Origin of the sequence: Agromyces cerinus, assembly GCF_016907835.1 — a bacterium.
Taxonomy (GTDB): Bacteria; Actinomycetota; Actinomycetes; order Actinomycetales; family Microbacteriaceae; genus Agromyces; species Agromyces nitratus.
This window is the reverse complement of the sequence record NZ_JAFBCT010000001.1, coordinates 3238302-3295972: the sequence shown is the minus strand read 5'-3', so window position 1 is coordinate 3295972 and position 57671 is coordinate 3238302. Positions and strand designations below refer to the sequence as shown.

The 57671-nt window shown below is 70.8% G+C and carries 47 protein-coding genes (2 of these 47 cut by a window edge); 26 read left to right on the top strand and 21 right to left on the bottom strand.

The genetic code is table 11. From position 1 onward, the window contains the following. Together JOE59_RS15340 and JOE59_RS15335 are read right to left on the bottom strand one after the other, a co-directional pair. Window positions 1-248 carry the beginning of a leucyl aminopeptidase gene (locus JOE59_RS15340; protein ID WP_204461928.1) on the bottom strand. It extends 1276 nt beyond the left edge of the window, so 248 of the gene's 1524 nt are visible here — the first part of the coding sequence; its start codon is at window positions 246-248; its stop codon lies beyond the left edge, outside the window. Further along, the gene (locus JOE59_RS15335; protein WP_204461926.1) at window positions 245-1978 is read right to left on the bottom strand and encodes an MFS transporter; all 1734 of its coding nucleotides are present in this window, start codon (window positions 1976-1978) and stop codon (window positions 245-247) included. The genes JOE59_RS15340 and JOE59_RS15335 overlap by 4 nt, the downstream gene beginning before the upstream one ends. Before the next feature lie 111 nt (window positions 1979-2089). On the opposite strand from JOE59_RS15335, the gene JOE59_RS15330 reads away from it, so the two are divergent. Genes JOE59_RS15330 through JOE59_RS18855 form a run of 3 tightly spaced genes read left to right on the top strand, consistent with a single transcriptional unit; the run spans window position 2090 to window position 5978 of the window. Further along, on the top strand, window positions 2090-3829 hold the full coding sequence (locus JOE59_RS15330; protein ID WP_204461924.1) for a threonine/serine exporter family protein: 1740 nt from the start codon (window positions 2090-2092) through the stop codon (window positions 3827-3829). A gap of 27 nt (window positions 3830-3856) precedes the next feature. Then, window positions 3857-5416: an SLC13 family permease gene (locus tag JOE59_RS15325; protein WP_204461922.1), complete on the top strand. Its 1560-nt coding sequence runs from the start codon at window positions 3857-3859 to the stop codon at window positions 5414-5416. 16 nt (window positions 5417-5432) lie between these two features. Further along, on the top strand, window positions 5433-5978 hold the full coding sequence (locus JOE59_RS18855; protein WP_239560305.1) for a GNAT family N-acetyltransferase: 546 nt from the start codon (window positions 5433-5435) through the stop codon (window positions 5976-5978). Window positions 5979-5994: 16 nt separating this feature from the next. Here the strand turns inward: JOE59_RS18855 and JOE59_RS15315 are convergent, their stop codons facing one another. Together JOE59_RS15315 and JOE59_RS15310 are read right to left on the bottom strand one after the other, a co-directional pair. Next, window positions 5995-6966, bottom strand: coding sequence for a carbohydrate kinase family protein (locus JOE59_RS15315; protein WP_204461920.1), 972 nt, complete (start codon window positions 6964-6966; stop codon window positions 5995-5997). Between the two features lie 4 nt (window positions 6967-6970). Further along, window positions 6971-7975, bottom strand: a complete 1005-nt coding sequence (locus JOE59_RS15310) for a LacI family DNA-binding transcriptional regulator (RefSeq protein WP_204461918.1) — start codon at window positions 7973-7975, stop codon at window positions 6971-6973. A gap of 175 nt (window positions 7976-8150) precedes the next feature. Here JOE59_RS15310 and JOE59_RS15305 point away from each other — a divergent pair, with 175 nt between their 5' ends. The 6 genes from JOE59_RS15305 (at window position 8151) to JOE59_RS15280 (ending at window position 13334) form a co-directional block, all read left to right on the top strand. After that, window positions 8151-9245: a substrate-binding domain-containing protein gene (locus JOE59_RS15305; RefSeq protein WP_204461916.1), complete on the top strand. Its 1095-nt coding sequence runs from the start codon at window positions 8151-8153 to the stop codon at window positions 9243-9245. Window positions 9246-9381: 136 nt separating this feature from the next. After that, complete coding sequence (locus JOE59_RS15300; RefSeq protein WP_204461913.1) at window positions 9382-10422, top strand: ABC transporter permease; 1041 nt, start codon at window positions 9382-9384, stop codon at window positions 10420-10422. Then, the gene (locus JOE59_RS15295) at window positions 10419-11231 is read left to right on the top strand and encodes an ATP-binding cassette domain-containing protein (protein WP_204461911.1); all 813 of its coding nucleotides are present in this window, start codon (window positions 10419-10421) and stop codon (window positions 11229-11231) included. Before JOE59_RS15300 ends, JOE59_RS15295 begins: the two co-directional genes overlap by 4 nt. Continuing rightward, window positions 11228-11581, top strand: a complete 354-nt coding sequence (locus tag JOE59_RS15290) for a putative quinol monooxygenase (RefSeq protein WP_204461909.1) — start codon at window positions 11228-11230, stop codon at window positions 11579-11581. The genes JOE59_RS15295 and JOE59_RS15290 overlap by 4 nt, the downstream gene beginning before the upstream one ends. 100 nt (window positions 11582-11681) lie before the next feature. After that, entirely contained in the window at window positions 11682-12326 is a 645-nt protein-coding gene (locus JOE59_RS15285) for a TetR/AcrR family transcriptional regulator (RefSeq protein ID WP_204461907.1), read from the top strand. 48 nt (window positions 12327-12374) lie between these two features. Then, the gene (locus JOE59_RS15280; RefSeq protein WP_204461905.1) at window positions 12375-13334 is read left to right on the top strand and encodes a DUF389 domain-containing protein; all 960 of its coding nucleotides are present in this window, start codon (window positions 12375-12377) and stop codon (window positions 13332-13334) included. A 57-nt stretch (window positions 13335-13391) separates the two neighbouring features. Here the strand turns inward: JOE59_RS15280 and JOE59_RS15275 are convergent, their stop codons facing one another. Then, on the bottom strand, window positions 13392-14432 hold the full coding sequence (locus tag JOE59_RS15275) for a DUF2804 domain-containing protein (RefSeq protein ID WP_204461903.1): 1041 nt from the start codon (window positions 14430-14432) through the stop codon (window positions 13392-13394). Between the two features lie 133 nt (window positions 14433-14565). Beyond that, window positions 14566-17274, bottom strand: a complete 2709-nt coding sequence (locus JOE59_RS15270) for an immune inhibitor A domain-containing protein (protein ID WP_307837090.1) — start codon at window positions 17272-17274, stop codon at window positions 14566-14568. A gap of 536 nt (window positions 17275-17810) precedes the next feature. Between JOE59_RS15270 and JOE59_RS15265 the strand changes: the two genes are divergently transcribed. Next, window positions 17811-20060, top strand: coding sequence for a hypothetical protein (locus JOE59_RS15265; RefSeq protein ID WP_204461892.1), 2250 nt, complete (start codon window positions 17811-17813; stop codon window positions 20058-20060). A 133-nt stretch (window positions 20061-20193) separates the two neighbouring features. Continuing rightward, window positions 20194-20583 carry a hypothetical protein gene (locus tag JOE59_RS15260; protein WP_204461890.1) on the top strand — a complete coding sequence of 130 codons (390 nt, stop codon included), beginning with the start codon at window positions 20194-20196 and terminating at the stop codon, window positions 20581-20583. Window positions 20584-20610: 27 nt separating this feature from the next. Here the strand turns inward: JOE59_RS15260 and JOE59_RS15255 are convergent, their stop codons facing one another. The 4 genes from JOE59_RS15255 to JOE59_RS15240 all read right to left on the bottom strand — a co-directional run bounded on the left by JOE59_RS15255 (window position 20611) and on the right by JOE59_RS15240 (window position 26247). Further along, complete coding sequence (locus JOE59_RS15255) at window positions 20611-21303, bottom strand: HAD hydrolase-like protein (RefSeq protein WP_307837089.1); 693 nt, start codon at window positions 21301-21303, stop codon at window positions 20611-20613. A 91-nt stretch (window positions 21304-21394) separates the two neighbouring features. Continuing rightward, window positions 21395-22090 (bottom strand): endonuclease NucS, encoded by a 696-nt coding sequence (gene nucS, locus JOE59_RS15250; protein WP_204461888.1) that lies wholly within the window; start codon window positions 22088-22090, stop codon window positions 21395-21397. A gap of 48 nt (window positions 22091-22138) precedes the next feature. Continuing rightward, window positions 22139-23440 carry an MFS transporter gene (locus tag JOE59_RS15245; RefSeq protein ID WP_204461886.1) on the bottom strand — a complete coding sequence of 434 codons (1302 nt, stop codon included), beginning with the start codon at window positions 23438-23440 and terminating at the stop codon, window positions 22139-22141. 218 nt (window positions 23441-23658) lie between these two features. After that, window positions 23659-26247 (bottom strand): collagenase, encoded by a 2589-nt coding sequence (locus tag JOE59_RS15240; RefSeq protein WP_204461884.1) that lies wholly within the window; start codon window positions 26245-26247, stop codon window positions 23659-23661. Window positions 26248-26582: 335 nt separating this feature from the next. Here JOE59_RS15240 and tdh point away from each other — a divergent pair, with 335 nt between their 5' ends. The 3 genes from tdh to JOE59_RS15225 all read left to right on the top strand — a co-directional run bounded on the left by tdh (window position 26583) and on the right by JOE59_RS15225 (window position 30626). Further along, the gene (gene tdh / locus JOE59_RS15235) at window positions 26583-27626 is read left to right on the top strand and encodes an L-threonine 3-dehydrogenase (protein ID WP_204463430.1); all 1044 of its coding nucleotides are present in this window, start codon (window positions 26583-26585) and stop codon (window positions 27624-27626) included. Window positions 27627-27628: 2 nt separating this feature from the next. Continuing rightward, window positions 27629-28816 (top strand): glycine C-acetyltransferase, encoded by a 1188-nt coding sequence (locus tag JOE59_RS15230; RefSeq protein WP_204461874.1) that lies wholly within the window; start codon window positions 27629-27631, stop codon window positions 28814-28816. 238 nt (window positions 28817-29054) lie between these two features. After that, a complete protein-coding gene (locus JOE59_RS15225) occupies window positions 29055-30626 on the top strand; it encodes a fibronectin type III domain-containing protein (protein WP_204461872.1) in 1572 nt (523 codons plus the stop codon). Between the two features lie 114 nt (window positions 30627-30740). Here the strand turns inward: JOE59_RS15225 and JOE59_RS15220 are convergent, their stop codons facing one another. Beyond that, window positions 30741-31505, bottom strand: coding sequence for an SDR family NAD(P)-dependent oxidoreductase (locus tag JOE59_RS15220; protein ID WP_204461870.1), 765 nt, complete (start codon window positions 31503-31505; stop codon window positions 30741-30743). Window positions 31506-31591: 86 nt separating this feature from the next. Between JOE59_RS15220 and JOE59_RS15215 the strand changes: the two genes are divergently transcribed. From JOE59_RS15215 to JOE59_RS15200, 4 genes are all read left to right on the top strand, one after another. Beyond that, on the top strand, window positions 31592-32659 hold the full coding sequence (locus tag JOE59_RS15215; protein ID WP_204461862.1) for a LacI family DNA-binding transcriptional regulator: 1068 nt from the start codon (window positions 31592-31594) through the stop codon (window positions 32657-32659). Between the two features lie 77 nt (window positions 32660-32736). Beyond that, window positions 32737-33678: an ABC transporter ATP-binding protein gene (locus JOE59_RS15210; RefSeq protein WP_204461860.1), complete on the top strand. Its 942-nt coding sequence runs from the start codon at window positions 32737-32739 to the stop codon at window positions 33676-33678. Then, complete coding sequence (locus JOE59_RS15205; RefSeq protein ID WP_204461858.1) at window positions 33675-35321, top strand: ABC transporter permease; 1647 nt, start codon at window positions 33675-33677, stop codon at window positions 35319-35321. The genes JOE59_RS15210 and JOE59_RS15205 overlap by 4 nt, the downstream gene beginning before the upstream one ends. Window positions 35322-35376: 55 nt before the next feature. Next, complete coding sequence (locus tag JOE59_RS15200; protein ID WP_179551730.1) at window positions 35377-35844, top strand: GbsR/MarR family transcriptional regulator; 468 nt, start codon at window positions 35377-35379, stop codon at window positions 35842-35844. A 24-nt stretch (window positions 35845-35868) separates the two neighbouring features. Here JOE59_RS15200 and JOE59_RS15195 read toward each other — a convergent pair whose 3' ends face one another. Beyond that, on the bottom strand, window positions 35869-37236 hold the full coding sequence (locus JOE59_RS15195) for an MATE family efflux transporter (RefSeq protein ID WP_204461856.1): 1368 nt from the start codon (window positions 37234-37236) through the stop codon (window positions 35869-35871). A gap of 96 nt (window positions 37237-37332) precedes the next feature. Here JOE59_RS15195 and JOE59_RS15190 point away from each other — a divergent pair, with 96 nt between their 5' ends. Further along, complete coding sequence (locus JOE59_RS15190) at window positions 37333-38673, top strand: TrkH family potassium uptake protein (RefSeq protein WP_204463429.1); 1341 nt, start codon at window positions 37333-37335, stop codon at window positions 38671-38673. Further along, window positions 38666-39364 carry a potassium channel family protein gene (locus tag JOE59_RS15185; protein WP_204461854.1) on the top strand — a complete coding sequence of 233 codons (699 nt, stop codon included), beginning with the start codon at window positions 38666-38668 and terminating at the stop codon, window positions 39362-39364. The genes JOE59_RS15190 and JOE59_RS15185 overlap by 8 nt, the downstream gene beginning before the upstream one ends. 35 nt (window positions 39365-39399) lie before the next feature. Here the strand turns inward: JOE59_RS15185 and JOE59_RS15180 are convergent, their stop codons facing one another. The 3 genes from JOE59_RS15180 to JOE59_RS19150 form a co-directional block, all read right to left on the bottom strand. Continuing rightward, window positions 39400-40320: an alpha/beta hydrolase gene (locus JOE59_RS15180; protein WP_204461852.1), complete on the bottom strand. Its 921-nt coding sequence runs from the start codon at window positions 40318-40320 to the stop codon at window positions 39400-39402. 98 nt (window positions 40321-40418) lie between these two features. Next, window positions 40419-41075, bottom strand: a complete 657-nt coding sequence (locus tag JOE59_RS15175; protein ID WP_204461850.1) for a response regulator transcription factor — start codon at window positions 41073-41075, stop codon at window positions 40419-40421. Next, window positions 41063-42799 carry an ATP-binding protein gene (locus JOE59_RS19150; protein ID WP_204461848.1) on the bottom strand — a complete coding sequence of 579 codons (1737 nt, stop codon included), beginning with the start codon at window positions 42797-42799 and terminating at the stop codon, window positions 41063-41065. The genes JOE59_RS15175 and JOE59_RS19150 overlap by 13 nt, the downstream gene beginning before the upstream one ends. A 235-nt stretch (window positions 42800-43034) precedes the next feature. On the opposite strand from JOE59_RS19150, the gene JOE59_RS15165 reads away from it, so the two are divergent. The 4 genes from JOE59_RS15165 (at window position 43035) to JOE59_RS15150 (ending at window position 47896) form a co-directional block, all read left to right on the top strand. Further along, the gene (locus JOE59_RS15165) at window positions 43035-44219 is read left to right on the top strand and encodes a D-alanyl-D-alanine carboxypeptidase/D-alanyl-D-alanine-endopeptidase (protein ID WP_204461846.1); all 1185 of its coding nucleotides are present in this window, start codon (window positions 43035-43037) and stop codon (window positions 44217-44219) included. A gap of 100 nt (window positions 44220-44319) precedes the next feature. Then, window positions 44320-46386 carry a M13 family metallopeptidase gene (locus tag JOE59_RS15160; RefSeq protein WP_204461844.1) on the top strand — a complete coding sequence of 689 codons (2067 nt, stop codon included), beginning with the start codon at window positions 44320-44322 and terminating at the stop codon, window positions 46384-46386. An 80-nt stretch (window positions 46387-46466) separates the two neighbouring features. After that, a complete protein-coding gene (locus tag JOE59_RS15155; protein WP_179551735.1) occupies window positions 46467-47375 on the top strand; it encodes a serine hydrolase in 909 nt (302 codons plus the stop codon). After that, the gene (locus tag JOE59_RS15150) at window positions 47375-47896 is read left to right on the top strand and encodes a GNAT family N-acetyltransferase (protein WP_204461842.1); all 522 of its coding nucleotides are present in this window, start codon (window positions 47375-47377) and stop codon (window positions 47894-47896) included. Before JOE59_RS15155 ends, JOE59_RS15150 begins: the two co-directional genes overlap by 1 nt. Here the strand turns inward: JOE59_RS15150 and JOE59_RS15145 are convergent. Together JOE59_RS15145 and JOE59_RS15140 are read right to left on the bottom strand one after the other, a co-directional pair. Next, on the bottom strand, window positions 47869-48696 hold the full coding sequence (locus tag JOE59_RS15145) for an esterase/lipase family protein (protein ID WP_204461840.1): 828 nt from the start codon (window positions 48694-48696) through the stop codon (window positions 47869-47871). The two genes, JOE59_RS15150 and JOE59_RS15145, sit on opposite strands and share 28 nt — an antisense overlap. Window positions 48697-48735: 39 nt before the next feature. Then, window positions 48736-49143, bottom strand: coding sequence for an NUDIX domain-containing protein (locus tag JOE59_RS15140; RefSeq protein WP_204461838.1), 408 nt, complete (start codon window positions 49141-49143; stop codon window positions 48736-48738). An 88-nt stretch (window positions 49144-49231) separates the two neighbouring features. On the opposite strand from JOE59_RS15140, the gene JOE59_RS15135 reads away from it, so the two are divergent. Then, window positions 49232-50551 (top strand): alpha-hydroxy-acid oxidizing protein, encoded by a 1320-nt coding sequence (locus tag JOE59_RS15135; protein ID WP_204461836.1) that lies wholly within the window; start codon window positions 49232-49234, stop codon window positions 50549-50551. A gap of 60 nt (window positions 50552-50611) precedes the next feature. On the opposite strand, the gene JOE59_RS15130 is transcribed toward JOE59_RS15135, so the two are convergent. Next, entirely contained in the window at window positions 50612-53188 is a 2577-nt protein-coding gene (locus JOE59_RS15130) for a phosphatidylglycerol lysyltransferase domain-containing protein (RefSeq protein WP_204461834.1), read from the bottom strand. Further along, a complete protein-coding gene (locus tag JOE59_RS19145) occupies window positions 53185-54519 on the bottom strand; it encodes an alpha/beta hydrolase (protein WP_204461827.1) in 1335 nt (444 codons plus the stop codon). The genes JOE59_RS15130 and JOE59_RS19145 overlap by 4 nt, the downstream gene beginning before the upstream one ends. A gap of 124 nt (window positions 54520-54643) precedes the next feature. Between JOE59_RS19145 and JOE59_RS15120 the strand changes: the two genes are divergently transcribed. Continuing rightward, entirely contained in the window at window positions 54644-56029 is a 1386-nt protein-coding gene (locus JOE59_RS15120) for a glycine--tRNA ligase (protein ID WP_204461825.1), read from the top strand. Between the two features lie 54 nt (window positions 56030-56083). On the opposite strand, the gene JOE59_RS15115 is transcribed toward JOE59_RS15120, so the two are convergent. Both JOE59_RS15115 and JOE59_RS15110 read right to left on the bottom strand, forming a co-directional pair. Continuing rightward, entirely contained in the window at window positions 56084-57586 is a 1503-nt protein-coding gene (locus JOE59_RS15115; protein WP_204461823.1) for an HNH endonuclease signature motif containing protein, read from the bottom strand. Window positions 57587-57657: 71 nt separating this feature from the next. After that, window positions 57658-57671: the 3' end of a GNAT family N-acetyltransferase gene (locus JOE59_RS15110; RefSeq protein WP_239560300.1), read on the bottom strand. 718 nt of this gene lie beyond the right edge of the window; only the last 14 of its 732 coding nucleotides appear in the window; its start codon lies off the right edge, out of view — the gene reads right to left on this strand; its stop codon occupies window positions 57658-57660.

Below are 57671 nucleotides of genomic sequence, written 5' to 3'. Positions count from 1 at the left end.
ACGAGCACCGCCGGTTCAGTGCCGGGCACGTACAGCGTCTGCCCGGGCTTCGCCTCGAAGCCGGCGAGCTCCCAGGCGGCCCGGTCGAGTCCGGCGATCGACTCGGCGTCGGCCACCGGGGTGGTGACGAGCACGCCCGTCACCTCGACGTCGGTCAGTGCCTCGTCGAGCACGACGGAGGGGGAGTGGGCGAGCGACGACACCGCGTCGAAGTCGTCGGGGATGAGCTTGTTCGCGCTGCGGGTCATGCCAGCGCCTCCTTTCGGTCGAGGCCGTCGCGGTCGTCGCGTTCGTCCACGTCGTCGATGTGGTCCAGGTCGTCGGGCTCGACGGGGTCGATCGAGTCGTCGTCGTCGGGCTCGAGCTTCTCGGGCAGTTCGTCGCGGCGGCGTCCGGGCATGCGGGTCGCCGGCACGATCGCGAGGAGCGAGAGCGCCGCGAGGCCGAGCAGCGACACCTTCAGCGCCTGCAGGCGCGCCTCCGCGTTGATCGCGATGGCGGCGTCGAGCTGCGGACCGGTCGCCCGGGACTCGAGCACCGCAGCGAGCTGCTCGTTCGTGAGGAAGTCGGCCTCGTTGATGTTCACCTGAGCGATGAGTTCGTCGGAGATCTCGGGGTGCTCCTGCGCGCCGCTCAGGAGCAGCGTCGAGAGCATGCCGACGGCGAAGGCGGTGGCGACGGCGATGCCGACGCTGCCCGAGAGATTGTGCACGAGCCCGCGCCAGGCGCCCACGTCGCCGGCGAGCTGCTTCGGCGCGGAGGAGAGCAGGGTGTTGAAGACGAGGGCGACGATCGCGCCCTGGCCGAGTCCGAGCAGGATGAGCCCGGCGACGACGAAGCCCTGGCTCCATTCGCCGCGCACCGTGAAGGCGAGGAGCGTGAGGGCCGACGCGACGACGACGAAGCCGGCGCTCGCGATCGCCTTCGGCGTGAACCGGCCGTAGAGCGAGGCGACGAATGTCGAGGCGAGGAAGATCGAGAGCGTGTAGGGGATGATCGAGAACGAGGTCTCGATGCTCGACCGGCCCTGCACGACCTGGATGTACAGCGGGATCAGGAAGTTCGCGGCGGTGCCGACGAACAGCATGATCGCCATGCATGCGGTGATCGCCCGCTCCGAGCCGGTCGCGAGCACGCGCAGGTCGAAGATGCGGGGCTTGCCCTCACGCCCGCGGCGACGCAGCCACGAGAAGAACACCTGGCCGACGATGAGGCCGGCGATCACGAGCAGCGGTGCGGGCGAGATGCCGAGGACGTCGAACGGCGCCTGGCTCGTCGCGAGCCACACGCCCCACGTCGAGAGCCCCGAGAAGCCGAAGCTCAGGAGGATGACGGCGACGGCCGCGAGGATCGCGCCCGTCCAGTCGATCGAGAGGCCCGGCTGGGCCGGCACGCGCTTGAGCTTGAAGCTCAACAGCAGGTTGACGACGGCGAGGCCGACCATGAGCGCGAACGACCAGCGCCAGCCGATCGTGTTCGCGAACCAGCCGGCGAGGAGGAGCGCCAGCACGCCTGCCGCGGGGATCGCCGCCGCGAGGAGGCCGATCGCCTTGCCCTGCTGCGACCCGTGATAGTTGGTGGCGATGAAGACGGTGAGCGCGGGCGCGATGAGCGCGATGACCGCACCCGACGAGGCCTGCGCGATGAAGAGCATTGCGGGCGAGACGCTGAGGGCGACGCCGAGCATGGCCACGCCGTGGATCGCGACCGCGATCTGGAACACGCCGCGCGAGCCGAATCGCGAGCCGACCTTCGCCCCGAGCAGGATGAACGCGGCCATCGCGAAGGTGCCGGCGGTGATCGCCGTGCCGACCGAACTCGCCGGGGTGTCGAGGTCGGTCGTGATGCCCGCCATCGAGACGGTGAGCGCATTCACCGCGAACGAGGCCTGGATCTGCGTCATGACCACGACGATGAGCGCGAGCCACGAGGTCTTCGCGATCGGAGCGGCAACGGATGCTTCGGCCTGCATGCTCATGAACGTCCCCCCGGGTTCCAGCTACTGCTGCTCACCGTAGCCGCTCATGCGTCGTCGGCGATACGGCACGGGCGTTGAGCCTCGCGGGCGGGCGCGACTACAGTGAGCGACATGTCAGCCGGGGGGCGGGTGCGGGTCGTCGTCACGATCGGCGCGGTCGCCGTCGCCGGCTGGTTCGGGGTCGGATGTCTCGGGGTCCCGCCCGCCGCGGCCTGGGCGACCGCGCCGGTCGTCGAGCCGCTGCCGACGGATCAGCCCCTCGAGTCGACGCCCCCGGCCACCGAGCCCGAGCCCGATCCGGAGCCCACCCCGACGCCGGAGCCCGAGCCGACCGAGGAGCCGGTCCCGACGCCGGAGCCGGAGCCGACCGAGGCGCCCGCGACCGAGACGCCGCCGACGCCGACCGAGACGCCGTCGCAGGCGCCGGTGCTCGAACCCGTGCCGCCTGCGGTGCTCGCCGACGACGACGTGTCGCCGTGGTCGTGGATCATCGCGGCGCTCGTGCTGCTCGCGAGCGCCGCCGTGCTCTTCGCGATCCGCAGGCCGGGGGCTGCAGAGCTGGAGTCGGAGACCGGCCCGCTCACCACGGGGGTGCTCACGCCGGGCGGGCCGGCGCCGGGCACCACCCCGCCGCCGGCGGTCACGCTCGCCGCGATGGAATCGGTGGGCGAGGCGATGATCGACGCCGGGTACTCGGTGACGACCGTGCACACCGCACTCCTCGACATCGCCACGGTCAATGCCGCCCCGGCGACGGAGATCATCGTCTTCCCGACCGCCCTGATCGTGTCGGCCCGCGGCGTCGGCGAGCTCAGCACCGGTGCCGTCGCGAGCGGCAACAGCAAGCTCACGCTCGCGCAGCTCGACGAGCTGAACCGCACGGTCGAGGCCGCCCGCACCGGTGCCATCGACCCGGCGACGACGCGGCGCCGCATCCGGAGACTCCGCGCGCAGCCGCTGCCGTATTCGGCGGTGCAGCGGGTGGTGGCGTACGCGTTGCTCTCGGCAGGGCTCTCGGTGCTGCTCGGGGCCTCGTGGGCGGGGGCGGGCGTCGCCGCCGTGCTCGGCGTGTTCGCGGGCGCCGCCCAGCTCCTCTCCGCCCGCGCTTCGCGCGACTACCAGGCGCTCGTGACCGTGGCGATCGCGTTCGGCGTCTCGATCGCGGTGTTCCTGCTCATCAGGGCGGGGCTCGACCCGGGCGTGCTGCCTGCCCTCATCGCACCGCTCGTGACGCTGCTGCCCGGCTCGCTGCTCACGACCGGCGTCATCGAGCTCGCGACCGGCCAGATGATGTCGGGCGGCGGCCGGCTCGCGGCAGGCACCATGCAGCTCGTGCTGCTCGCCGTCGGCATCGTCGGGGCGGCCGCGCTCGTGGGGGTGCCGCGCATCGACTTCACGACGGCGTCCCAGCCGATCGGTCCGATCGCGCCCTGGATCGCAGTCGCCGTATTCGGCGTCGGCATCGTCGTCTACAACTGCGGTCGCCGCGACTCGATCATCTGGATCCTGCTCGTGCTCTATTCGGCCTACGGCGCGCAGGTCATCGGCGACGTCTTCCTCGGCGGCGTGCTCTCGGCCTTCGTCGGGGCGCTCGTGATGACGCCGGTCGCCGTGCTCGTGGCGCGGCAGCGCACGGGCCCGCCGGCCGTCGTCAGCTTCCTGCCGGCGTTCTGGCTGCTCGTGCCCGGAGCGATCGGTCTCGTCGGGGTCGCGACCATCCTCGGCGGCGACCAGGCCGGGGCTGACACCCTCGTGACGACGGCGTCGACGATGGTCGCGATCGCCCTCGGCATCCTCGCCGGGTCGGCGATCACGGGTCGGCTGCGGTCGTCGCGCGGTCCCCTCCTGTAGCGGATGCCTCGCGGCTAGTCTGTGCCCATGGACCCCGTCGCGACCACGCTCGTCATCCTGGCGCTCGCGATCATCGCGTTCATGTCGAACCGCGTGCCGCTCGGCATCGTCGCGATCGGCGTCTCCGTGGCCCTCTGGCTCACGGGCATCCTCGATCTCGGCCAGGCGCTCGCCGGTTTCGGCGACCCCACGGTGATCTTCATCGCCGCCCTCTTCGTCGTGAGCGAGTCGCTCGATTCGACGGGTGTCACGGCGTGGGCGGGCCAGCAGGTCATCGGCCGGGCCGGCACGAAGCGGGGGCCGCTGCTCCTCGTCGTCTGCCTCCTCGTCGCGGGCGTCACCGCCCTCATCAGCGTGAACGGGGCGGTGGCGGCGCTCATCCCAGTCGTCGTCGTCGTCGCGACCCGCGCCGGCATCGCACCCTCGCAGATGCTCATGCCGCTCGCGTTCTCGGCGCATGCGGGGTCGCTGCTCGCCCTCACGGGCACGCCGGTGAACATCATCGTCGGCGAGGCGGCGGCCGATGCCGGCGCGCGCCCGTTCGGCTTCTTCGAGTTCGGCCTCGTCGGGGTGCCGCTCGTGGTCGGCACGCTGCTCATCATCTCGCTCCTCGGTCGGCGCCTGCTCCCCGAGCGGGCCGCGACGAGCCTGCCGCAGGACGTCAGCGCGCACGCCCGCACGCTGCGCGAGCAGTACCACCTGCCCGAGGGCACCGAGCTCATCGGTGTGCGCGAGGGGGTCACCGAAGTCGTCGTGGCACCGCGCTCGTCGCTCATCGGGCTGCATCTCTTCCCGGGCATGTGCACGCCGAGCGGCGATCTCGTCGTACTCGCCGTGCAGCGGGGAGGTGAAGACCTGATCGGCACCGACGCGCTCCTGCAGGCCGGGGACACGCTGCTCGTCACCGGCCCGTGGGGCGAGCTCGAGCGCAACACCGCCGGCCCCGACGTGCTCGTCGTCGACGACCCGGCGACGATGCGCCGCGCGGTGCCGCTCGGCTCCGGCGCGAAGCGCGCGATCGTGATCCTCGCGGCCATGGTGGTGCTGCTCGCCACGGGGCTCGTGCCGCCGGCGATCGCGGGGCTCGCCGCGGCATCCGCTCTCGTGCTGACCAGGGTCGTCAGCCCGACGCGGGCCTACCGCAGCATCTCGTGGACGACCGTCGTGCTCGTGGCCGGCATGATCCCGCTGTCGACGGCGTTCATCTCGACCGGCACGGCCGACCTCATCGCCGGGGGCCTCCTCGGGCTCGTCGGCGACGCCTCGCCGTACTTCGCGCTGTTCGCGATCTGCGCACTGACGATGGTGCTCGGCCAGCTCATCTCGAACACGGCGACGGTGCTCATCGTGGCGCCCGTCGCGGTCGTCGTCGCCGCCGACCTCGGGGTCTCGGTGCTGCCGTTCATGATGGCGCTCACGGTCGCGGGGGCGGCGTCGTTCCTCACGCCCGTCGCGACGCCGGCGAACACCATGGTGCTCGAGCCCGGCGGTTATCGCTTCGGCGACTACTGGCGGCTCGGGTTGCCGCTGCTCCTGCTGTTCCTCGTCGTCGCGGTGTTCTTCGTGCCGTTCGTCTGGCCGTTCTGAGTGCAGGATGGAGTCCATGCCCGATCCGTTCGTCATCCGTCCCGCCGCCATCGCCGACGCCCCCGGCATCACCCGAGTGCACTGGCGCAGCCACCAGACGACGTACGTCGAGCCCGGCCGCGTGGCGCGCGACAAGGTCGAGGGATGGACGTACGCCGACCGCATCAGGGCCTGGACGACGAACCTCGCGATCGCGAACGACGTGTACCCGCCGCCCGAGGGGTTCCATCGCATGGGCATCTGGGTCGCCGAGGTCGGGGGCGAGGTCGGGGGCGAGCACGGCGGCGAGGTCGTCGGCTGGGCGAACACCAGCACCGGTCGCGACTCCGACGGGCCGCGCGCGCTCGAGCTCGAGGGCCTCTACGTGCTCGACGAGTTCCATGGCGAAGGTGTCGGGCAGGCGCTGCTCGACACGGCCGTCGGCGATCAGCCGGCCTATCTGTGGGCGCTCGCCGACAACCCGAGGGCGCACGCGTTCTACCGACGCAACGGGTTCGAGCTCGACGGCACCTCGAAGGTCGACGACTTCTGGCAGGTGCTCGAGGTGCGGTTCGTGCGCTGAGCGCCCGGCCGGGTCGTCAGCTCCCGCCCTCCGACGGGTGCGCGGGAACCCGCAGCAGCGCGCCCTCGTGGCGCACGGTGGCTGCGGCGATCGCCATCGCCGACTCGAGCGCGGCGGCCCAGCCGCTCGCGTCGCTCGGCACGCCGTGCACTGCGAGGTGGTGCACGACCGCGGAGAGCGTGGCGTCCCCGGCCCCCATGGTGTCGACGACCGTGCCCGGCAGGTCGACGATGCCGGCATGCACCGCTGCATCGCCGGCATGCAGGTCGGCGCCCTCGCGGCCCGCGGTCGCGAGCACTGCCGGGGTGCGCGCCGGCGCGGCATCCGATGCGGCCCCGCTCTCGGCTTCGCGAGTCGACGGCGCCCGGAGCCGCTCGACGAACTCCGCCAGGGGAGCGCCGAGCAGCAGCTCGGCATCCTCGTCGCCGACCTTCACGAGCATCGCGTCACGGGCCGCGGCGGTGAAGTTCGCGAGGAACGCCTCGCGGTCGTGCAGCATGCCCGCACGGGGGTTGCCGTCGATCGCGAGCCGTTCGCCCGGGCGCGCGATCGCGGCGCGCAGCTCGGCCGCCTGCTCGGCGTCGTCGAACGGGAAGCAGCTGACGACCACGAGGTCGGCCTCGTCGATCGCGGCGCGGGTCGCGTCGTCGAAGCGGATGCTGCGCCGCTGCGCGGCCTCGTTGAATTCGTACCGCGGCTCGCCGTCGGTGCGATCGGAGACGGCCCGCGAGGTGCCGTGCTCGGAGGGGCTCTCGACGAGGCGCACGCCGTAGTCGCGCAGGAATGAGCGGATGCGCGTGGCCGGCTCGTCGTCGCCGAGCATCGCGACGAGCGTCACGTCCTCGCCGAGGAGGGCCAGCCCGACCGCGACGTTGAGGGCGGCGCCGCCGACGAACTCCCGGGCCCCGCGAGGGTCGCGCAGCTCGTCGATGAGCGCGTCGCCGATGACGGTGATGCGCGCGCTGGGATCCACGTCGTGCCGTGACATCCGCTCAGCCCTCCGTTCGCGGCGTGATCTCGCCCGATCCGCGCACGATGAGCCGTGTCGGTACGATCGAGCGCGCCGCGGGGGCGGTGTCCCCGTCGAGGCGGGCGAAGATCCGTTCGGCGGCCGTGCGGCCGATCTGCTGGGGGTTCTGCGCCACGACCGTGACGCCGGGGTCGAGCAGGTCGCCGAGCGGCACATCGTCGAAGCCGACGAGGGCCGTGTCGTGCTGCCGGCCGAGTTCGCGCAGTGCACGGATGACGCCGATGGTCACGAGGTTCTGGCTGGAGAAGATCGCGGTCGGCGGGCTCGGGGCGTCGAAGAGTGCGAGGGTCGCGGCCTGCGACGTCGCTTCGTCGTGGAGACCCTCGACGACATGCTGGTCACGAGTGGAGACGCCCGCCCTGCCGAGTTCGTCGAGGTAGCCGCGATGCCGCTCGCGAGCGGTCTGGATGCCGGGGCGGTCGCCGAGGTAGGCGATGCGGCGATGCCCGCGCTCGAGCAGGTGACGGGTTGCGAGGGCGGCCCCGTCGGCGTTGTCGCTGACCACGGCGTCTGAGGTGATGCCGGCCGGTTCGCGGTCGACGAAGACGACCGGGGTGCCGCGACGCAGCTCGGGAGCGAGATAGGCCTGGCTCTCGGTGATGGTGGTGAGGATCAGTCCGTCGACGCGGCGGCGGAGGAAGGCCGCGACCGCCTCCTGTTCGCGGTCGGGGTCGTCGTCGAGGCTCGACGCGAACACCGAGACCCCGCGAGCGAGGGCGGCGTCTTCGACGGCCCGGTGCACGGCGCCCGAGAACGGGTTGTCGACGCTGCCGACGAGGAGGCCGAGCGTGCGCGTGCGGCCGTCGGCCCTGCGCAGGTTTCCCGCGTGCAGGTCGGGTTGGTAGTCGAGCGTGCGTGCCGCCGCCTCGACCTTGGCGATCGTCGCCGCCGAGACGTTCGGCTCGCCGTTGATGACGCGCGAGACCGTCTTCACGCCGACGCCGGCCAGGGCGGCCACGTGCCGCATCGTCGGTCGCGAACGTGCGCTCTCCGGCGCGGTACTCGAGTTTGACAACGGTGTCACGATTTGCTCCCAAATGTGCAAGTTGGACTTGACTATACATGCGTCGGTGAGCTAGACCTATCCCTGACATCGTTGTCAAGGCGACAACGGGCCTTCCAACACCAGAGGAGATTCATCGATGAATCACACAGCACCAGGTGCGCTCCGCCGCCGTCTCATCGCCGCAGGATCGCTGACCGCTGCCGCGGCGCTCGCCCTGACCGGCTGTGCCGCGGGCGCCGACGCAGGCGGCGAGAGCGGTGACACTGACGCGATCGGCGTCTCGCTCATCGTCAAGACCACGACCAACCCGTTCTTCGTCGCCATGCAGGACGGCGCGGAGGCCGCTGCCGACAAGCTCGGCGTCGAGCTCACGCTCGCCGCGGGCAAGGAGGACGGCGACGAGGACACCCAGATCCAGGCCGTCGAGAACGCCATCTCCAAGGGCGACGCCGGCATCCTGATCACTCCGAACGGGCCCGGCGTCGAAGACGCGCTCGTGAAGGCCCGCGACGCCGGCCTCTTCGTGATCGCGCTCGACACCCCGCCGGCCGATCCCGAAGCCGTCGACATCACCTTCGCGACCGACAACTTCGCGGCAGGCCAGGAGATCGGCCGCTGGACCGCGGCCAAGCTCGCCGGCGAGACGGCGACCATCGCGCTCATCGACCTGTTCGACGACAAGATCGTCTCGGTCGACTACAACCGCGACCAGGGCTTCCTCGACGGCATGGGCATCGACACCGCCGACGCAGCGGTCAATGGCGACGAGGCGAAGAGCGGCACCTACAGCGGTGGCGACTACGAGATCGTCGGCAACGAGGCATCCGGTGGCGCCGAAGACGGCGGCCGCACCGCCGCCGAGACCCTGCTCTCGAAGAACCCCGACATCAACGTCGTCTACACGATCAACGAACCGGCCGCGTACGGCGCCTACGAGGCCTTCAAGGCAGCCGGCAAGGACGATGTGATCGTCGTCTCCGTCGACGGCGGCTGCGCCGGCGTCGACCAGGTGGCCGAGGGCATCATCGGCGCGACCAGCCAGCAGTACCCGGTCAAGATGGCCGAGCTCGGCGTGCAGGCGATCTTCGACCTCGTGAAGACCGGCAAGGCGCCGGAGACGACCGAGGGGCTCGACTTCTTCGACACCGGCGTCGCGCTCGTCACCGACGACCCGCAAGAGGGTGTCGAATCCATCGACACCGCGCAGGGCGGCGAGATCTGCTGGGGCTGATCCCCGGCACCGCATCGTGAGCGGTGCGGGTCGGTGACGGATGCCGCGGCGCGGCTCCCCCTGATCATGACCCCTCCCGCAGCTCCCGGTCCCACCCGGCCCGCACCGCTCACTCACCGAACAACGGAGTATCAACGTGACCCAGCAGACCACCGAGCCGCCGACGTCGGCGCTCGACCTGGCCGAGGAGTTCCTCGACCGCACGACGCCACTCAGCCGCGTCCGCAACATCCTGCACCGCTACCCGGCCGTGAGCCCGGCGATCGTGCTCGTGCTCGCCGTCATCGTCTTCGGCCTGCTCAACGACCGCTTCCTGAACCCCGCGAACCTCTCGCTCATCACGCAGCAGGTCGCCGTGGTCGGAACACTCGCCGTCGCCCAGACCCTCATCATCCTCACCGCAGGCATCGACCTCTCGGTCGGCGCGGTCATGGTGCTGAGCTCGATGGTGATGGCGCAGACGAGCGTGCAGCTCGGCCTCCCGGGGGTGCTCGCCCTCTTCCTGGGCCTCGTCGTCGGACTCGCGGCCGGCGCGTTCAACGGCTTCCTCGTCACCCGTCTGAAGCTGCCCCCGTTCATCGTGACCCTCGGCACGCTCAGCATCTTCGTCGCGCTCACCCTGCTGTACTCGGGGGGCGCCACCGTCCGCGGTGCGGAGATGCCCGAACTGCTCACCTCGATGGGCGCCACCTTCAACATCGGCGGCGTGAACTTCACGGTCGGTGTGCTGATGATGCTGCTGCTCTACGTGGTGGTCGCCCTGATCCTCGGGAAGACGGCCTGGGGCCGACACGTCTACGCGGTCGGCGACGACCCCGAGGCCGCGCGCCTCGCCGGCATCAGCGTCAACCGGGTGCTCATGAGCGTCTACCTCGCGGCGGGCGCGATCCTCGCGCTCGGCGCCTGGATCCAGATCGGTCGCACGAACGCGGCGTCGCCCAACGCGGGCGCAGAACTCAACCTCGACTCGATCACCGCCGTCGTCATCGGCGGCACGAGCCTCTTCGGCGGTCGCGGCACCGTGTGGGGCACCCTCCTCGGTGCGCTCATCGTCGGCGTGTTCCGCAACGGCCTGTCACTCGCCGGGCTCGACGTGCTCTGGCAGACCTTCGCCGTCGGCGTGCTCATCATCGTCGCCGTCTCGGTCGACCAGTGGATTCGAAAGGTACGCAAATGACCACCGCAACGGATGCCGCGGGCCAGGCGCCCGCCGCCGGCCCCGCAGAGACCCGCACCCCGATCCTGCGCGCACGCCGGCTCGTCAAGACCTTCGGCCGGGTCGTCGGACTCGACGGGGTGAGCCTCGAGCTCTACCCGGGCGAGGTGCTGGCCATCATCGGCGACAACGGCGCCGGCAAGTCGACGCTCATCAAATGCCTCACGGGCGCCGAGATCCCCGACGAGGGCGAGATCTTCCTCGACGAGAAGCCGGTGCACTTCAAGCGCCCGCAGGATGCGCGTGCCGCGGGCATCGAGACGGTCTACCAGAACCTCGCGGTCTCGCCCGCGCTCGACGTGGCCGCGAACCTGTTCCTCGGGCGCGAGGAGCGCAAGCGCGGCATCCTCGGCTCGGTCTTCCGCGTCGTCGACCAGAAGGGCATGCGCGAGAAGGCGCGCAACGAACTGCGCGCGCTCGGCATCTCGACGCTGCAGGACGTGACCGTGCCGGTCGAGAACCTCTCGGGCGGACAGCGTCAGGCTGTCGCGGTCGCGCGTGCCGCGGCCTTCGGGTCGAAGGTGGTCGTGCTCGACGAGCCGACCGCAGCGCTCGGCGTGCGGGAGTCGAACCAGGTGCTCGAGCTCATCAGGAACCTGCGCGATCGCGGAATCCCGGTCATCCTCATCTCGCACAACATGCCGCACGTGTTCGACGTGGCCGACCGCATCCACATCCAGCGCCTCGGCAAGCGTGCGGCGACGATCACGCCGCAGACGCACTCGATGACCGACGCGGTCGCGATCATGACCGGCGCAGCACGCGAATGACGGTGACGAATGGCTCGGCTCGGGTCGAACTCGTGGCTGAGTTCACTGCCAGGCCGGGGTGCGAGGAGGAGGTGGAACGCCTTCTCCTCGCCTTCACGGGCGAGGTGCGCCAGGAGCCGGGATGCCTCGACTTCACGCCGCATCGGGTCGAGGCGCCCTCGGTCGGCAGGCCGGGGGTTGCCGAGCCGGTCGCGGCGGGCAGCCGCTTCATCGTCAGCGAGGTCTACCGCGACAGCGAGGCGTTCGCAGCGCATCTCGCCGCTCGGCACGGTGCAGCGTTCAACTCGGCGCTCGCTCCGCTCATCGAGGAGCCGGCATCGATGCTGACCTTCCTCAGGTCGATCGCCTGACGGCGCCGCGCAGTCGACCACGGGAGGTGCGGAAGGGGCGATGCAACCCGGGAGAATGGTCGGAGCGCCGAATCCTGCGCCCGGACCCACGAGGAGCACCATGAAACCCGGACCGAGGCGCAGCGTCAGCCAGGTCGACATCGTCGATGCGGCGTTCGAGATCCTCGAGCAGAAGGGCTTCGCCGCCGTCTCCGTGCGCGGCGTCGCCGCGGCACTCGGCCTCACGCCCACGGCGATCTACACCTACTTCCCGTCGAAGAACGCGCTGCTGCGCGCGATGGTCGAGGAGCTCCTGTCGAGCCTCGACCTGGCCGCGGCCGCCGATCCCGGCGTCGCCTGGCGCGAACGCGTGCACGCGCTCGCCGCGGCCCTGCGTGCGCGCATCGCCGAGCACACCGGCGCCATGGTGCTCGTCACGAGCGGCCCGCTCGACGGGCGCCACGCGCTCGGCCTCAACGAAACCCTCATCGCCGGCTTCATGGCCGAGGGGATGTCGCAGGACGACGCCGCTCGTGCCGCCTACGCCGTACGTGCCCACGTGCTCGGCGTCGCCGCCCTCGACGCCGCCGAGCGGGTCGACGAGGTCGAGACCGCCGCCGACACGTCGACGGCCGGCGCGCTGTGGTCGGATGCCGCGAGCCACCCGCTCACCGAGGCGACCGCGCACCTCATGGCAGACGGCGCCGAGCCCTCGGCGTTCGCGTGGGGCCTCGACCGTCTGCTCGACGGACTCCTCGCCACCTGATCCGCGCGGCGCGGCGGCCGAGCCATCCGCTCGCGCCAGACTGGCACGGTGCTGCACCTGAGGATGATCGTCCCGACTCCGCTGCGCGCCGACGTCGATGGCGTGCTGCGTGCTGCGGACTCACCCGTCTCGAACCTCATCTCCCTGCCCGGGGCGGGTCTCGACCCCGCGGGCGACGTGCTCCTCTGCGACGTCGACCGCGACGCCGCGAGCGGACTGCTCGCGCAGCTGCACGCGGTCGGGCTCGACCAGCAGGGATCGATCGCGATCGAGTCGGTCGACCTCGCGCTCGGCCGCCAGCGCCGTCGCAGCGCTGCGGCGGTCTTCGGCAACGATGACGACGCGGTGGTGTGGGAGGAGGTCGAGGCGCGCACCGACGACGAGGTGCGACTCTCGGCGACGTTCCTCGTGTTCATGACGGTCGCGACGCTCATCGCCGCGGTCGGCGTCGTGACCGATCAGCCCATCCTCATCGTCGGCGCGATGGTGGTCGGCCCCGACTTCGGGCCGCTCGCCGCGATCGCGGTCGGCATCGTGCGCCGGCGCCCACGAGTGGTGTGGCGCTCGACGGCGACCCTGCTCATCGGCTACGTCGGCGCCATCGTCGTGACGATCGGCTTCGCGCTCCTGCAGCAGGCGATCGGCCTGTTCCCCGTGGATCCGCTCGAGGCGAGCCATCCGCTCACCGAGTTCATCTGGCAGCCGAACGCCCTCAGCTACGTCGTCGGCTTCCTCGCGGGCATCGCGGGGGTGCTCTCGCTGACCTCGGCGAAGTCCGGCGCGCTCATCGGCGTGCTCATCTCGGTGACGACGATCCCCGCTGCGGGTGCGATCGCGGTCGGCATCGCGGCGGGCGAGTGGGCGCAGGCCGGGAGCGCCGCCGTGCAGCTCGGCATCAACCTCGTCGCCATCGTCACGGGTGGCGTGCTGACGCTCTCGGTGCAGCTCGAGGTGCAGCGGCGGGCGTTCCGGCGGCGGCAGGAGCGGTTGCACACGCCTCGCAGCTGAGCCGGGCGCCCGGCCTGCCGATCGCGACGCGAGTTCGAGCGAGCCGAGCGGATGCCGCTACCAGCGGTTCTTCACGAACTCCGCCCAGCCCAGCAGGGCTTCGACGGGCACCGCCGTGCCCGAGTCATCCGTCACCGTGCCGCGATAGGTGCCGAAGCACTGGTGCGTCTCGGTGTGGATGACCCCGAGCGCGGTCTTCGCGTACCGGTCGTGGAACGGCGTGAAGATCACGTCGACGCGGTCGCCGGTGATCGTCCACGGTCGCAGCCAGTCGCTCGGGTCGAAGCGCCAGTCGAGCTCGGCGCCGAGCTTGTGCAGTCGCCCGTCGACCGAGAGCGCATTCTCGGTCGATCCGGTGCCGTCGGTCCAGAGGCCGCCGAGCTGCAGCCCGAGGCGTCGCCCGTGCTCGATGCCCGATGCGGCGCCCCAGTGCCAGCGCATCGAGTACGGCCATCGGCCGCGCCCGTGGTCGAGCACCGCCCAGCTCTCGCCGGCGGGCAGTTCGTGGGTCACCCCGTCGATCGTGACCGTGCCGCGGGCGGGCCGCGCGACATCCTTCACCGTGTACTGGAACCTCGTGTCGCTCCACGGCACGACGACGCCGAGCGCCTCGTGACCGTCGGGCCGTTCGGCGACGATGTCGATCGCGACGCGCTTCGTCGTCGCGACGATGCGGGTGCCCGAGGCCGAGTCGGTGATCGTCGTCTCGATGCCCGGTACCCGTGCCGTCGCGGGCCGCGCCCCATCGCCCTCGCCGAGCGAGCCGGGCAGGTCGACGCCGCGGGAGAGCGGGGTGATCGCGCTCGCGTCGATGTCGGTCGCGGCGGCCCGGTCGAACACCCACACCTGGTTCAGCGTCGCGTAGTCGAGCATGGCGACCGTCACGGCGACGATGTGGTCGGGGGTCGTGATGCCCCAGTACTCCCAGCGCTTGTTGCGCCCCGTGCCCCTGCCGCGGGCGCCGATTCCGGAGGTGTCGTGCAGCGGATGCCGCGTCCACCCGACTGCCGCGGGGTTCAGCCTGCCGTTCGGCAGCGTCAGCGAGACGGGCTCGGTGATCTCGCGCTCATGCGTGAGCGCGGTTCGGGCGTCGTTCACGGCACCTCCTCGTGCGTCGTCGGCCAGTGTACGGCCGGCGGGTCTGCTCGCTGCACCGGCGTCCGGTGGAGATGCGGCGAGGCGCCGACCCCCCGAAGGGAGCCGACGCCTCGTCGTCGTGCGTGTCGCTGGATCAGCCTGCGGTAGGCGGGGTGATCGTGATGAGCGCCGACTGGTTGCCCTTGAACGCCTTCTTCACCTCGATCACGGTGCCGTAGCCAACGCCGTCGTCACCGGGGTTGCCGGTGCCGAAGACGCCGCCGAGCGGGCTGGCCGCGCCGTACAGGTCGGTCAGCGGGTTGCCGTCGAAGTCGACGATCCGCGTGCTGTACGGGGCGTTTCCGAGCGACGGAACGACTGCCGAACCGTCGCGGAAGCGGCGGGCCAGTCGACCGTCGGGAAGCACCTCGAGGCCCGAGGTCCAGCCGAGGTCGTCGGTGAAGGTGCTCACCGGCGCGCGCGACGGGATGTCGGTGCAGTACTCGGTCGTCAGCTCCGCACCCGCGATGCACTCCGTGAAGGCGTGCGTCGGGGTGAGGCCGAAGGCGACGTCGGAGGACTGCGCACGCGACGGCAGGTTGTGCTGCAGCGTGCCGTCGGCCGCGGCGGCGTCACCGGTGCGACGCAGCGGGTCGAAGTGGCTGTCGACGAGCAGCAGCCCGCCCTTCGCCCCGTAGCTCGGCAGTGCCGTCTCGTTGGTGCGCACGTGGTTGGTGTTGCCGTAGGTCGTGTCGCGGTACCAGACCAGCGCTCCGGGAGCGTTGTACGCGACCTTCTCGACCTTCCACGCACCGGCGCTGTACACCGAGTTGTAGCCGTACTTCAGGCCCTCGTCGAACCCGTCGAAGTTGCGCCACTCCACCATGTAGTACTGCGCCTTGCTCGACGTGCCCGTGTCGATACGCCAGCCGGGGCCGGTCGTGTCGGCGAAGGTGGTGACCTCGGCGGTCCAGCCGTTGTCGCCGCTCTCGACGTCGTCGGCCCAGACCTCGGTCGCTCCGCTCGTGACGGCGAAGTCGTCGGCGAACCATCCGCGCTCCTGGAATGCGGCATCGGTGGCGAGGCGCAGGCGCACCCCGACCGTGGTGCCGGCATATGCCGAGAGGTCGACGTACTGGCGAGCCCAACCGTCGGAGCTGCCCGTGAGGCCGTACTTCTTGTCACCGAAGGTGTGAAGGTTGCCGTTCGGGTCGGGGTAGCCCTCGGCCGTGGTGGCCTCGGTGCCGTCTTCGTTGTAGACCTTGACGTCGGTCCACGTGTCGCCGCCGTCGGTCGAGACCTCGACGAAGCCGAAGTCCCAGTCCTCCTCGATGACGAAGTTGTTGCTCATCCAGAACTTCGCGTCGGTCGGGACGTCGACCGTGCGGGCGATGCGGATGTCGCCCCAGTCCTGGTCGGCTCCGGTGTACCACATGTTCTCGCCGCTGGCCGGCTCGGCCAGGGTGACGACCTTGTCGGGAAGGTTGACCTTCACGCCGTCCTCGGTGCCCTTGGGTGCGCGGGACGTCTGGCCGACCTTGATGGTCTCGGTGTCGTCACCGGGGTTCATCACCACGGGGTCGACCCAGCCGAGCACCCACTTGTCCCAGATGCCCATGTGGGTCGGCATCGACTGGAAGATGGGGCCGGAGTGCGAGCCGGAGCTCATGAGGTCCCAGAAGTCGACGTCGGAGTTGCCCTGGTTCGAGGTGTCGTACAGGTCGGGCAGGCCGAGGTCGTGGCCGTACTCGTGTGCGAACACGCCGACGCCCGAGTCCTCGGGCTGCACGATGTAGTTCGACAGCTGGAGGTCGGTGCCCGGGATGTCCGCGCCGCCGGCGACAGCCGAGGAGTGCGCCCAGACTGCGTAGGTGCCCTGCGCGCCGCCGCCACCGGACTTGTCTTCACCGGCGTGCACGAGCACGACGTGGTCGATGACGCCGTCGGGCTCGTTGAAGTCGCCGTCGCCGTCGCGGTCGCCCTGGTCTTCGATGTCGTAGTCGGCCCACGGGAAGTCGGGCTGCGCCTGTGCGAGTGCTGCGACTGCGTCGATCGGCAGCTGGCCCGGCCCCTTGGGGTTGTCGGGGTGACCCTGCTGGTCCTGGATCTCGCCGGCCTCGTAGACGCCTTCGTCGTTCAGGAAGCAGGTGCTCGCGCCGTACCAGGCCTCGGAGTGCGGCACGGTGATCCACGGGGTGGCCTCACCGGTGACGGTGTAGGCGCCGCGGGACATCTCCTCGTACATCGACTTCATCGTGTAGCCGGAGATGTCGAAGCCGGGCTTGCCGTCGGGCCCGGTGAGGTCGGTGCGCACTCGCTCGGTGATGCCTTCGTCGGTGAAGAGCATCTTGTTGAAGTGCTCCGACGAGAAGTCGGGCACCCACATCGAGTTGTTGTCCTCGAGCTCGTAGTCGGCCGGGTTCGGGATGCCGTTGTGCGTCGGGCCGTTCTGCACGTTGCCGGGCATGCACTGCTTCGAGCCGAACTCGGTCGGCACGTAGGTGTCGCTGAAGTCGTCGTTCGCGTTCTCGTCGAACTCGACGAGGATCGTGAGGAGCTTCGCTTCCTGCGTGGACTCGGCCTGCTTGAAGTTCGACTTCTTGGGCTTCTTGTCCTTCTTGGGCTGCTTCAGCTCCTTGGGGTTCTTGCCCGTGGCGATCGACTTCGCCTCCAGCGTGGCGAGCCCCTTCGCCGCGATCGGGTTGCCCTGCGAGTACTTCGCGTCGAACGCCTCGGCGTCGGCCTGAACCTGCGGTGCCGACTTCGCCGTCGCGCCATCGACGAGGACTTCGCCGTCGGTGTCGAACTGGCCCTCGATGCGAGGTGCGGCGTAGTTCATGTAGTACTCGGAATCGCTGATCACCGGTGGCGACACCGGCGATTCAGCAGCGACCGCTCCCGTAGCGCCGAATGACACCAGACCGGTGGCAGCGAGCGCGAATACCGGGATGACCGCAACCGCGCGCCTCCGCGCGCGGCCCGTGAATCCAGACATGCTTCTCCCTTCGAGCGCCCCGTGGAGGTGACCGCGGGGCGCGTACGACGTCCGTCGGTGGGCGAACGTACTCGGAATACTGCCGTGCGAGGCGGCGCCTATGGAAGAGCTGGGAGAGCATTTCCGAACCACGACGCATGTCTGTTGCGCAGCTCTGCGAATTCGCGTCGATCATGCGCGTTCGCACTGCGTGCGGGGCGGATCTCATGCACGGTTGTTCATGAGCATGCGTCATGATATGCGTGAGCTGTGAGGCATCCGCTCGACGGTGCGCGCCCCCCTGGCGGGGGGTCGCGCACATCTCGGTCGAGGCATACTCTCGAGCCATCCCCGCAGCAATGCGCTGCCCGGCTGAGCGCCCTTCCGTTCGATCGCTTCGATCCATCGAATCTGGGGGGATCTGAATGCTCCGTCCCGTCGCATCGGCCGTGGCCGCGGTCTGGCTGGCCCTCGGCACCGTGCTGCTGAGTGCCGTCCCGGCGTCCGCGACCGGACAGGGACCGAAGCCCCCGGTCGTCTCGTACGCCTTCGCGCCTGCGGAGGTGACCGTCGACGCGGTGCCGGGCAAGGGATCGCATGTGGCCGCGGTGAGTCTCCTCCGGCTGTCGGGCGGGGCCGTCGTCGATGCCTGCGGCAGCGACCGAAGCGACCGGCATTCCGCCCCCGTGCACTGCACGTTCAGCGGCCTCGGCGCCGGCGCCTGGCGGCTGCTCACCGAGCAGAGCCACGGCAACGGGCACGGGTACACGCCCGGCAAGCTGTCGATCGACGAGTACATCGTCGTGCCGGCACCGCCATCGATCGACACGGCCGCCCTCGCCGCCGACGGCTCGGTCGCGCTCGGCGGCACGGGTGCGCCCGGCGACACGGTCACCGTCTCCGCCGCCGCCGGGAACCGGGTCTGCGACGTCCCGATCGACGAGTCGGGGCACTGGAGCTGCCGCGTGGCCGGCCGCAACGGCGCGGATGCCGCGTTCAGCGCGATCGAGGAGAACACGCGGTCGCGCGGCGAGCAGACGGCATCGGGGTACCGCGCCGGCGCACTGTCGGCGCCGAGTGCGGCGACCGGCGTCGTGGCGGCGCCGATCCGGCTGGACCCGAACTGGAGCTTCTCCCTCGACGGCATCGACCTGAGATCCATCCGGCCGGGCACCACCTTCTCCGTCAGGGCCGCGGGCCTTCCGCCCGGACTGAACGTGCTCGTCGAGCTGCACTCCGACCCGGTGACCCTCGCGACGGCCACCGTCGGCGGCGACGGCAGGTTCTCGGCCACGGCGACGATCCCGCACGACGTGCAACCCGGCCAGCACCGCATCGTCGTGACGTTGTCCGGCGCGGGCATCACTTCGGCGCAGAAGGAGGCGGTCGTCACGATCGTCAGTCCGCCCGGGAGTCCGCCCGTCGACCCGCCCGCGCGCGCGCCGGTCGTGGCGCCCGTCGTCGCCCCGGTCGCCGCCGCCCCGGTCCGCGGATTCGTGGACGGCCGGGTGGCTCCGGTGGCCGCCGTGCCGTTGAGCGCCGTGGTCGCCGCCGAGGCGCGCCCCGGGCCCGCCGCGCCGCCCGCCGCCGTCGCGGAGGCGGAGCCCGAACACGAGCCCGTCGCCGAGGAGGAGCACCCCGCCGAGCATGCGGAGGGCGAGGTCGCGCCGAACATGCTCACCGGCGCGCTCCAGCGCATCCAGGACGTCGTGTCGAATCCCGCGGCGGTCGCCTCCGCGTTCTCCATCGGCCTCGTGCTGATCATCCTGGCTGCCGTGCCCGCGCATCTCTTGAACGCGACGATCGCGGAGCAGTACGAGCGCTTCAGCGGGCCACTGGCGCGCTTTCGACGGCCTGCGTGGTTCGTCGCCCTGTCTGCATGGATGACGAAGGAGTCGGCGATCGCGGGCCTCGGGCTCGTTCTCCTGACCGCCGTGCTGTTCGGCTTCGGCGATCCGCACTTCGGGTTCAACGATCACTCGCTCAGGCTCATCCTCGCCGCGGCCATCGCGATGTTCTTCGTGTTCTTCGTCTCGACGTGGCTCACCGGATTCATCCTCAAGCAGCGCTGGTCGGTCCTGACGACGGTGAGCCTGCGCCCCCTTGGCCTGATCCTCACGCTCCTCGGCGTGATCGCGTCGCGTGCCCTCGAGTTCTCGCCCGGCTTCCTCATCGGCTTGGTGATGGGCCTCTCGATGCCGCAACCCGCGATGAAGCAGTACGCCTGGCGAGCGGTGGCGATCCGCTCGTCGATCATCATCGTCTTCGGTCTGGCGGCATGGGTCGGCTTCAGCATGCTGACGGCTCACGGCGAGCCGCACGACTTCGTCGGGGCGCTCGTCGTCGAGACGCTCGTCGCCATCACGACCGAGGGAATCGTGCTGCTCCTGATCGACCTGATGCCGTTCAAGCTGCTCTCGGGTGAGCTGCTGTTCGCCCATTCGAAGCTGCTCTGGGGGGCGTTCTACCTCACCGTCACCGTGATCTTCGTCATCGGAGTGGCGGCCTGGGAGGGGCACTGGCGCGAGCTCGGCGGCGCGCTCTGGCTGTGGATCGTCGTCGTGGCGACCTTCGGACTGGCCGCCATCGCGGTCTACCTCTACTTCAGGTTCTGGGCGCCGCCGCTGCCCGAGGAGACCGCTGACGAGGAGGAGCCGCTCGCCCGCATCGAGTGATGCGGACGGCCGTCGTCACGGTTCGAGCCGGGCTGTCGCGTGCCATCCGCCCGGTCTACGCTGAATCCGACGGCGCTCCGCGCCGCGGGGCGGGGGTGCCGCGATGGTCGACCGAACGAGGACGAGCGAGCGGATGCCCCGTGCAGGGCGCCGCTCGGTGTCGCTGCTGTGCGCCCTCGCGGCCGGCGCTCTCGCCCTCGCCGGGTGCACGACCGGAACCGACACCCTGCCGGCGCCGGTCGTCGTGCAACTCGACGACATCGACGGCGAGACGATCGAGGTCGTCGACGGCAACGTGATCGACCTGGCCGGTGACGACGAGACGTACGCCGACTGGGACGCCGAGATCGAAGATCCGACGATCGCCCGGTTCACGCCGGGCGGTGACGACGGGAGCGCGCAGTCCAATCCGGGCCTCACGGCGACCGCCGTCGGAACGACCGCGGTGACGCTCGAGAACGGCGCGACCGGTGACACGATCTCGTTCACGGTCGAGGTCGTACCGGTGGCTTCGGGTTACTGACGCCGTCGTTCGGCTGGAGACGCGGCGTCAGCCGAGCAGGAGGCTCCGCAGCTGGTCGGCGGAGTGCACGACGGCCATGGCGTCGCCGGCTTCGGAGGGGGAGCCGTAGCCCCACTCGACGAGGATCGTCGGCACGCCGTTCGCGAGCGCGCCGAGCGTGTCGTAGCCGCGGTCGCCGACCATCACCGCGTGTTCGGTGCTGATGTCGAGCGCCTGCAGGCGGCGCAGCGCCTCGGCGACGACGTCGGCCTTCGTGCTGCGCTCCTCGTCGTCGCTCGCGCCCGCGATGACGGTGAAGTACTGGCTGAGGCCGGTGTGGTCGAGCACCTTGCGGGCCATCGACTCGGGCTTCGAGGTCGCGAGCGCGACGGGGATGCCGGCGGCGTGCAGCCGCTCGAGCACGCCGGCGACGCCCGGGAACACGGGGGAGCGCAGCACGTGCTCGCCGTAGTGGTCGCGGTAGATGTTCAGCGCCTCCCACGCCTCGGCGTCGTTGAAGCCGGCGGTCATGCGCAGGCTGTCGAGCAGCGGTGGGCCGACGTAGCCGCGCAGCACCTCGTCGCTCGGCACGGGCAGCCCGAGCTCGGTGAACATGTGCGCGAGCGAACCGGTGATGTCGGAGGCCGAGTCGACGATCGTGCCGTCGAGGTCGAACAGCACCGCCGACCAGGTGCGGGTCGGTGTGGTCGTCTTGAGGATCGTCAGGGGCTCGGTGGTCACCGTGACATCCTAGGGTGCGAAAGTTCGAGCAACACTCAGGTTTCCCGAGGGTGGTGGGCGCCGGTCGCCACCGGTCTGTGGACTTTGCTGCTCAGAAGAGCGTCGGCACGCCGCTGTCGACGCCGCGCATCGCGTCGTAGTCGAGCACGACGCAGCGGATGCCGCGATCCTCCGCAAGGGTGCGGGCCTGGGGCTTGATCTCCTGCGCCGCGAAGACGCCGGTCACGGGCGCGAGGTGCGGGTCGCGGTTCATGAGCTCGAGGTAGCGGGTCAGCTGCTCGACGCCGTCGATGTCGCCGCGGCGCTTGAGCTCGACGGCGACCGAGGCGCCCGAGGCATCCGTCGCCAGGATGTCGACCGGGCCGATGGCCGTCATGTACTCGCGGCGCACGAGCCGGTGACCGTCGCCGAGGAGTTCGATCTGCTCGGCGAGCAGTTTCTGCAGGTGCGCCTCCACGCCGTCCTTCTGCAGGCCGGGGTCGACGCCGAGCTCGTGGTTCGAGTCGTGCAGCACCTCGTGGATCGAGACGGTGAGCTGGTCGGCCGTCTTCTGGTGCACGACCTTCCAGAGCTCGACGATGCCGGCAGAACGCTGGTCGTCGTCGGGCTCGAGCGTCGTGAGGGTGCACGGCGGGCTCATCCAGTTGAGCGGTTTGTAGCTGCCGCCGTCGGAGTGCACGAGGAGGCTGCCGTCGCCCTTCACCATCAGCAGGCGGGTGGCGAGCGGGAGATGTGCCGCGAGGCGTCCGGCGTAGTCGACGGAGCAGCGGGCGATGACGAGACGCACCAGTCGAGTGTACGGCGAGCGGTTGTGTTCGACGGCCTGACGCGGGCGTCAGGCCTGTGCGGCCGGGGCGTCTGACTCGCCGCCCGTGGCACCCGGCTTGCCCGAGCGTTCGCGCGCCGCGGGGGCCGCGAGCCCGGCCATGACCATGAGCGCCAGGATCACGAGCAGGGCGTTCAGCAGCCCGAAGTGCTCGCCCAGGAAGCCGATGAACGGCGGGCCGACGAGGAAGGCGCAGTAGCCGATGATCGCAACGGCGCTCACCCGGGCGGCGGCCTGGGTGCGATCGGGCACGTCGGCGGCAGCCGACATGCCGACCGGGAAGCCCATCGACGCGCCGATGCCCCACAGCACGGTGCCGACGACGATCACCCACATCTCGGTGCCGAAGATGAAGAGGCTGAGCCCGACCACGCCGGTCGCGGCGAGCACGCGGAGCGTCGCGACCCGGCCGAAGCGGTCGACGAGCGGGCCGCCGAGCACGCGAGCCGTCGTCATCGACACCGCGAAGACCGTGAAGATCGCGGCGCCCACGGCCGGGTCGAAGCCGTGGCCGTCGACCGCCGCGAGCGTGAGCCAGTCGTTCGCCGATCCCTCGGCGAACGACATGCCGAGCATGATGACGCCGATGAGCAGGAGGCGCACATCGCCCCAGACCCTGAGGCCGTCGCGGAACCGTTCGGTCCACGGGCGTGCGGATGCGGCATCCGCTCGCTCATCGGCTGCCGCCGGGTCGCCGAGCTCGCTGCGCTTGGGCACGAACCGCACCGCGACGATCGCTCCGACCGCGATGCCCGCGCCGATCACGGAGAGGTGCACGACGACCGGGACGGCGAGCGCCGCCGCCGCGGCCGCCATGCCGGCGCCCGCGACCGTGCCGAACGAGAAGAACGCGTGCATGAGCGGCATGAGCGTGCGGCTGATCTCGCGCTCTGCCTCGGCGCCCTCGACATTCATCATGACGTCGACCGCGCCGTTGCCGAAGCCGGCGAACGCGAGCCCGATCACGATGAGCGGGATGGACGGCAGCGCCGAACCGCCGATGCCGATCAACGCGAGGCCGAGGGAGACCGCGATGAGCGCGCCCGCCATGCCCGTGCGCGCGCCGAAGCGGGCCATGAGCGGGGGAGCGGCGATGAGGCCGAGCACTGCGGCGATGGAGCCGGCGAGGATCACGAGTCCGACGCCCTGGGTGCTGAGCCCCGTCTGGTCACGCACCTCGGGAAGGCGCGCGACCCAGCTCGCGAGACTGAGCCCCGAGAGGAAGAAGATGGCGAAGATCGCATTGCGCCAGGCGAGGAGTTCGCGGCGTGCGCGGTTCGTGGTGGCGGTTGCGCGGAGGTGGTCGGTCATCGTTCAGCTTCTGTCGTCGTGTCTGTGCGTCTGTGCGTCGTGTCTGTGCGTCGAGTCGGTGCGTCGAGTCGGCGTCGTGAGCCATTCGAACCCCGAATCGAATCGATTCGATTCGGTGATCAGTGAACGATATCCGTCGTGAGGGCGAACCGCAACCGGCACGACGACGGCCGTGCCGCCCGGGAATCCCGGGCAGCACGGCCGCCCCTGTCGAAGGATCAGTAGCTGGCGGTGACCGTCACCCCCGCGAAGTCCTCGACCCCGGTCAGGCCGACGTAGTTCCACCCGGCTGCCGGCCAGGCCACCACGACGCTCTCCTCGTTGCTGCCGGGGGTCGTCGAGCGCGCGACGTGCGCGTTCGCGCCGGCCCAGCCGTAGCAGTTGTAATAGAGGTCGGCGTCTCCGGTGCCGCCGGTCGTCGTGACGGTCACCTGTGCGGTGCCCGCCGGAATCCAGATGAACAGGCCGTCGGTGTCACCGCGCGCAGCGGAGCGCCCTGATCGACTGCACTCGTCGTCGAGCTGGCGGAGGTCGGAGCCCGTGCACTCGGGGAGTGCCGGGGTGCCGCCGTCCGCCACCGTGACGGGGAGCGTGACCGTGCCGGTCGCCCCGTCGTCGTCGGTCACCGTCAGCGTGACCGAGTACGTGCCGGCGGCGGCGAAGGCGATCGTCGGGTTCGCCTCGGTCGACTCCTGCCCGTCGCCGAACTGCCAGCGGCGCGAGGCGATCGTGCCGTCCTCGTCGGTCGACGTGTCGGTGAAGCCGACCTCCAGGCCGTCGGCCGAGATGGCGAACGATGCCACGGGAACGCGGTTGACCGGGTCGGTGCCGCCGCCGAGATCGTCGCTGCAGTCGCCCGCCGCGCATCGGGTGAGGTACGCCGCGAAGTCGGCGTCGTACCGCGTGCCGATCGTGTCGGTGATGTAGGTGCGGGCCGCGTCCCAGTCGCCGGCGCGGTACGAGCCGAGGATGGTCTGCAGCTCGCTGGGGCGTTCGTTGAGCATGAACGCCGCGGCGAGGTACCCCCAGCGGTAGACTCGCTCCTGGCCGTGGTCGTAGTTCGTGTCGAAGAGCTGGCTGAGCGTGTAGGTGCCCTGCGCGGCCGCCGCCTGCGCGGCCGTGTAGTCCTCACCCCGGTAGTGGTACGAGATGAACTCCGCGAAACCCTCGACCCACCAGATCGTTGGCGTCTGCATGCCCTCCTCGAAGTCGCCGTGCATGTTGAAGCGGCCGTCGAGGTAGTGCGTGTACTCGTGGTTGAGGTTCCACACCGCGAACGCCGGGCGAAGCCACTCGGCCTCGTAGGCGATGAACCGCGCGACGTTGTCGGCGGCCGAAGGGTCGCCCTCGAGGTACATGCCGCCGTTGTTGGTGTCGATGCCGAAGATCGCACCCGCGTAGCTCTGGTAGTCGCTGCTCGAGTCGAACACGACCACCTCGATGCTGGAGTTCACGTCGTTCGGCACCGCCCCCGGGTCCTTCGCGACCGCATGGAAGTACCGGTCCTGCGCGAGCAGGCTCGAGCAGCTCGCGGTGAGCTGCTCGGCGCTGATCTCCTGAGCGCGGATCGTGATGCTCGAGGAGCAGTCGTGCTCGGTGACGAGCACGGCTTCGGCGACGCGCTCGCCGAGGTCGCAGGTGCCGTAGTCGGCGCACGCCTCGGGGTCGTAGTAGTTCGCCATCTGGCCGAGGGCGACCCACAGCTGCGCGGTCGGTCCGTCGAGCGAGGTGCGGGTGAGCAGGTCGGTCACGAGCGGCTTCGCCGCTGCGCGCACGGAATCGTCGCCGAGGAAGCGGGCGAGCTCGCGACCGGCGTTCGTCGGCAGGAAGGCGGTGTCGCCGCCGAGCCGGTCGAGGTGGGCGACGGCGAAGTCGCGCAGCGTGGTGAGGATCGACGGATCCGCGGCCACGGCGGCGACGAACTCGGGCACCTGGTGGCCGCGGAACAGCACCGTGAACACGTTGTTCACGGCGTTGCGCATCCACCACAGCGCCTCGTACTCGGCGTCGTATTCGGTGAGCAGCCGCTCGACGACGTCGAGGTAGCGGTCGTTGAGCACGGCGCTGTCGATGAGGATGACGGCCTCGCCGAGCACCTCGCCGTTGGCGTCGGTGACATCGCGCGAGCGCGGGTTGCCGAAGAAGGCGTCGAGCGCCCCGGCCGCGGCGTTCGACAGCGACGCCCCGTAGTCGCCCACGTTCTCGGCGTCGTAGAACTGCACGTAGTAGCCCGCCCGCAGGAACAGCACGAGCTGGCCGGCCGACGTGGAGTTGTCGCCCGGGTAGGAGCCGGCGACGGTGCGGAGCGCGTTCGCGACGGTGATCATCTGCGCTTCGGCGAAGATCGACTTGGCGTCGGCGCCCTTCACGAGGAACAGCGAGTTGATGCAGTCCATGGGGCTCGCAACGATCAGGTCGACGAGCGACTGGCCGCTCGCTGCTGCGAAGCCCGCGGTGCTGCACTCCGCGGCCGCCGCCGCCTGCCGGGCGGACGGGGCGCCCGAGGCCCCGGTTGCTCCGGCCGACGGCCGGTCGGGAACGGCGACCTCGTCACCGGCCTCGGTGCGGTGCACCTCGGTGTTCGCCGTGAGCGGTGCCGCCGGCTCCGAGTCGAGCTCGGGCCCGAGCGCTTCGCCGGAACCCGTGGCTGCCGCGCCCCCGGTGTCGGCCGCCGGGCCGGAGCCCGACGGCACCGGATCGGGCGGTGCCGCCGCGTTGGCCCCCAGCGGGGCGCCGAGGCTGAATGCGAGTACGAGCGACAGCGCGATGGCTGTGCCGGTTCCGCGTCGTCGGATGGGTTGGGTCATCGTCGACTCCTGAATCATCTGCTGCGGATCGAAGACCCCGGCACTGCAGGTTCCCGACCCGGTGCGATCTCCGGCCCCCGGCCGGAGTGGCGCGGCGTCTTCGCTGCACCGCGGACAGTGTGTCATATATCACACGTCACGCGCTACAATTCGTTCGATGGACCGCGGCCGACAGCGTTTCGCGCCCGCTCCCGGGCTGGCGGCATCCCTGCACCAGCCCGAGGCATCCGCAGCATCGCCGGTACGATGGCTGAGTCATCCGGCGCATCCACCGGACCACTCGCATGAGCCGCCGCACCCAGCGGTTCATGTTCTCAACAATGGAGTTTCTTGCGATGAAGGCCCTCTACAAACCTGCACCCGGCGCCGGCCTGGAGTACGTCGATCGGCCGGAGCCCGAGACGGGCCCCGCCGACGTGAAGATCCGGGTGCTGCGCACCGGCATCTGCGGCACCGACCTGCACATAGAGAAGTGGGACGACTGGGCCGCGTCGACGATCGCCGCGCCGCTCATCCCCGGCCACGAGTTCTACGGCGAGGTCGTCGAGGTCGGGCCGCTCGTGCACGACGTCGCCGTCGGCGACCGCGTCTCTGGCGAGGGGCACATCGTCTGCGGCATGTGCCGCAACTGCCGCGCCGGGCGCCGCCAGATGTGCATCCGCACGAAGGGCGTGGGCCTCCACCGCGACGGCGCGTTCGCCGAGTACGTCGTGCTGCCCGGTGAGAACGTCTGGGTGCACCACGCCGACATCGAGCCCGAGGTCGGTGCGATCTTCGACCCGTTCGGCAACGCCGTGCACACCGCGCTCGCCTTCTCGGTCGTCGGCGAAGACGTGCTCGTCACCGGCTGCGGGCCGATCGGACTCATGTCGATCGCGGTCGCCCGGCACGTCGGCGCCCGCTTCATCGTCGCAACGGATGTCTCGCCCGCACGCCTCGACCTCGCCCTCTCGATGGGCGCCGACGCCGTCGTCGACGTCTCGAAGGAGCGGGTGCGGTCGGCGCAGGAGCGCCTCGGCATGCGGGAGGGCTTCGACGTCGGCTTCGAGATGTCGGGTTCGGCGAGGGCGCTGCCCGAGATGATCGAGAACATGAACCACGGCGGCCGCATGGCGTTGCTCGGCCTGCCCGCAGAGCCGTTCGCGATCGACTGGGGCAAGGTCGTCACCCACATGCTCACCATGAAGGGCATCTACGGGCGCGAGATGTTCGAGACCTGGAACTCGATGAGCGCGATGCTGCAGACGAGCCCGCAGCTGCGCTCGCGCGTCGCCTCGATCATCAGCGACCGCTACCCGGCGCGCGACTGGCGCGCGGCGTTCGATGCGGCCGCCTCGGGCGGCGTCGGCAAGGTCATCCTCGACTGGACGGAGCTGTAGACATGTACGGAACGGTGAAGGAGCAGTTGCGCGCGGAGCTCGACGAGATCGAGGCCGCGGGGCTGACCAAGCGCGAGCGCGGCATCCACGGCCCGCAGTCGTCCGAGATCGAAGTGGCCGGCCGCGAGGTGCTGAACTTCTGCGCGAACAACTACCTCGGGCTCGCGAACGACCCGCGCATCGTCGCGGCGGCGCATGCCGGGCTCGACGACTGGGGCTACGGGCTCGCGAGCGTGCGATTCATCTGCGGCACGCAGGAACTGCACCTCGAGCTCGAGCGGCGCGTCTCCGACTTCCTCGGCTACGACGACACGATCCTCTTCTCCTCGTGCTTCGATGCGAACGGCGGCGTCTTCGAGGTGCTCTTCGGGGCCGACGACGCGATCATCTCCGACGAGCTGAACCACGCTTCGATCATCGACGGCATCCGCCTCTCGAAGGCCCGGCGCTACCGCTACAAGAACCGCGACCTCGCCGACCTCGAGGCGCAGCTGGTCGCGGCATCCGATGCCCGCCGCCGGGTGATCGTGACCGACGGCGTCTTCTCGATGGACGGGTACATCGCGCCGCTCGCCGAGATCTGCGATCTCGCCGACAGGTACGACGCCCTGGTGTTCGTCGACGACTCGCACGCCGTCGGCTTCGTCGGCGAGCACGGCCGGGGCACGCCCGAGCACTGCGGCGTCGAGGGCCGGGTCGACATCACGACCGGCACCTTCGGCAAGGCGCTCGGCGGGGCATCCGGCGGGTACGTCGCCGCCCGCCAGGAGATCGTCGACCTGCTGCGCCAGCGCGCGCGGCCCTACCTCTTCTCGAACACGCTCGCCCCGGCGATCGTGGCGGGCACGATCCAGGCGCTCGAACTGCTCGCCTCCTCGGGCGAGCTGCGCACGCGGCTGCGCGCGAACTCGGCCCTCTTCCGTTCACTGATGACGGATGCCTCGTTCGACCTGCTGCCCGGCGAGCACCCGATCGTGCCCGTGATGTTCGGCGACGCCGCACTCACCGCTCGCATGGCCGACGCCCTGCAGCGGCACGGGGTGTACGTCACGGCGTTCAGCTTCCCGGTCGTGCCCCGCGGGGCCGCGCGCATCCGCGTGCAGCTGTCGGCGGCGCACTCCGAAGACGAGATCCGGCGCTGCGTCGCGGCCTTCGTGGCTGCTCGCGACGAGGTGGCCGCACCCCGCTGACCGCGTCGTCTCGACTGCCCGTTCTGCCGCGCCGAACAGGGGATGTGGACAACTGAAACGGGCTCGCGCCCGGCCGATAGAGTTCGTGGGCACGCTCCCGGACTTCGGGTGGGATGCACGCATCGTGCCGCGCGGTGTCGCCGGCCGCTGCTCATCTGCGCGCGTGCACGCCGAGGAGAAGGGGACATCGATGGCTGTGAAGGCACGAAGGCGGCAGGGGGAGATCCGGTGGCGAAGGATGCTGCATCCGGGGGCGATCGGTGCAGCGCTCGCGCTGCTGCTCGTCACCGGTGGAGTCAGCGCCACCGCGACCGCCGCCGACTCGGTCACGACCGTCAGCGGGCGCATCGTCGGCAGTGACGGCGAGCCGATGGCGGGCGTCAGCGTGGCCGCGACCGCACGCCAGGGGTACTACGGCGATGAGCCGGCACCCGTGACGACCTCGGCATCCGACGGCACGTTCACGCTGAGCTGGGACATCGACATCAGCTACTACCGGGTGATGGTCGAACCGGTCGCGCCGTACGTCCAATCCCACGTCACGACGAGCGGCGGGCTGGCCTGGGGAGAATACGGGCCTGCGGCTCGCACGTTCCCCCACGGCGGTGCGTACGAACTCGGCGACCTCGAGCTGATCCGCGGCACCACCATGTCGGGAACGGTCGCCGTCAGCGGCCTGTCGCGTGAGACGACGGCGTACCTGGGCATCAGGAGCCTCGCGAACGACCAGGAGATCTCCACCTCGATCGCTCTGCAGAACGGCGCCAACCCGTGGCAGATCGCGGTTCCGTCGGGGAGCTACACGGCGCAGGTCGGCGTCGGCGTTGCAGGGCTTCACTCGGCCTTCGGTGGCACGACACCGACGCCCATCGTCGTCGACGGGGCGGGCGTCACCGGCATCGACATGGAACTGGAATCGAACGGTCGCGTGATCGACGGCACGATGCTCGACCCCGACGGTCGCGCGTCGACGGGCATCAGGGTCGGGATCCGCCCGGCAACCGGCAACGACTACAGCACGAGCCGCACCGCCGTCATCGGCGCATCCGGCGCATATGCGCTCGAGAACGTCGTTCCGGGCGAGTACCGCGTCGTCGTCGACGGTGCGGGTGCCGGGGACTCGTTGACCGGGTACTGGCAGGAGGGTTCGGCCACGCCGGTCTCCCTCGATGAGGCGACTGTGCTGCAGGTCACGTCGTCGACCCCGAGTCGCACGATCGACATGACGTTGCCGCGCCCGACCTCGAGCGAACCCCGCGAGGTCGTGGCGGTGGCCGGCGACGCTCAGGCGGTCGTGTCGTGGCAGGCGCCGGCGTCGCCCGGGATCATCCCGGTCCACCGGTACGTCGTCACGGCGCACCCTGGTGGCGCCTCGGTCACGGTGCCCGATGACCACACCAGTGCGACCGTGTCGGGCCTCTCGAACGGCACGGCGTACACCTTCACCGTCGTCGCCCAGAACTGGTGGGGCGCATCGCCTGTGTCGTCGGCGTCGGCCGCCGTGACGCCTGCGGCCGAGCCGGCGCCGCCGGTCGTCGAGTCGACGGTCGTCACGCGCTGCATCGGATCCACCGTCACGCTGTCCGGTCGTGTGCTGAACACGGAGAGCACTCCGATCTCGGTCGTGATCACGTCGGCGTACAGCACGAAGACCTTCGCCTCGGTTGCTCCGGGCACGTGGGCGAGCTTCGCCAGCACGACTCGCGCGGGCAGCGTGCCGGCGGGTGCCGTCGAGGTGACCGCGACCCGCCTGTCGGATGGCGTTTCCGTGTCGAGCAGCGTCGCCTACGACGGGCGCAGCTGCAGCTGACCCGGTGATGACGGGGCCCGTCCTGCCGAACGGCGGACGGGCCCTTGTCGATGCATGCACGGCGGGCACCGACCACGACCTGCCGGCGTGCTCGAATCGATCCCGCCGGGTGGGTCAGCGCCCCCGGGCCCCGACCCTGGCGCCCAGCGAGCGGGGTGCGAACCGCACGAGGCCGACGATCAGTCGATACCGAAGCGAGGGCACCGAGACGGCCTTGCCGCGCGCAGTGTCGCGCAGGGCCTCGGACACGACCGTTCGGGCGTCGAGCCACATCCAGCCGGGAACGCCCTCCTGCCCGGGCGGCAGGCCGAGTCGCTCGTGGAAGTTCGTGTGCGTGTAGCCCGGGCACACGGCCGTCATCGTGACCCCCTGCGGCCCGTACTGGCCGTTCGCCCACTCGCTGAACACGACCAGCCAGCGCTTGCAGGCCCCATATGTCGATCGCGGAATGAACGCACCGACCGACGCGATGTTGATGATGCGACCGCGCTTGCGGGGGAGCATCGCGCGGAGCGCCGCGTGGCTGAGGCGCATGGGCACCTCGACGTGGAGTTCGAGATGGCGCACCTCGTCGTCGATGTCGTTGCTCGCGAAGTCGAGCGGGAGGCCGAAGCCCGCGTTGTTGACGAGCAGGTCGACCGGTCGATCGGGGTCGGAGAGGCGCTCGACGACCAGTTTCAGGTGACGCGGCTTCAGCAGGTCGGCGCGCAGCACCTCGACGTCGACGCCGTGCGTGCGGCGGATCCGCTCGGCGAGCTCGTCGAGGGCGGTGCGATCGCGCGCGACGAGCACGAGGTCGGCTCCGGTGGCGGCGAGCTGGCGGGCGAACTCGGCGCCGAGTCCGGAGCTCGCGCCGGTGATGAGGGCGGTTCTCGACATGCGGCCGAGCCTAGGGGATGCCGCGCATCGGGCGCTCCGCGAACCGCAGATCGCCGATCGAATCGATTCGGCCTAGACTCGGGCGCATGCAGCCCGATGCCGCTTCCCGCCCGACGCTCGCCGACGTCGCGGCGCGCGCAGGGGTCTCGCAGTCGACCGCCTCGCTCGCCTTCAGCGGCTCGGGCCCGGTATCGGATGCCACGAAGGAGCGCGTGCTCGCCGCGGCATCCGATCTCGGATACGCCGGCCCCGACCCTCGCGCCCGGTCGCTCCGCCGCGGACGATCGGGCATCGTCGGCGTCGTGCTCGAAGAGCGCGTGCGTGCGGCGTTCCTCGACCCCGTGAAGATCCAGATGCTCGACGGCATCTCCGAGGGCATCGCGCCGCTCGGCGCCGGCCTCCTGCTCCTCACCGACACCGGCGTGGCGGGCGAGAGCGCCGTGAGCATCGAGAGTGCGCCGGTCGACGCGGTCGTGCTCATCGGCTGCAGCCCCCGTCTCGCCGTCTCGATCGAGGCGCTGCGTCGCCGCGGCATCCCCGCCGTGGCCATCGAGGGCGACACGGGCGAGGACATCCCCGAGATCTCGATCGACAACCTCCAGGCCACCAGGCGAGGCGCCGAGTACCTGCGGCAGTTGGGGCACACGGATGTCGCGATCGTGACGCTGCCCTTCGACGCCGCCCGCACCCGTGGCCCACTCACGGACGAACTGCTCCAGTCGGGCACTGCGGCGACGGCGACCCAGCGTCTGGCAGGAGCCCGCGAGATCTTCCCCGCGGCGACCGGGCGAGCCGCCGGCGCGAGCTCGATCGAGGAGGGGCTCGAGGCGGCGCGGGCGCTGCTCGCAGACCCGGCGAACCGCCCGACCGCGATCATCGCCCAGAGCGACCTGCTCGCGGCCGGCGTGATCCAGGCGGCCGAGGAGCTCGGCATGCACGTGCCGGGCGATCTCAGCGTGCTCGGCTTCGACGGCATCCGGGTCGACGGGCTGCAGCACGATCTCACGACGCTCGCGCAGCCCTCGGTCGCGAAGGGGCGCGCGGCCGGCGAGGCCGTCGTGCAGATGCTCTCGGGCGAGCCGCCCGAGTCGCGGTGCTTCACGAGCACGCTGCACGTCGGCGACACGACGGCGGCGCAGCGCACCGCTGGCTGAGGCTGCTCGCCGCAGTCGCCGTTAGGGATCCGTTAGGAAGATTCACAAATTTGTGAACCAAGCGTATCGTCGGCCTCATGAACACCGTCATCGAAACACGCGGCCTCGAGAAGCGCTTCGGCCGCGTGCGTGCACTCGACGGGCTCGACCTCAGTGTCGAGGCCGGCGAGGTGCACGGGTTCCTCGGCCCGAACGGCGCGGGGAAGTCCACCACCATTCGCGTGCTGCTCGGCCTGATCCGGGCCAGCGGCGGCCACGCGACGCTCTTCGGCCGCGACCCCTGGCGCGACGCCGTCGAGCTGCACCGTCGCATCGCCTACGTGCCGGGCGACGTGAACCTCTGGTCGAACCTCTCGGGCGGGGAGTCGATCGACCTGCTCACGCGCCTCCGCGGCGGCACGACCGACAAGCGCGCCTACGCGGCGCGGCGCGAGCACCTCGCCGAGGTCTTCCAGTTCGACCCGTCGAAGAAGGGTCGCACCTACTCGAAGGGCAACCGGCAGAAGGTCGCGCTCATCGCGGCCCTCGCCACGCCCGCCGACCTCTACATCCTCGACGAACCCACCTCGGGCCTCGACCCGCTCATGGAGGCGGTCTTCCGGCAGGAGATCGCGGCGCTCCTCGGCGACGGCGCGACCGTGCTGCTGTCGAGCCACATCCTCTCCGAGGTCGAGCACCTGTGCGACCGGGTGAGCATCATCCGCGCGGGGCGCACCGTCGAGACGGGCACGCTCGCCGAGCTCCGCCACCTCACCCGCACCGAGGTCTCGTTCGCCGGCGAGGGGCTCGACCCGGCCGGCTTCGCGGCGATCCCGGGCGCGCACGACCTCGTGGTCGACGGCGCTCGCGTGCGCTTCACCGCCGACTCCGACGCCATGCCCGACGTGCTCGCCGCCCTCGGCCGCCTGCGCGCCGGCGGCGTCACCGTGAACCCGCCCTCGCTCGAGGAGCTGTTCATGCGGCACTACCACGACGAGCTCGACGAGCCCGCCCGATCGAGCCTCGAGGGCGTGCGATGAACACCCTGCCGACCCTGCTGCTCGCGCGGTTCCGCCGCGACCGGGTGCAGATCATCGTGTGGCTCGCGCTCTTCGTGCTGCTCGAGGTCGCCGGCCGGGGCGCCGTCACCGAGACCTACGGCGATGAGGCCGAGCGGGCGAGCGTCATCAGGCTCGTGATCATGAGCCCGGCCATCCTGATGCTCCGCGGCACTCCGCAGGGCACCGACCCCGACGCGTTCCAGTTCTTCCTGCTGTTCGGTTTCCTCGGCCTCATGATCGGCCTGATGATGACGTTCCTCGCCGTGCGGCACACGCGCGGCGACGAGGAGGCGGGTCGCGCCGAGCTCGTCGGCTCGACGCCCGCCGGGCGCATCGCGCCGCTCCTCGCGACGGCGCTCGAGGGCGTCATCCTGAGCGTCCTGGTCGGCGCGATCATGGGCGGCGTGGCCTTCGCGTACGGCGCGGATGCCTCTGGCGCACTGCTCTACGGAGCGGCCATGTCGACCGTGGGCATCGCCTACCTCGGCGTCGGGCTCGCGTGCGCGCAGCTGATGCGCACCTCGCGCGGCGCCAACGGGCTCGCAGCCGCGATCGTCACCCTCGGCTACGCCTTCCGCGCGATGGGCGATGCCACCGGCACGGTGCAGCCCGACGGACTCAGCATGGAGCCGGGCTGGTGGAGCTGGCTGAGCCCCATCGGCTGGGGCCAGGCCGTGGCGCCGTACACGCATCAGCGCCTCTGGCCGCTCGCGCTCTGCGTGGGCCTCGGTGCAGTGCTCTTCGCCGCCTCGGCGTGGCTGCAGTCGCACCGCGACCTCGACTCGAGCATCGTGCCCGAGCGGGCCGGCCGCCTGCACGCGCCGCTGAGCCTCTCGGGTCCGATCGGCCTCGTCTGGCGCACGCTCCGCAACCCCGTCATCGGCTGGACCGCCGGCGGTGCGCTCTTCGGGCTCGTCCTCGGCGCCGTGGGGCAGACGGTCGTGGACCTCGTGAATACGCCCGACGGCCAGGAGGCCGGGCAGGCGATCAACGACACCCTCGCGTCGCTCGCGGGACCGAACGCCGAGGGCGGGTTGATCGACCTCTTCACGACGGGACTCTTCGCCTTCGTCGGCGTGCTCGCCGCCGTCGGCGGGGTGCAGGCGATCATGCGCGCCCGGCAGGACGAAGCCGGCGGCACCGCCGAGCTCGTGCTCGCGGCGCCCGTGTCGCGCCACCGCTGGTTCTCGGCGTACCTCCTGATCGGCGCCGTCTCGGTCGCCGCGGTGCTCGCCTTCGCGGTGCTCGGCGCCTTCGTCGGTCTCATCGGGTCGCCGGATGCCGGTGCCCGCATGTCGACCGTCGCCGAGGCCGGCCTCGCCCAGCTGCCGGCCTGTCTCGTGATCGTCGCGGTCGCCGCCCTCGTGTTCGCGCTCGTGCCGCGTGCGTCGATCGCCCTCGGGTGGACGGTGCTGCTCGTCGCGATCCTGCTCGGGCAGTTCGGCGGGCTCTTCGGCTTCCCCGAGTGGATGCGCGACATCTCGCCGTTCAGCCACACGCCGATCGTCACGGCCGAGACGATCGACTGGACCGCAGCATGGGTGATGGCCGGCATCGCCGTCGTCGTGGCGGCGGGGGCCACGGCCCTCGTGCGGCGACGGGATCTGGCACTCGGCGGGTGAACGTGGGCGCGGGGCATCCGCTGGACGCCCCGCTCGTTCTGTGAGGATGGGGAGCATGGCGCGAGACGAACAGGCGATGCACGAGTTCGTCGAGCAGTCCGCCGCGGCGATGGCCGAGGCGGGCTTCCCGCGCATGCCGGCGCGAGTGCTGATGGCGCTCATCGCCGCCGAGTCGACCGGGCTCACCGCCCGCGAGCTGAGCGATCAGCTCGTCGCGAGCGCCGCCGCGATCTCGGGCGCCGTGCGGTACCTGCAGACCCTGCGCATGGTGCGCCGGGTGTCGCAGCCGGGCTCGCGCCGAGTGCTCTACGAGCTGCCCGAGCACGCCTGGTACACGGTGACGATGGGCAAGAATCCGCTCTACGACCACCTCGAGGCGCTCGCATCGAAGGCGGTCGCCGCGATCGACGATCCCGATTCGCTCGCCTCGCAGCGCATCGCCGAGATGAGCGACTTCTTCCTCTTCATCCAGCGCCGCATGCCCGAACTGCTCGTCGAGTGGCGCGCCGAGCGCGGGGCGTGAGCCGCTCCGCGGAGGAGCACGGTCTCAGCGTCCGGCGCCGACCACCATCCACGCCGCGCTGCGCGCCCGCAGCCCCAGGGTGACCGCCCGCGCGCCGAGGTAGCCGATCGCGAACGCCGCCATGAGCCATGCCGGGCCCGCGGCTCCCGCCGGGGCGATGGCGACGACCCAGAGGGCCAGCGGCACGAACACGACGAGGTTCACGATGCCCGTCCATGCGAGGTAGCGGGCGTCGCCGGCGCCGATGAGCACGCCGTCGAGCACGAAGACGATGCCGCCGAGCGGGGCCGAGAGCGCGAGCACCATGAGCGTCGGGGGCAGGAGCGCTGCGACATCCGCTGAACTCGTGAAGAGCGTCGGCAGCACCCAGGCCGTCGCGAGCAGCAGGCCGCCGATCACGGCCCCGCTGCCGACGCCCCACTGCAGGCAGCGCCGAAGCACCGCGCGCACCCCGGCCACGTCGCCGGCGCCGAGGTCGCGCCCGACGAGGGCCTGCGCCGCGATGGCGAGGGCGTCGAGGGCGAAGCCCATCGTGAAGTAGAGGGTCATCGCGACCTGGAAGGCCGCGAGCTCGTTCGAGCCCAGCGAGGTCGCCGCCCACGTCGCGAGCAGCAGCGCGAGCCGCAGGCTCAGCGTGCGCAGGAACAGCCAGCCACCGGATGCCGCGCCGCGCAGCACTCCCGCATGATGCGGCCATGGGCTCGCACCGGCCCGGGCGGCGTGCCGCGCGACGACGACGAGGTAGACCGCCACCATGCCCCACTGCGCGACGACGGTGCCGACGGCCGAGCCGGCGATGCCCCACCCGGCGACGTAGATGAAGACGTAGTTCAGGGCGATGTTCACCGCGAAGCCGATGCCCGCGACCCAGAGCGGCGTTCGCGTGTCCTGCAGGCCGCGCAGCAGGCCCGTGGCCGCGAACACGATGAGCATCGCGGGCAGCCCCGCCATGGAGATCGAGAGGTAGACGGATGCCTCGCTCGTCACCGCCTCGGAGGCGCCGAAGAGTCCGACGAGCACGGGTGCCGCGAACCATCCGGCGACGGCGAGCACGACGCCGATGCCGAGTGCGAGCCACAGCCCGTCGATGCCCGAGGCCACGGCGCCCCGCACGTCGCCGAGTCCGACCCGGCGAGCGACCGCCGGCGTCGTCGCGTAGGCGAGGAAGACCATGAGGCCGATGATCGTCTGCAGCACCGCGCTCGCGAGGCCGAGTCCGGCCAGGGGCGTGGCGCCGAGGTGGCCGATCATCGCGGTGTCGGCGAGGAGGAAGAGCGGTTCGGCGATGAGCGCGCCGAGTGCGGGCACGGCGAGGCGCAGGATCTCGCGGTCGACACCGCGATCGGCGTGGCGCTCGCCCGCTCGGGTACCGGATGCCTCGGAGTTCTTCATGTGCCAGACGAGCCTACGTCGCGCCTCCGACGGCGCCTGACCGAGGTCTAGAGTACGGAGGTGACCACACGCGAGACGGCGAGGCTGCGTCGGCGGATGCACCGTCTCCGCGAGTTCCGGCTGCACCCCGCGCAGGTCGTGGTGGTCGGGTTCGCCGTTGCGGTGCTCGTCGGCACGTTCCTGCTCATGCTGCCGATCTCGAAGGCCGGCCCGGGTGGCGCGGGATTCATCGAGGCGGTGTTCACCGCGACCTCCGCCGTCTGCGTGACGGGGCTCACGGTCGTCGACACCCTCGTGTACTGGACGCCGTTCGGGCAGGTCGTCATCATGCTGCTGATCCAGCTGGGCGGCCTCGGCATCATGATCTTCGCCTCGCTCATCGGCCTGGTGCTCGCGCGCAAGCTCTCGGTGCGCTCGCGGCTGAACACCATGGCCGAGGCGAAGGCCGTCGGGCTCGACGATGTGCGCGGCCTTGTGCGGGGCATCGTGCTCATCTCGCTCACGATCGAAGCGGGCACCTTCGTGCTGCTGTTCCTGCGATTCGTGTTCGGCTACGGCTACGACGTCGGCCAGGCAGCCTGGTACGGCGCCTTCCACGCCGTCTCCGCGTTCAACAACGCCGGGTTCGCCCTCTACAGCGACAACCTGATGGGCTTCGTGAGCGACCCCTGGATCTGCCTGCCGATCGCCGCCGCGATCATCCTCGGCGGACTCGGGTTCCCCGTGATCATGCAGCTGCGCAAGGAGTTCACGAAGCCGCTGCATTGGTCGATGAACACGAAGCTCGTGCTGTGGGGCAGCGCCGTGCTGCTCGTCGCCGGCACTGTCTACATCACCGTCATCGAGTGGAACAACCCCGCGACGCTCGGCGCCCTCGACCCTGCCGCGCGCGTGCTCACGGGCTTCTTCCACTCCGTGCAGACCCGAACCGCGGGGTTCAACGCCCTCGACATCGGCGCGATGCGCGACGAGACGTGGCTCGGCATGGACGTGCTGATGCTCATCGGCGGCGGCCCTGCCGGCACCGCGGGCGGCATCAAGGTCACCACCTTCGCGGTGCTGTACTTCATCATGCTCACCGAGCTCCGCGGCGAAGGGGCGGTCAACATCTTCGGCAAGCGCCTGTCGCGCGCGGTGCACCGGCAGGCGATCACGGTCGTGCTGCTCGCGGTCGCCGCGGTCATGGCGGCGACGGTCGCCCTCATGCTCATCTCCGGCGAAGACCTCGACCGCATGCTCTTCGAGGCGATCTCGGCGTTCGGCACGGTCGGGCTCTCGACCGGCGTCACGCCGGGTCTGCCCGACCCGGCCAAGCTCGTGCTCGTGCTGCTGATGTTCATCGGCCGACTCGGCCCCCTCACCCTCGGCAGCGCGATCGCGCTGCGCGAGCGACCGCTGCTCTACGAGTACCCCAAGGAAAGGCCGGCCATTGGCTAGATTCCCGTTCTTCGGCGGCGACCCGTCGCGCCGCATCGCCGAGGCCGATTCGGTCGCCGTCATCGGGCTCGGCCGGTTCGGCAGCGCCCTCGCACTCGAGCTCATGGCCGGGGGCACGGAGGTGCTCGGCATCGACCTCGACGAGACCCTCGTGCAGTCGCTCAATGGTCGGCTCACGCAGGTGGTGCGTTCCGACTCCACGAAGGAGGAGGCGCTGCGACAGCTCGCCGTCGACGAGTTCGACCGGGTCGTTGTCGCGATCGGCGACGACATCTCGGCCTCGATCCTCACCTGTTCCGTGCTGCTCAGCATGAAGATCCCGGTGATCTGGGCCAAGGTCGTCGACGACCGCCACGGCCTCATCCTCGAGCAGCTCGGCGTGCACCACGTGATCTACCCCGAGAAGGACATGGGGCGCCGGGTCGCGCACCTCGTGCGGGGCGCGGCACTCGACTACATCGAGGTCGAGCCCGGCTACGCCCTCGTGAAGGCCGCCGCCCCGGTCATCCTCATCGGCAAGCGGCTCGGCGACAGCGGACTCCGCACCGAGCACGACGTCACGGTCGCGGCGTTCAAGCGCGCCGGCGAGCAGTGGCGCAACGCGGACGCCGACACGGTGCTGCACGCCGGCGACACCATCCTCGTCGTCGGGCCGACGGCGAGTGCCGAGAGCTTCGCCCAGCTGCGCTGAGCGTGGGCACCGCAGCGCCGGGCACCCGCGCGGGCTCAGGCGAACGAGCGCACGGCCTGATCGTCGCCGAGCCGGTCCAGGTCGAACGCCGCGAGTCCGCCGTCGATGAAGGAGCTCACGGCGTCGAGGGTCCGGTCGGCGGCGAGCACGCGACCGTGACCCTGGCCGCTCGTGAGCAGCAGCCGCGAGTTCTCGCCGTGTGCGGCGTGCAGGCGTTCGCTCTCGCTCGCGGCGATCTGCGAGTCGTCGCGGTCGTGCACGAGCAGGAGTTCGATGTCGGGCGACATGGGCGCTCGCACGGCGTCGAAGTAACGCCACGGATCCGCGAAGTCGGAGAAGACCCGTTCGCGGTACCGGTCGCGCTGGATCTCGGCGGCACGGTCGCTGAGGCCGACGTGGCCGGCGAACGTGTCGAAGAGGTAGCGGCCCGAGGAGACGGGCGCGATCGCGGCCACGCGCGGTGCCGAGACGCCCTCGCGAACCGCGTTGATCGCGGTGAGAGCGCCGAGCGAGTGCCCGACGATGGCCTCGAACGGCCCGTGCCGTTCGCTCATCGCGTCGATCGCGTCGATCCAGGTGCGGATCACCGTGCGACGCCCGTACCCGTCGCCGTGCGCGGGCGCGTCGAACGCGACGAGGTGGTAGCCGCCGGCCCGCAGCTCCCGCACGATCGGCGCGAACTGGGAGGCGCGGCCGCGCCATCCGTGCACGAGCAGCACGGTGCGGGTGCCCGCCCCCCATTCGTACGAGACGCCGTCGCCGCCCGGAAGCCGCAGCGGCCGCCGCTTCGCGGTCTCGTGGATGCCGCGCTCGGAGTCGTGGACCCGGCGCACCGGCCGGGAGCTTCCGAACATCGGCGCGGCGACCCTCGCGGCGAGGGCGGGGGAGATCAGGTCGGCGGTGCGGGCGACGCCGATCGCGGCATTCGTCATCGGGATTGCTGCGGACAGGGCCATGGGAGATCCTCTCGGTCGCAACGCATGGGCGCGCAGCCAATACTCTGGCCGCCCGGCAGGGGAGCCACCATGGGCCTAGGTCGCCGGTGTCGGCGCGCTCAGCCCGCGGCGCCGTCGAGGTAGCGGATGACGGCGAGCACACGTCGATGGTCGTCGGCGGCGACGGGCAGCCCGAGCGCGTCGTAGATGTTCGAGGTGTGCTGCACGATCGCCTTCTCGGTGAGCACGAGCCGCTGCCCGATCCAGGCGTTCGATCGGCCCTCGGCCATGAAGGCCAGCACCTCACGCTGGCGCGGAGTGAGTTCGCGCACGACCCCCGCGCTGCGGCCGGCGCGCGACATCAGCACGGCGACGATCTCGGGGTCGAGCGCCGTGCCGCCGTCGACCACGCGGTGCAGGTCGTCGCGGAAGGCGCGGATGTCGGCGATGCGTTGCTTCAGCAGGTATCCGACGCGAGCGGCGCGGCCGTCGAGCAGCTCGATCGCGTACCTCCGCTGCACGTACTGCGAGAGCACGACGATCGCAGTGTCGGGGTGCTGCTCACGGATGCGGAGTGCCGCGCGCAGGCCCTCGTCGTTGTTCGACGGCGGCATCCGGATGTCGGTGATCACGAGGTCGGGGTTGTGCATGCCGACCGCGGTCATGAGCTCGTTGCCGTCGCCGACCGCCGCGACCACGTCGAACCCGCCCTCCTCGAGCAGCAGTCGCAGCCCCTGCCGGAGCAGCACCTCGTCCTCTGCGATCACGACCCGCATGGCAGCTCCGCGGTCAGCAGTGTGCCGCCACCGGGCGGGCTGGCCAGAGACATCCGCCCGCCGATCGCGTCGATGCGATCACCGAGGCCGGCGAGGCCTCGATCGTGTCGATCGGTGGCGCCGCCGATGCCGTCGTCGGCGACCTCGATCGTGAGCACGTCGGCCCGGCGGACGAGCCGCACCGAGGCCGAGGCGGCCCTGGCGTGCTTGGCCGTGTTCGCGAGTCCCTCGGCGACGATGAAGTAGGCGACGTTCATGACCGTCGACCCGAGCGGGGCCTCGAGCCCGCTCGTCTCGAGTCGTGTGGGGATGGGCATGCGGTCGACGAGGTCCTCGGCCGCGAGCACGAGCCCGCGCTCGACGAGGGCGGCGGGCATGACGTCGTGCACGAGACGGCGCAGCGCATCGGCGGCGGCCTCGATGCCCTTCCGCAGTTGGGCCGCCTCGAACCGCGCCGGGGCATCGGGGGCGGTGCCCTCGATGCGGCCGGCCTCGAGGGCGAGCAGCACCAGCTGCACCTGCAGGCCGTCGTGGAGGTCCTTCGCGATGCGCAGGCGCTCACGGTCGGCGGCCTCGACGAGGCGCACCCTCGAGTGCCGCAGAGCGGTCTGGCTGGTGCGCAGTTCGGTGGTGAGGCGCTCGCGGGCGATGGCGATCGCCGCGACGCGGCCCACCGCTCTCACCCGGCTCGGCTCGGGCAGCAGCTGCGCGTCGTAGATGATCGCGCCGACCGGTTGCCCGGCCGACTCGATGACCACGGCGTCGCGGCCGTCGCGGTCCGGCAGGTCGACGGTGACACCGCGGTCGTCGACGAACCCGTCGCGCACCGGCAGCCAGTAGACGACGTCGACGGTCGGGTCGCCGAGCGCGCGTGCGATCGCGGCGCGCAGTGGCGCCCGCCCGGGTTCCTCGGTGCCGAGCCACGCCGCGAGCTCCTCGGCTTCCGCGGTGCGCTCGAAGCTGCCGATCATCACGCCGACCGCGAAGGCGACGGCGATGCCGGCGACGAGCGTCAGCTGGATGGCGACCACGACGGTCAGGGGCAGCAGGCCGACCGCGAGCGCGACGGTCGGGATGAGCAGCACCGAGCCGACGCCGTAGCCGTACAGCGGCGCGAGCACCCGGCGTCGAGCCGGGGACGCCCGGCGAAGTCGGTCGACGAGCACGAACGCCGTGGCCACCGACAGGGCGAAGGCGGCGATGCGCTGCACGGTGTCGCCGATCTCCGCCAGTTCGGCGTCCATCGGAACACCGAACGGCTCCAGGATGCCCGCAGCGAAGACGGCGGTCGGCAGCTGCAGCACCGTCGCGGTGAGGTACGCGCCGACGACGATCACCCGAGACCTGGTGTCGGGCAGGCGCCCGCTCGGGAACGCCAGGAGCAGGTGCACGGTGACCGCGATCGTGACGGTCGCGAAGATCGCCCCCATGACGGCGGCAAGGGGCACGTTGGTATTGATCAGGCCGGCGACCAGGCTCGCGATGCCGCCGATCCAGATGATGAGGCCGATGCGGCTGCCGGGGCGGCGGCGCCACGCCACGGTGCCCGCGACGAACCACACGAGGGCCACGGCCGGGAACAGCAGGATGACCCAGTACTCGGGATCGACCGGCAGCAGCATCACCGCCTCGAGCGCGGCGAAGAGCACGCCGACGGCCAGAAGGAGCGTCAGTGCCGATCCGAGCGACCGGGCGAGCGGCGGCCCGGGCGTTCCGCGTTCCACGTGTCCTCGCCTCCGAGCGCCGACAGGGTGAGCTCTGTGCACATCATGGCCGATTCCGGCGCATCGCGGAATGGACTCAGGTCCTCTCCGGCCGTTCGCGCCGAGATCCGCTCCGAATGCCATATGCCATGACGTGTTTCGTGCCGTAGGCTTCTGGCCAGCCAGTGAGGATACGTTTCGTATGTTGCGCCCGAGTGGCGTGGTGAGGGGATGAGCGATGACGGCGGAGACGAGAGTGGAAGCGACGCGTACGACCGCGAGCGGTGCCGATCCGAGACTCGGCTCCGCGCGCATCCATGTGATCGACGTCGCCGACGGGCGGGTCGTCTTCGATCGCGACGGCGACCTCCCCGGTCCGACCGCGAGCGTCCTGAAGCTCCTCACGTCAGCAGCTGCCCTCGCTGCCCTCGGCCCCGACCACCGCATCGCGACGAGGGTGGTCGCCGGTGCCGAGCCCGGCGAGATCGTGCTCGTGGGCGGCGGCGACGTCACGCTGACGCGTCTCCCGGTCGGGACCGCCTCGTTCTACCGTTCGTCGGCGCACCTCGAGACCCTTGCAGATGACGTGCTCGCGGCGATCGGCGACGGGGTGGTCGACCGACTCGTGCTCGACGACTCCCTGTTCGCGGGGGAGGCCTGGCTGCCCGAATGGGACGTCGAGGGGCGCAGCCCCGAGGGATACATCCCGTTCATCACGGCGCTCCAGGTCGACGGCGATCGCGACGACCCGACCATCGACGACACACCGAGGAGCGAGGACCCGGTGGGGCGAGTCGGCACGGCGTTCGCGGAACTGATCGGCCGGGGCCGCGACATCCGCGTCTCCAGCGGTCGCGCCGCCCCGGACGCGGCCGTGCTCGCAGAGGTCTTCTCCCCGCCTCTGTCCGAGCTCATCCGCTTCGGCCTCGAGACGTCCGACAACGCGCTCATGGAATCGCTCGCGCGGCTGTCGGCGCTCGCGATCGGCGAGTCGGCCGACTTCGCCGGGGTCTCGCGCGCGATGCCCGCGCTGCTCGCGCGATACGGGCTGCCGGTCGAGGGGCTGACCATCCGCGACGGTTCGGGCCTCAGTGAGCGCAACTCGGTGCCCGCGCGCTTCGTGGCCGAACTGCTCGTGCGGGCGCATCGTCGTGAGCAGGGGCTCGGCGTGATCGACGACATGCTGCCGGCCACCGGGCCGGACGGCACGTTCAACCGGAAACGCTTCACGGGCGACGACGCGATCGTCGGCGATGCGGTTCGCGCGAAGACCGGCTACATCAACATCGTGTGCTCCCTCGGCGGGGTCGTGCGGGCCGCCGATGGCACCGAGCTCGCATTCGCGGTCTACGCGGTCGGCGAGATGATGGGCGACCCGGCGCGCGCGGCGATCGACGCGTTCGTCGCGAGCCTGTACCTCGACGGCGCGGACGCGGCCTGAACCCCCGGAGGATCGGGAAACCTGCGAGGTCGCCGGACGCCCGCGCGTCGCCCGCATCCGGGGTGTCCGATCGTCGGCACCCGCGCTTAGGGTGGAGGGCATGACCGATGTCGCGCTGCCCTCCGGAATCAAGCAGGACGAACTCGACGCGGGTGTCCGCCCGCAAGACGATCTGTTCCGACACGTCAACGGCAAGTGGATCGAACGCACCGACATCCCGGCCGACAAGGCCAGGTACGGCTCGTTCCTCGTGCTGCACGAAGAGGCCGAGCAGGCCGTGCGCGAGATCATCGAGGAGTCGCAGGGCGCCGAGCCCGGCACCGAGGCGCGCAAGGTCGGCGACCTCTACGCGAGCTTCATGAACGAGGAGCGTGCGAACCTCCTGGGCGCCACCCCCATCGCGGGCCAGCTCGTCGAGGTCGACCTGATCGACTCGGTCGACGCGTTCCTCGAGACCCTCGGCCGGCTCGAGCGACAGGGCGTGCCCGGCTTCCTGCAGCTCTACGTCGACAACGACCCGGGCGACCCCGAGCGCTACCTCGTCTTCGTGGAGCAGGGCGGCATCGGCCTGCCCGACGAGAGCTACTTCCGCGAAGAGCGGTTCGAGTCGGTGCGCGAGGCGTACCGTGCACACCTCGAGCGGATGCTGCGGCTCGCGCAGCTCGAAGCCCCCGATGAGCGCGCCGCCCGGGTCTTCGAGCTCGAGACCGCGATCGCCGCGGCGCACTGGAGCAACGTCGAGACCCGCGACAGCGAGAAGACGTACAACCTGTTCTCGTGGGATGACGCGGTTGCCGAGGCATCCCTTCGACAGGCTCAGGACGGCGCCGTCGACCTGAACATCTGGCGCGACGCCATGGGCGTGCCCGCCGGGGCGTTCGACGAGATCGTGCTGCGCGAGCCCTCGTTCGTGCAGGGGCTCGGCGCGCTGCTCACCGCAGACCGCCTGCAGGCCTGGAAGGACTGGCTCGCGTGGCAGGTCGTGCGCGGCAGCGCCGCGTACCTCTCGAACGACTTCGTCGAGGCGAACTTCGACTTCTACGGCCGCACGCTCACCGGCACCCCGCAGATGCGCGAGCGCTGGAAGCGCGGCGTCTCGCTCGTCGAGGGCGCAATGGGCGAGGCCGTCGGCCGCATCTACGTCGAGCGGCACTTCCCGCCCGCCGCCAAGGAGGCGATGGACGACCTCGTCGCGAACCTCGTCGAGGCGTACCGCCAGTCGATCGACGCGCTCGAGTGGATGGGTGAGGAGACTCGCGCCAAGGCGCTCGACAAGCTCGCGAAGTTCACGCCCAAGATCGGCTTCCCGGTGAAGTGGCGGGACTACTCGGCGCTCGAGATCACCGACGACCTGGTCGGCAATGTGCGGGCGACGGCCGAGTACGAGTTCAACCGCGAACTCGGCAAGATCGGCAAGCCGCTCGACCGCGACGAGTGGTTCATGACGCCGCAGACCATCAACGCGTACTACAACCCCGGGTTCAACGAGATCGTGTTCCCGGCGGCGATCCTGCAGTACCCGTTCTTCGACGCCGAGCGCGACGCCGCCGCCAACTACGGTGCGATCGGCGCCGTCATCGGGCACGAGATCGGGCACGGCTTCGACGACCAGGGTTCGAAGTACGACGGCGACGGGCGCCTCACCGACTGGTGGACCGAGGCCGACCGTGCCGCCTTCGAGGAGCGCACGACGGCCCTCATCGCCCAGTACGACGCGCTCGTGCCGGCACAGCTCGAGACCGAGCAGGCCGAGACCGCGCAGGCCGAGGTCGACGGTGGCAACGGCGACGAGAGCGCCGGCGAAGCGGATACCGGTGCGGCGCACGTCAACGGTGCTCTCACGATCGGCGAGAACATCGGCGACCTCGGCGGGCTCGCGATCGCGTGGAAGGCGTACGTCATCTCGCTCGGCGGCGACGTCGACTCGGCGCCCGTGATCGACGGGCTCACCGCCGCGCAGCGCTTCTTCCTGTCGTGGGCGCAGGCCTGGCAGATGAAGGGCCGTGACGAAGAGGTCGTGCGCCTGCTGGCGATCGACCCGCACTCGCCGAACGAGTTCCGCTGCAACCAGATCGTCAGGAACATCGACGAGTTCTACGCTAGCTTCGAAGTGACTCCCGACGACGCCCTCTGGCTCGAACCAGCCGAGCGTGTGACGATCTGGTAGTGCTGCACATACAATCGAGAAATTTCGAGCGCGCCGCTGACGCGGTGGGGGAGCGCCGATCGTCAGGGAGTGGAATCACCGTGGTGACGTCGTCGCAGGGTTCCGAGCGGCGCGCACGGCATAGCGACCTCCGGCGCGGCAAGCACCGCACCGAGGAGCCGGGCGAGAACTTCGCCCGCGGGTTCGACGCCCTCGGTGAGCTCGCGCTCGCCGGGGTGCAGGTCTCGGCTCGTGCGACCGACCTCGCGACCGGAAAGGTGCTCTTCTCGGTCGACGACCACGTCGTCATGCCGACGGCGTCCATCGGCAAGGTGCTGCTGCTCGTCGAGGTCGCGTCGCGGCTCGCGGGCGACAGCAGCGAATCGTTCACGGTGCTCGATCGTGCACCGCGCGACGCGGTCGGCGATTCGGGCATCTGGCAGCACATGCAGTCGCCGTCGTTGCCCCTCGCCGATCTCGCGGCGCTGATCGGGGCGACGAGCGACAACCTCGCGACGAACGTGCTCATCCGCTACGTCGGCCTTGAGGCGGTACGCGCCCGCACCGAGGCCCTCGGGCTCACCCGCACGGCCCTCCTCGACCTCGTGCGCGACCACCGCGGCCCCGACGACGCCCCGCAGCTCTCGATCGGTTCGGCGAAGGAGCTGACGTGGCTGTTCGCCTCGCTCGCCCGCGGCGAGATCGTCTCGCCCGAGGTGTCGCAGCGGGTCGTCGGATGGCTCTCGCTGAACGCCGACCTCTCGATGGTCGCGAGCGCGTTCGGCCTCGATCCGCTCGCGCACCGCACCCCCGATCACAACGTGCTGCTCATGAACAAGACGGGCACCGACGGCGGGGTGCGCAGCGAGGTCGGCGTGCTCCGTGGTCCGCGTGCGAGCGTCTCGTACGCGGTGTCGATGTACTACGCCGACACGATGATCTCCTCGCGTCTCGCGGTGCTCGACGGCATGCGCCAGGTCGGTCTCGACCTGCTCGAGTACGTGCACTGATGCCGATCCGACCGTTCAGGTCGACCGATCGCGACGCGGTCGAACGGCTGCTGACGATCGCATTCGCCACGCCGACGACGTCGGCCGACGCGCCGCCGATCGAGGTGGGGCTCAACACGGCGCTGCTCGACTCCGACGCCCTGATCCCGAAGCTCGCGCTCGTCGCCGAGGTCGACGGCGAGGTCGTCGGCTACTGCATCAGCACCCGCGCGAGCATCGGCGATGCGGAAGCCCTCGGCCTCGGTCCCATCGGCGTGCTGCCGGGCCATCAGGGCCGCGGCATCGGCGCCGCGCTCATCGCCGAGACGGTTCGCGTCGCCGAATCGCACGACGAGGGTGCCATCGTGCTGCTCGGGGACCCCGCCTACTACGGGCGGTTCGGATTCGTTCCCGGGGCCGAGCTCGGCATCCTCGCGCCCGACCCTGCGTGGGGCGAGTACTTCCAGGCGATCCACCTCGCGGCGGCGACCGACGCGCATTGCGGCAGGTTCCGCTACGCCCGCCCCTTCGAGGAGCTCTGAGCGGTCGTCGCCTGGGCTTCCGTCGTCTCTGCGTCCGCGTCCGCCGCTGCGGCGAAGGTCGCTCTCGCCGCCTCGACGACCGCCTCCGGTGGGGCTGAGAGCGACTCGACCGCGGCGACGACGGCCGCGGCCGTCTCGGGTGCCGAGAGGATGCGGAAGTGGCCCGCGACCGGCAGCAGCCGGTTCGTGGCGCCGGCGAGCGAGCTGCCCTCGGGCAGGTGCGGGTCGAAGACCCCGAAGATCGACACGATGCGCGAGTTGACGGATGCCGCGCTCGCGAGCTCGACGATGGTCGCACTGTCGGGGTCGAACTCCCGCATGCTCGGGTCGAGCAGGTAGCGCGCCAGCCGCGCTCCGCCGAACGGCGTGGCGATCGCGACGAGCCCTCGCAGGTCGAGGCGATGGTCGAGATCGCCGAGCAGCAGCCGCTTGCCGACGAGCCCGCCCTTGGAGTGGGCGACGACGACCCGGCCCGATGGCGGGGTCGGGATGCGCGCGAGCGCGCGCCACACGCGCTCGGCGGTCTCGGGGATCGCGAGCAGGTTCGCGCCGAGGCCGTGGGCGACCTGCACGCGGTAGCCATGGGCGTTCAGCGCATCACCGAGCGGCTCCATGAACGACCAGTGCTCGTAGACGCCGGGCAGCAACAGGATCGTCGGCTTTCCGGCGTCGCCTCGCGCCCATCGTCTCGGCAGCTTCGGCACGGTGAGCACGCGCAGCTGCTGCTTCGCGGCATCGAGGTAGTCGAGCGCCCACCAGGCGGCGGCAGCGAAGGGTGAGAGCCGTGCGGGTGTCACCATGCTCCGCAGTCTACGAGGGCGCGGTCGAAGCGGCGCGGCTCAGTCGATGAGCCCGGCGGCGGCGAGCCGCTCGAGCACCTCGGCGCCCGCAGGCGGGCAGCGATCGAGGTCGGCAGTCGTCACCCAGTGCAGGCTGCCGACCTCGGCGGAGGCGAAGGGCGCGGCATCCGTCTCGGCGCGGAAGACCCGCATGCGCACGAGGCGCCCGTCGGGCTCGCCGTGCGCCTGCACGACGACCTCGAAGAGCTCCACGAGCTCGGCGGGGTCGAGCACGAGGGCGACCTCCTCGAGGGCTTCGCGGGCCGCGGCCTCGGCAGCCGTCTCGCCCCCGTCGATCTTGCCGCCGGGCATGTAGTACACGTCGCGGTCGCGCGCGGTGACCATGAGCACGCGGCGGTCGCGGACGAGGGCGATGGCGGCGACGAGGAGGTCGGTGAGCTGAGGCATCCGTTCCACCCTACGTCGTCGGGTCTGTCGCCCCGCGAGGCCGCACGGCTACGCTGGCACGCACCGATCATCGCGAAGGAGCGAGCCAGTGTCCAGGTCCAGCGAGCAGACGACCAGCCCACGAGGCTTCGCGCGCGACGTGCAGTCCGAGGTGTACCGGGCCGGGCTCTCGGGCATCCGCCCTGCGGTGCCGGTCGACTTCGAGGCGCTCGAGCGGGCCGCGCGCAAGGCGGTCTCGAGCGAGGCGTTCGCCTACCTCGCCGGTGGCGCGGGCGCCGAGGCGACGATGGCCGCGAACCGTGCGGCCTTCGCGCGGTGGCAGATCTGGCCACGCGTGCTCAGAGACGTCTCCGAGCGCGACCTCTCGATCGAGCTGCTCGGGCGCCGGCGGGCGACGCCGTTCGTGCTGTCGCCGATCGGCGTCGCCGAGATGGCGCACGCCGAAGCGGATGTCGCGATCGGCCGTGCCGCCGCGGCGCTCGACGTGCCCTACCTCCTGTCGAACCAGGCGTCGCGCCCGATGGAGGAGGTCGCCGCGGCGATGGGCGCCCGATCGCGGTGGTTCCAGCTCTACTGGAGCGCCTCCGACGAGCTCAACGCCTCGTTCGTGCGTCGCGCCGAGGCATCCGGCTGCGAGGCGATCGTGGTCACCCTCGACACGCACCTGCTCGGCTGGCGCACGCGCGACCTCGACGCCGCCTACCTGCCGTTCACGCGGGGCCAGGGCATCGCGCAGTACACGAGCGACCCGGTCTTCGCCGAGCTCGTACGGCAGCGGGTCGCAGCGGGCGCCGGCGGGGGAGCGCGCCCCAAGGTCACCCCGACGCTGCTCGCCTCGGCGTTCTCGATCGCGCGCGCCGGCGCCCGCACCCCGCTCGTCGACGGCGGCGTGCGGGCCGCGCTGCGCTCGCCGCTGCCGCGGGCGGCGATCGAGACCTTCCTCGACGTGTTCTCGAACCCGGCGCTCACCTGGGGCGACCTCGCCAAGCTGCGCGAGTGGACGAAGCTGCCGGTGCTGCTGAAGGGCGTGCTGCATCCGGATGACGCGGCGCAGGCCCTCGATCACGGCGTCGACGGCATCGTGGTCTCGAACCACGGCGGCCGTCAGGTCGACGACTCGGTCGCGAGTCTCGACGCGCTGCCCGGAGTCGTCGAACGGGTGGGCGGGCGTGTGCCCGTCATCCTCGACAGCGGCGTGCGCGGCGGTGCCGACGCGTTCATCGCCCTCGCGCTCGGCGCCACCGCCGTCGGCATCGGGCGCCCCTACGTCTACGGGCTCGCGGTCGCCGGGGCCACCGGCGTGCGCGAGGTCGTGCGCAACCACATCGCCGAGTTCGACCTCACGCTCGGGCTCGCGGGGCACCGCTCGGTCGCTGAGATCGGGCCGGGTTCGCTGCGCGCCGCGTGAGCCGCGGCATCCGCTCGACCGTTGCTCGAAGCGCTGCTGCAGCCGCCGTCCTGCGTGCGCCTACTTCGTGAGCGTCTTCACGAGGGCGACCGCCTCCGCGGGCGACACGTCGGGCAGGTACGCCTTGCCGATCGCGAGGCCGATCGCCGGCAGCGCGAGCGGGTCGGGGTAGGCCATCGAGATGGTCTCGTACTCGGGGTTGAACTTCGCCTTGAACCGGAACAACGACGAGAATCCGTAGGCCGGCTCGAGGGTCGTGGCGAGGAAGTCGAGGAGCCGCGTCATGACCGTCGGCTCGGGCGGCGTCTCGCCCGGGTCGAGCGGTTTGGTCGCCAGCGGGGCGCCCGAGAGGCTCAGCACCTCGGCGCCCTCCGCCTTCATGTGCAGCGCAGCAGAGGCGATGAGGAACTCCATGACGCCGTTCATGCTGCCGTCGGCGCGGCGCATGAAGTCGATGGTCCAGCCGATCACGGCGCCGTCTCGGTAGACGGGCAGCCAGCTCGTCACGGCCTGCAGTCGTCCGTCGGGTCCGACCGCCAGCATGAGCCGCACCTCGGGGTCCTTCAGCTCCTCCATGCCGCCGAGCGTGAAGCCCATCTCGGGCAGCTCCTTCTCGGCGATCCACTCCTCGGAGATCGCGTTGATCTGGGCGACCGTCGCGAGGGGCAGCTCGTCCCAGCTGGTCCAGACCGTGGTCATGCCCTCCTTGATGCCGCGGTTCAGCGCCTGCCGCACCTTCTGCCAGGGCTTGCCCGCGAGTTCGAGCCCCTTCGTGCGCACGAGCGTCTCCTCGCCGACCGACAGGTGCTCCCACCCGAGTTCGTCGAACACGGGCAGGTACTGCGGGTGCACGCTGTAGAAGACGGGCACCCAGCTGTTCGCGTCGCAGAACGCGGCGAACTCGCGGATGACTCGGCCGCCGTCGCCCGGCGCGCAGATCGGGTCGGACATCGTGATGGCGACGCCGTTGATCACGCGGTAGGCGACGGCGGAGTCGCCGTCGTCGCTGAACCACGCCACGTTGCCCGGCCACGTCGCCATGAATCCGAGCGTGCCGCCGCCGTTGCGGCGCAGCAGTTCGCGGAGCCGTGCGTCGTCAGCGGTCTTCGCTGCGGTGCCGGTGCGCGACATCAGCCGGATCGCCGCGACGATGAACACCGTCCAGAACACCGGGCCGACGGCTTGGGCGAGGAAGTTCGTGAGGTCGTGGCCCGGCAGCACGATCGGATCGACAGCGGCGAGGAAGTGCGGCGGCACGAATCTCTTGGCGGTGTCGAGCAGCACGTCCCACGCACTCGCGGCCGGCCAGTACTCGCCGATGGTCGCGAGGCCCACTGCGAGGTACAGGCCGGCGAGCACGACGAAGGTGCCGCCCACGACCGCGGCGAACCGTGCGAACGCGCCGCGCGGCGCCCGGATCCGGAAGTGCCGCCTCGTGACGATGAGCATGACGATGATGCCGATCGGCAGGGCGAGCACCGCGAGGATCCAGACGAGCAGCTCGCCGAGGTCGAACACCGTCCACGTGCCGTCGTCGACATCGGCCGTCGTCACGGTGACGTCGAACGCCGTTCGGGCGAAGAGCAGGATGGCGGTGTTCACTCCGATCGCGAGCCAGCGGGCGAAGCGACGGCCGTGCCGGAGCCCCCATGCGGCGACGAGCAGGAGCAGGACCGGCACGAACGAGAGCAGGAGCATGCCGAGTCCCTGCGCGCTGAGCAGGGCGAGCTGCGTGGTGCACGATTCGGAGGCGATCGCTGCTGCGGTGGCGGCCTCTCCGCCGCACTCCGCCATCACGGCCGCGAGTTCGAGGGGTTCGTCGGCGTAGAGGTACGAGCCGAAGGCGAAGGGCGTGAGCTCCGAGCGGTTCACGAGGGCGACGACCGGGCCGACTGCCGTCACTGCGACGACGGCGGCGACGAGGGTGCGGGTCTCACCGTGCGAGCTGCGCTTGGCCGAGAGGGTCGAGGCGTCACGGGTGAACAGGGCGCCGAGCAGGTAGCCGGCGATCGCCGCGACCAGGCGGTACGCATTCGACGAGTCGCCGTCGTAGAGCACGAACACGAGGATGAAGGTTGACGCGCCGACACGGATGCGTCGCCGCCAGAGCCTGCCCATGAACGCCGTCGCCGTGATGAGCGCGCCCACGATGCCGGCGAGCGGGTCGAGCGTCAGGTCGGCGGCGGTGCCGGTCGCCCACCACTCGCCGGCGAGCGAGCCGATCCACTGCAGCCAGGTGCCGATCGCGACACCGAGTGCGCCGGTCACGAGGAACGCGACGATCGTGCGCCAGGTGCCCATGCGCCGCTCGGCGACGCCGAGCAGCACCACGGCGGCGAGCACGCCGAAGACGAGCTGGAAGGGGTCGTACGGAATGACGAGCGCGGTCGCGACGGTCCACCACTGCGCGCCGTCGACCGTCGTGATCACCCCGGCCGCCCACGTCGTCGCCGTCTCATCGGAAGCGACCCCGAAGAAGGTGCCCGTCGCGATCGCGGTCACGACGAACAGCACCGCGAGGGCGATGCTGAACGGCACGCGGCGGACGAATCCGCCGAGCGCCTCAGCCGTGGAGTGGAGCCGACCGGTCGGCTCGGCGTCGCTCGCGCCCTCGGAGGCTTCGGTCGCCTCGCTCACGGCGCCGAGAGCCCGAGCCTGGGGGAGAGCACCTCGAAGCCCTTCTCGAGTCCTCCGGTCAGCGCCGCGACGTCGTGGTCTGCGCCGGGCACGAGGAAGAGCGTCGTCTGCATGGCGGCGGCGGTCGCGGCATCCGCCAGTCGTTCGGTGCCGCGCAGGAAGGCGAGGTCGTTCTCGCCGACCGTGAAGATCGCGACCGAGTCGGGGTAGGGCGCCTTCGCGGCCATGATGTTCGCGGGCTTGACCATGCCGTAGGCGACGGTGTCGCCGTTGAAGATCTCGGCGAGCACCTCATCGGGGTGCTCGGCGCCCGCGTACTCGACCGGCGAGACGGCGAGCAGGTTGCCGAAGACCTCGGGGTACTTCGCGCCGAAGTACGCCGCGCACCCGCCGCCGTTCGAGTACCCGGCGACGGTCGTGAACTGCGGACCCTGCAGTACGCCGAGTCGCTGCCTCGCCCACGGCACGACGTCCTGCATGACGTAGCTCTCGACCTTGCCGAGCTCGCTGTCGAGGCAGAGCGGATCGGCGGACGGGTCGCCCAATTGGTCGATCACGAGGGCGATCGGGGCGAGCCCGTCGTGTTCGGCGGCGAATTCGTCGAGCACGCTGCCGATGAAGCTCGCCTCGGGGTCGCCGGGCTGGCCCATCATCATGACGACGAGGGGGAGGCGCGGGGCATCCGCCACGAGCGCTGCCGGCGGCAGGTAGATCTGCGCGGGGCGTGCCTCGAAACCCGAGACCGTGTTCGGCACGCCGCCCTGCACGATGCCGACCTCGCCGGTCTCGGGCATGTCGGGCGGCGGGGTCCAGGTCGCGTACAGCGGTTCCACGGGGTCGGCGATCGTCGCCGGGTCGGGAACGGGCGGGTCGATCGTGTCGGCCGTCGAGATGTGGAACATCGAGCCGAGCGTGGGATTCAGTCCGTAGGCGGCGTTCACGCCGAACGCGGCGGTCGCCGAGAACAGCGGGATCGCGAGCAGGGCGATGAGCTTGCGCCACCATCGCGAGTGCCAGAGGTTCCAGATCGCCAGCGTGATTCCGGCGAATGCCGCAGACACCCAGAGCCACGCCGAATCATCGACCGGGCCGCCGAACGCGTCGAGCACGTTGACGCCGATCCAGAGCACGGCGATGCCGACGAGCGAGCCCACGATGAGCAGCACGATGACCGTCAGCACCCATGACCAGCCGGGGCCGCGGAAGAGCAGGTAGAGGAAGACCAGTGCCGCAAGCGCGTACAGCGCGACCATGAACGGACCGTCGATCACGTTCAGTTCCCAGATGAGATCCCACACCGTCGCCCCCTCGGCCATGGTCGTGATGGGCACAGCGTACCGACCGCGCGCTCGTTCGTGGTCGCGCCCGCCCGTAGGATGGTGACACCGTGTCGTTTTCCGGCCTCACGCCCGATTCCGACAGTTTCGCCCGATCCCCAGGACCATTGGAGCCACCGTGGCCGCACCCACCCGTCTCGAATCCGTCATCGCCCTCGCCCAGCACCGGGGGTTCGTCTTCCAGGCCGGCGAGATCTACGGCGGATCCCGTTCCGCGTGGGACTACGGGCCCCTCGGCGTCGAGCTCAAAGAGAACATCAAGCGGCAGTGGTGGCGGTACATGGTCACCGGTCGCGACGACGTCGTCGGTCTCGACTCGAGCGTCATCCTGCCGAAGCAGGTCTGGATCGCCTCCGGGCACGTCGGCGTCTTCACCGACCCGCTCGTCGAGTGCCTGCACTGCCACAAGCGTTTCCGCGAAGACCACCTGCTCGAGGCTTTCGAGGAGAAGAAGGGCCGCGCCCCCGAGAACGGCATGGGCGACATCGCCTGCCCGAACTGCGGCACCCGCGGTCAGTGGACCCCGCCGCGCGACTTCAACATGATGCTGCAGACCTACCTGGGTCCGGTCCAGGATGAATCGGGGCTGCACTACCTCCGCCCCGAGACGGCGCAGGGCATCTTCACGAACTTCGCGAACGTGCTGCAGGCCGCTCGCATGAAGCCGCCGTTCGGCATCGGCCAGATCGGCAAGTCGTTCCGCAACGAGATCACGCCCGGAAACTTCATCTTCCGCACGCGCGAGTTCGAGCAGATGGAACTCGAGTTCTTCGTCGAGCCCGGCACCGACGACCAGTGGTTCGAGTACTGGCTCGACTACCGCTGGGACTGGTACGTCGACCTCGGTGTCGACCCCGAGAACCTGCGTCGCTTCGAGCACCCCTCCGAGAAGCTGTCGCACTACTCGAAGCGCACCGTCGACATCGAGTACCGCTTCGGCTTCACCGGTGGCGAGTGGGGCGAGCTCGAGGGTGTCGCGAACCGCACCGACTTCGACCTCACGACCCACTCGGAGCACTCGGGCAAGGAGCTCTCGTACTTCGACCAGTCGAAGAACGAGCGCTGGATCCCGTATGTGATCGAGCCCGCGGCCGGTCTCACCCGCTCGCTCATGGCGTTCCTCGTCGACGCGTACCACGTCGAAGAGGTGCCGAACGCGAAGGGCGGCGTCGACACTCGCACCGTGCTGCGCCTCGACCCGCGTCTCGCGCCCGTGAAGGCGGCCGTGCTTCCGCTCAGCCGCAACGAGAAGCTGTCGCCGCTCGCTCGCGAGGTCGCCGCGTCGCTGCGCAGGCACTGGAACGTCGACTTCGACGACGCGGGTGCCATCGGTCGTCGCTACCGTCGTCAGGACGAGATCGGCACGCCGTTCTGCATCACCGTCGACTTCGACTCGCTCGACGACAACGCCGTGACCGTGCGCGAGCGCGACAGCATGGAGCAGGTGCGCGTGCCGCTCGCCGAGCTCGAGGGGTTCCTGGCCTCGCGCCTCGTCGGCGCGTAGGGCGAGAACACCCCTCGCGGGACGAGAGCTCTGCCCTCACTCGAGGGCAGAGCTCTACCCCGCGACTGAGAGCACTCGTTCAGATTCGGCAGACCTCGCACTCCTCCGTGCAGAGGCGGGCGTGAGCCGCGCCGGATCGACCGGATTGATGAGGTCGCCCGGCGTCTTCGGCCGCATCAGCCTCGGCGTCTGATCGGGATCGACGGCGGCCGGCGGGATGAGCCAGTAGTTCGTACCCGTGCGCCGCACCTCCCAACCCTGGTTGTGGTACCTGAGATGGTCTCTGCGGCAGAGCAGGATGCCGTCGGCGAGATCGGTGCGCCCGCCGTCGCGCTGCCAATGGTCGATGTGGTGCGCCTCGGTCCAGGATGGCGGCCGCGTGCACTCGGGGTCGAGACAGCCGCCGTCGCGAACCGCGAGCGCCGCCTTCTGCTTGTCGGTGAAGAGCCGCTCGTCGCGACCGAGGTCGAGGCAGGCGCCGTCGTCATCGAAGTGGATCGGCAGGTAGCCCTCGCAGAGCCCGGTGCGGACGTCGACGAGGGGGATACGGTCGGGGTGCCCCTCGATGGAGCCCGAGCCCTCGCCCGAGCTGAGCGAGCCGGCGTTCACGACGAGCCGAACCGATGGCTTCTTCTCGTCGAGCACGCGCGTGGGATCGACGCTCGCGCCGGCACGCAGGAGCTGCACGAGCCCCTCGGCCGCGTCGCGTTCCCGCGTGGCACGCGCGTCGGCGAAGGCCGCATCGCCGTGCACCGGATCGCCGAAGCCGCGGCGCACCGGGGCGGCCGTGTGCCGAGGATGGGTGAGTTGATCGAACACCGCCTTGACGAGCATGCCGCTCTCGGCGTCGAGTTCGAACTCGCCCCGCACCATGCCGTCGGGCTTCACCCACACGCGCCAGAACTGCTGCTCGCGCTGCAGCTCGGCGCGTGCGGCCACGCCGGCGGCATCGATGCGATCGCGGGTCTGACGGGCACAGCGACGTGCGGCATCGGCGTGCAGGTCGCGGCACGCGACGATGACCGCGGCGAGCACGGCGGAGAGCGCCGCCGCATCGGCATCGCCACCGGGTTCGCCGAGCCCAGAACGGATCGCATCAGCGACGCCCACGGTCAGCCGACCGCTCGCCACCGCACGACCCAACTCGGCGAACCACGGTGGGGCCGGTTCGGGTATGAGCCCGGCGAGCTCTGGATCGTCGCGCCGCGCGAGCTCGAGCTCGGCAGCCGCTTCGGTCTCGGCGACCATGTGTCCGACATTGACGAGAGCGGTGGCCTCGCGCTTCGACGAGTGCGTGATGGACTGCAACAGCTCGCCGGCGTTCGCATGGCCGGTGCGCTGAGCGAGCCCCTGAAGTCCGAAGGCCACCTTGGATCGGCGCGCGACTTCGGCGGCAGCGAGCGCCTGCGCCCGCTCGACCTCGTGCCTGAGTGCCGTGATCGCCTCGACGGCATCGACGAGGGCACGGTCGTCGAGTGCGCTGAAGGTGCTCGAAGACGGTGCGCACGACGACATCAGGGCGGTCAGACCGCTGAAGTCGGGGAGCGCTTCGGCCATGCTCCAGTGTCTCGCGGCCGGGCCGACATTCGAACATACGTTCCACAGATTGTGGATAACTCTGTGGAGAACTACTCCCGAGCCG

Coding starts and splice junctions, on each gene's coding strand:
- JOE59_RS15335 (WP_204461926.1), bottom strand. CDS start 1,978: ATGAGCATGCAGGCCGAAGCATCCGTTGCCGCTCCGATCGCGAAGACC.
- JOE59_RS15330 (WP_204461924.1), top strand. CDS start 2,090: ATGTCAGCCGGGGGGCGGGTGCGGGTCGTCGTCACGATCGGCGCGGTC.
- JOE59_RS15325 (WP_204461922.1), top strand. CDS start 3,857: ATGGACCCCGTCGCGACCACGCTCGTCATCCTGGCGCTCGCGATCATC.
- JOE59_RS18855 (WP_239560305.1), top strand. CDS start 5,433: ATGCCCGATCCGTTCGTCATCCGTCCCGCCGCCATCGCCGACGCCCCC.
- JOE59_RS15315 (WP_204461920.1), bottom strand. CDS start 6,966: ATGTCACGGCACGACGTGGATCCCAGCGCGCGCATCACCGTCATCGGC.
- JOE59_RS15310 (WP_204461918.1), bottom strand. CDS start 7,975: ATGCGGCACGTGGCCGCCCTGGCCGGCGTCGGCGTGAAGACGGTCTCG.
- JOE59_RS15305 (WP_204461916.1), top strand. CDS start 8,151: ATGAATCACACAGCACCAGGTGCGCTCCGCCGCCGTCTCATCGCCGCA.
- JOE59_RS15295 (WP_204461911.1), top strand. CDS start 10,419: ATGACCACCGCAACGGATGCCGCGGGCCAGGCGCCCGCCGCCGGCCCC.
- JOE59_RS15290 (WP_204461909.1), top strand. CDS start 11,228: ATGACGGTGACGAATGGCTCGGCTCGGGTCGAACTCGTGGCTGAGTTC.
- JOE59_RS15285 (WP_204461907.1), top strand. CDS start 11,682: ATGAAACCCGGACCGAGGCGCAGCGTCAGCCAGGTCGACATCGTCGAT.
- JOE59_RS15265 (WP_204461892.1), top strand. CDS start 17,811: ATGCTCCGTCCCGTCGCATCGGCCGTGGCCGCGGTCTGGCTGGCCCTC.
- JOE59_RS15260 (WP_204461890.1), top strand. CDS start 20,194: ATGCCCCGTGCAGGGCGCCGCTCGGTGTCGCTGCTGTGCGCCCTCGCG.
- JOE59_RS15245 (WP_204461886.1), bottom strand. CDS start 23,440: ATGACCGACCACCTCCGCGCAACCGCCACCACGAACCGCGCACGCCGC.
- JOE59_RS15240 (WP_204461884.1), bottom strand. CDS start 26,247: ATGACCCAACCCATCCGACGACGCGGAACCGGCACAGCCATCGCGCTG.
- tdh (WP_204463430.1), top strand. CDS start 26,583: ATGAAGGCCCTCTACAAACCTGCACCCGGCGCCGGCCTGGAGTACGTC.
- JOE59_RS15230 (WP_204461874.1), top strand. CDS start 27,629: ATGTACGGAACGGTGAAGGAGCAGTTGCGCGCGGAGCTCGACGAGATC.
- JOE59_RS15225 (WP_204461872.1), top strand. CDS start 29,055: ATGCTGCATCCGGGGGCGATCGGTGCAGCGCTCGCGCTGCTGCTCGTC.
- JOE59_RS15220 (WP_204461870.1), bottom strand. CDS start 31,505: ATGTCGAGAACCGCCCTCATCACCGGCGCGAGCTCCGGACTCGGCGCC.
- JOE59_RS15215 (WP_204461862.1), top strand. CDS start 31,592: ATGCAGCCCGATGCCGCTTCCCGCCCGACGCTCGCCGACGTCGCGGCG.
- JOE59_RS15210 (WP_204461860.1), top strand. CDS start 32,737: ATGAACACCGTCATCGAAACACGCGGCCTCGAGAAGCGCTTCGGCCGC.
- JOE59_RS15205 (WP_204461858.1), top strand. CDS start 33,675: ATGAACACCCTGCCGACCCTGCTGCTCGCGCGGTTCCGCCGCGACCGG.
- JOE59_RS15200 (WP_179551730.1), top strand. CDS start 35,377: ATGGCGCGAGACGAACAGGCGATGCACGAGTTCGTCGAGCAGTCCGCC.
- JOE59_RS15195 (WP_204461856.1), bottom strand. CDS start 37,236: ATGAAGAACTCCGAGGCATCCGGTACCCGAGCGGGCGAGCGCCACGCC.
- JOE59_RS15190 (WP_204463429.1), top strand. CDS start 37,333: ATGCACCGTCTCCGCGAGTTCCGGCTGCACCCCGCGCAGGTCGTGGTG.
- JOE59_RS15180 (WP_204461852.1), bottom strand. CDS start 40,320: ATGGCCCTGTCCGCAGCAATCCCGATGACGAATGCCGCGATCGGCGTC.
- JOE59_RS15175 (WP_204461850.1), bottom strand. CDS start 41,075: ATGCGGGTCGTGATCGCAGAGGACGAGGTGCTGCTCCGGCAGGGGCTG.
- JOE59_RS15160 (WP_204461844.1), top strand. CDS start 44,320: ATGACCGATGTCGCGCTGCCCTCCGGAATCAAGCAGGACGAACTCGAC.
- JOE59_RS15150 (WP_204461842.1), top strand. CDS start 47,375: ATGCCGATCCGACCGTTCAGGTCGACCGATCGCGACGCGGTCGAACGG.
- JOE59_RS15145 (WP_204461840.1), bottom strand. CDS start 48,696: ATGGTGACACCCGCACGGCTCTCACCCTTCGCTGCCGCCGCCTGGTGG.
- JOE59_RS15140 (WP_204461838.1), bottom strand. CDS start 49,143: ATGCCTCAGCTCACCGACCTCCTCGTCGCCGCCATCGCCCTCGTCCGC.
- JOE59_RS15115 (WP_204461823.1), bottom strand. CDS start 57,586: ATGGCCGAAGCGCTCCCCGACTTCAGCGGTCTGACCGCCCTGATGTCG.